At 57.9% G+C, this 56,420-nt stretch carries 55 protein-coding genes and 1 pseudogene (2 of these 56 running past the window's edge); 30 read left to right on the forward strand and 26 right to left on the reverse strand.

Going from position 1 to position 56,420, the window contains the following annotated elements; genetic code table 11:
- Positions 1-612: the 5' portion of a TonB-dependent receptor gene (locus ACW4YW_RS12760; protein ID WP_457137901.1), read on the reverse strand. Its footprint begins 1,452 nt before the window's first position; the window shows 612 of its 2,064 coding nt (coding positions 1-612); the start codon lies at positions 610-612; the stop codon falls past the left edge of the window.
- Positions 613-951: 339 nt separating this feature from the next.
- Here ACW4YW_RS12760 and ACW4YW_RS12765 point away from each other — a divergent pair, with 339 nt between their 5' ends.
- From ACW4YW_RS12765 to ACW4YW_RS12775, 3 genes are all read left to right on the forward strand, one after another.
- Entirely contained in the window at positions 952-1,524 is a 573-nt protein-coding gene (locus ACW4YW_RS12765; protein ID WP_457137902.1) for a hypothetical protein, read from the forward strand.
- Between the two features lie 95 nt (positions 1,525-1,619).
- The gene (clpB, locus tag ACW4YW_RS12770) at positions 1,620-4,202 is read left to right on the forward strand and encodes an ATP-dependent chaperone ClpB (protein ID WP_457137903.1); all 2,583 of its coding nucleotides are present in this window, start codon (positions 1,620-1,622) and stop codon (positions 4,200-4,202) included.
- Positions 4,203-4,377: 175 nt separating this feature from the next.
- Positions 4,378-4,872: a hypothetical protein gene (locus ACW4YW_RS12775; RefSeq protein WP_309566309.1), complete on the forward strand. Its 495-nt coding sequence runs from the start codon at positions 4,378-4,380 to the stop codon at positions 4,870-4,872.
- A gap of 60 nt (positions 4,873-4,932) precedes the next feature.
- On the opposite strand, the gene ACW4YW_RS12780 is transcribed toward ACW4YW_RS12775, so the two are convergent.
- Positions 4,933-6,516, reverse strand: a complete 1,584-nt coding sequence (locus tag ACW4YW_RS12780) for an AI-2E family transporter (RefSeq protein ID WP_457137904.1) — start codon at positions 6,514-6,516, stop codon at positions 4,933-4,935.
- Positions 6,517-6,664: 148 nt separating this feature from the next.
- Entirely contained in the window at positions 6,665-7,474 is an 810-nt protein-coding gene (locus tag ACW4YW_RS12785; RefSeq protein ID WP_457137905.1) for a PEP-CTERM sorting domain-containing protein, read from the reverse strand.
- Between the two features lie 202 nt (positions 7,475-7,676).
- Here ACW4YW_RS12785 and ACW4YW_RS12790 point away from each other — a divergent pair, with 202 nt between their 5' ends.
- The gene (locus ACW4YW_RS12790; protein WP_457137906.1) at positions 7,677-8,096 is read left to right on the forward strand and encodes a secondary thiamine-phosphate synthase enzyme YjbQ; all 420 of its coding nucleotides are present in this window, start codon (positions 7,677-7,679) and stop codon (positions 8,094-8,096) included.
- Positions 8,097-8,181: 85 nt separating this feature from the next.
- Here ACW4YW_RS12790 and ACW4YW_RS12795 read toward each other — a convergent pair whose 3' ends face one another.
- Both ACW4YW_RS12795 and gpmI read right to left on the reverse strand, forming a co-directional pair.
- Positions 8,182-9,462, reverse strand: coding sequence for a murein hydrolase activator EnvC family protein (locus ACW4YW_RS12795; RefSeq protein ID WP_457137907.1), 1,281 nt, complete (start codon positions 9,460-9,462; stop codon positions 8,182-8,184).
- A gap of 3 nt (positions 9,463-9,465) precedes the next feature.
- Positions 9,466-11,019, reverse strand: a complete 1,554-nt coding sequence (gene gpmI, locus ACW4YW_RS12800) for a 2,3-bisphosphoglycerate-independent phosphoglycerate mutase (RefSeq protein WP_457137908.1) — start codon at positions 11,017-11,019, stop codon at positions 9,466-9,468.
- 227 nt (positions 11,020-11,246) lie between these two features.
- Here gpmI and ACW4YW_RS12805 point away from each other — a divergent pair, with 227 nt between their 5' ends.
- From ACW4YW_RS12805 to ACW4YW_RS12825, 5 genes are all read left to right on the forward strand, one after another.
- Complete coding sequence (locus ACW4YW_RS12805) at positions 11,247-11,654, forward strand: rhodanese-like domain-containing protein (protein ID WP_457137909.1); 408 nt, start codon at positions 11,247-11,249, stop codon at positions 11,652-11,654.
- Positions 11,655-11,657: 3 nt separating this feature from the next.
- The gene (gene grxC / locus ACW4YW_RS12810) at positions 11,658-11,915 is read left to right on the forward strand and encodes a glutaredoxin 3 (protein WP_407993020.1); all 258 of its coding nucleotides are present in this window, start codon (positions 11,658-11,660) and stop codon (positions 11,913-11,915) included.
- A 135-nt stretch (positions 11,916-12,050) separates the two neighbouring features.
- A complete protein-coding gene (gene secB, locus ACW4YW_RS12815; RefSeq protein ID WP_309566318.1) occupies positions 12,051-12,524 on the forward strand; it encodes a protein-export chaperone SecB in 474 nt (157 codons plus the stop codon).
- Between the two features lie 19 nt (positions 12,525-12,543).
- Entirely contained in the window at positions 12,544-12,954 is a 411-nt protein-coding gene (locus tag ACW4YW_RS12820; RefSeq protein ID WP_457137910.1) for an SH3 domain-containing protein, read from the forward strand.
- 34 nt (positions 12,955-12,988) lie between these two features.
- Positions 12,989-13,978, forward strand: coding sequence for an NAD(P)H-dependent glycerol-3-phosphate dehydrogenase (locus tag ACW4YW_RS12825; RefSeq protein WP_457137911.1), 990 nt, complete (start codon positions 12,989-12,991; stop codon positions 13,976-13,978).
- A 132-nt stretch (positions 13,979-14,110) separates the two neighbouring features.
- On the opposite strand, the gene trmL is transcribed toward ACW4YW_RS12825, so the two are convergent.
- The 3 genes from trmL to ACW4YW_RS12840 form a co-directional block, all read right to left on the reverse strand.
- On the reverse strand, positions 14,111-14,575 hold the full coding sequence (trmL, locus tag ACW4YW_RS12830; protein ID WP_457137912.1) for a tRNA (uridine(34)/cytosine(34)/5-carboxymethylaminomethyluridine(34)-2'-O)-methyltransferase TrmL: 465 nt from the start codon (positions 14,573-14,575) through the stop codon (positions 14,111-14,113).
- Positions 14,576-14,578: 3 nt separating this feature from the next.
- Entirely contained in the window at positions 14,579-15,262 is a 684-nt protein-coding gene (locus tag ACW4YW_RS12835) for a ComF family protein (protein WP_457137913.1), read from the reverse strand.
- 102 nt (positions 15,263-15,364) lie between these two features.
- Positions 15,365-15,772, reverse strand: coding sequence for a hypothetical protein (locus ACW4YW_RS12840; protein ID WP_457137914.1), 408 nt, complete (start codon positions 15,770-15,772; stop codon positions 15,365-15,367).
- 274 nt (positions 15,773-16,046) lie between these two features.
- On the opposite strand from ACW4YW_RS12840, the gene ACW4YW_RS12845 reads away from it, so the two are divergent.
- Positions 16,047-16,343 carry a hypothetical protein gene (locus ACW4YW_RS12845; RefSeq protein ID WP_457137915.1) on the forward strand — a complete coding sequence of 99 codons (297 nt, stop codon included), beginning with the start codon at positions 16,047-16,049 and terminating at the stop codon, positions 16,341-16,343.
- Between the two features lie 142 nt (positions 16,344-16,485).
- Here ACW4YW_RS12845 and ACW4YW_RS12850 read toward each other — a convergent pair.
- The 3 genes and pseudogenes from ACW4YW_RS12850 to ACW4YW_RS12860 all read right to left on the reverse strand — a co-directional run bounded on the left by ACW4YW_RS12850 (position 16,486) and on the right by ACW4YW_RS12860 (position 19,257).
- Positions 16,486-17,559 (reverse strand): annotated as a pseudogene (locus tag ACW4YW_RS12850) (phenylacetaldoxime dehydratase family protein).
- Positions 17,543-19,048: a sodium:solute symporter family protein gene (locus ACW4YW_RS12855; protein WP_457137916.1), complete on the reverse strand. Its 1,506-nt coding sequence runs from the start codon at positions 19,046-19,048 to the stop codon at positions 17,543-17,545. Before ACW4YW_RS12855 ends, ACW4YW_RS12850 begins: the two are co-directional and overlap by 17 nt.
- Entirely contained in the window at positions 19,045-19,257 is a 213-nt protein-coding gene (locus tag ACW4YW_RS12860; protein WP_457137917.1) for a hypothetical protein, read from the reverse strand. Before ACW4YW_RS12860 ends, ACW4YW_RS12855 begins: the two co-directional genes overlap by 4 nt.
- Before the next feature lie 96 nt (positions 19,258-19,353).
- Here ACW4YW_RS12860 and ACW4YW_RS12865 point away from each other — a divergent pair, with 96 nt between their 5' ends.
- Complete coding sequence (locus tag ACW4YW_RS12865) at positions 19,354-20,388, forward strand: response regulator transcription factor (RefSeq protein ID WP_457137918.1); 1,035 nt, start codon at positions 19,354-19,356, stop codon at positions 20,386-20,388.
- Positions 20,389-20,417: 29 nt separating this feature from the next.
- Here ACW4YW_RS12865 and ACW4YW_RS12870 read toward each other — a convergent pair whose 3' ends face one another.
- Together ACW4YW_RS12870 and ACW4YW_RS12875 are read right to left on the reverse strand one after the other, a co-directional pair.
- Positions 20,418-21,260 carry an aldo/keto reductase gene (locus ACW4YW_RS12870; protein WP_457137919.1) on the reverse strand — a complete coding sequence of 281 codons (843 nt, stop codon included), beginning with the start codon at positions 21,258-21,260 and terminating at the stop codon, positions 20,418-20,420.
- 208 nt (positions 21,261-21,468) lie between these two features.
- Positions 21,469-21,864 (reverse strand): hypothetical protein, encoded by a 396-nt coding sequence (locus ACW4YW_RS12875; RefSeq protein ID WP_457137920.1) that lies wholly within the window; start codon positions 21,862-21,864, stop codon positions 21,469-21,471.
- Between the two features lie 538 nt (positions 21,865-22,402).
- Here ACW4YW_RS12875 and ACW4YW_RS12880 point away from each other — a divergent pair.
- The 8 genes from ACW4YW_RS12880 to bioD all read left to right on the forward strand — a co-directional run bounded on the left by ACW4YW_RS12880 (position 22,403) and on the right by bioD (position 28,781).
- Positions 22,403-22,693, forward strand: a complete 291-nt coding sequence (locus ACW4YW_RS12880) for a hypothetical protein (protein ID WP_457137921.1) — start codon at positions 22,403-22,405, stop codon at positions 22,691-22,693.
- A gap of 144 nt (positions 22,694-22,837) precedes the next feature.
- A complete protein-coding gene (locus tag ACW4YW_RS12885; protein ID WP_457137922.1) occupies positions 22,838-23,740 on the forward strand; it encodes an SAVED domain-containing protein in 903 nt (300 codons plus the stop codon).
- Between the two features lie 78 nt (positions 23,741-23,818).
- Entirely contained in the window at positions 23,819-24,208 is a 390-nt protein-coding gene (locus ACW4YW_RS12890) for a hypothetical protein (RefSeq protein WP_407993005.1), read from the forward strand.
- Between the two features lie 10 nt (positions 24,209-24,218).
- Positions 24,219-25,226, forward strand: coding sequence for a biotin synthase BioB (gene bioB / locus ACW4YW_RS12895; RefSeq protein WP_457137923.1), 1,008 nt, complete (start codon positions 24,219-24,221; stop codon positions 25,224-25,226).
- A 6-nt stretch (positions 25,227-25,232) separates the two neighbouring features.
- On the forward strand, positions 25,233-26,432 hold the full coding sequence (bioF, locus tag ACW4YW_RS12900; RefSeq protein ID WP_457137924.1) for an 8-amino-7-oxononanoate synthase: 1,200 nt from the start codon (positions 25,233-25,235) through the stop codon (positions 26,430-26,432).
- On the forward strand, positions 26,429-27,229 hold the full coding sequence (gene bioH, locus ACW4YW_RS12905; protein WP_457137925.1) for a pimeloyl-ACP methyl ester esterase BioH: 801 nt from the start codon (positions 26,429-26,431) through the stop codon (positions 27,227-27,229). Before bioF ends, bioH begins: the two co-directional genes overlap by 4 nt.
- Positions 27,226-28,101 (forward strand): malonyl-ACP O-methyltransferase BioC, encoded by an 876-nt coding sequence (bioC, locus tag ACW4YW_RS12910; RefSeq protein ID WP_457137926.1) that lies wholly within the window; start codon positions 27,226-27,228, stop codon positions 28,099-28,101. Before bioH ends, bioC begins: the two co-directional genes overlap by 4 nt.
- Positions 28,098-28,781, forward strand: a complete 684-nt coding sequence (gene bioD / locus ACW4YW_RS12915; protein ID WP_457137927.1) for a dethiobiotin synthase — start codon at positions 28,098-28,100, stop codon at positions 28,779-28,781. The genes bioC and bioD overlap by 4 nt, the downstream gene beginning before the upstream one ends.
- Before the next feature lie 14 nt (positions 28,782-28,795).
- Here bioD and nadD read toward each other — a convergent pair whose 3' ends face one another.
- The 5 genes from nadD to leuS are packed head-to-tail and all read right to left on the reverse strand — an operon-like array spanning position 28,796 to position 34,786.
- Positions 28,796-29,509, reverse strand: a complete 714-nt coding sequence (gene nadD, locus ACW4YW_RS12920; protein ID WP_457137928.1) for a nicotinate-nucleotide adenylyltransferase — start codon at positions 29,507-29,509, stop codon at positions 28,796-28,798.
- A complete protein-coding gene (locus ACW4YW_RS12925) occupies positions 29,509-30,768 on the reverse strand; it encodes a glutamate-5-semialdehyde dehydrogenase (protein ID WP_457137929.1) in 1,260 nt (419 codons plus the stop codon). The genes nadD and ACW4YW_RS12925 overlap by 1 nt, the downstream gene beginning before the upstream one ends.
- An 8-nt stretch (positions 30,769-30,776) precedes the next feature.
- Positions 30,777-31,793 (reverse strand): DNA polymerase III subunit delta, encoded by a 1,017-nt coding sequence (holA, locus tag ACW4YW_RS12930; protein ID WP_457137930.1) that lies wholly within the window; start codon positions 31,791-31,793, stop codon positions 30,777-30,779.
- On the reverse strand, positions 31,790-32,329 hold the full coding sequence (locus ACW4YW_RS12935; protein ID WP_457137931.1) for an LPS-assembly lipoprotein LptE: 540 nt from the start codon (positions 32,327-32,329) through the stop codon (positions 31,790-31,792). The genes holA and ACW4YW_RS12935 overlap by 4 nt, the downstream gene beginning before the upstream one ends.
- Positions 32,330-32,332: 3 nt before the next feature.
- Positions 32,333-34,786: a leucine--tRNA ligase gene (leuS, locus tag ACW4YW_RS12940; RefSeq protein WP_457137932.1), complete on the reverse strand. Its 2,454-nt coding sequence runs from the start codon at positions 34,784-34,786 to the stop codon at positions 32,333-32,335.
- 434 nt (positions 34,787-35,220) lie between these two features.
- Here leuS and ACW4YW_RS12945 point away from each other — a divergent pair, with 434 nt between their 5' ends.
- Together ACW4YW_RS12945 and ACW4YW_RS12950 are read left to right on the forward strand one after the other, a co-directional pair.
- Positions 35,221-35,691 carry a chemotaxis protein CheW gene (locus ACW4YW_RS12945; protein ID WP_457137933.1) on the forward strand — a complete coding sequence of 157 codons (471 nt, stop codon included), beginning with the start codon at positions 35,221-35,223 and terminating at the stop codon, positions 35,689-35,691.
- A gap of 26 nt (positions 35,692-35,717) precedes the next feature.
- Positions 35,718-37,424, forward strand: a complete 1,707-nt coding sequence (locus ACW4YW_RS12950) for a methyl-accepting chemotaxis protein (protein WP_457137934.1) — start codon at positions 35,718-35,720, stop codon at positions 37,422-37,424.
- Positions 37,425-37,541: 117 nt separating this feature from the next.
- On the opposite strand, the gene adk is transcribed toward ACW4YW_RS12950, so the two are convergent.
- Genes adk through ACW4YW_RS12975 form a run of 5 tightly spaced genes read right to left on the reverse strand, consistent with a single transcriptional unit; the run spans position 37,542 to position 43,744 of the window.
- The gene (gene adk, locus ACW4YW_RS12955; RefSeq protein ID WP_457137935.1) at positions 37,542-38,198 is read right to left on the reverse strand and encodes an adenylate kinase; all 657 of its coding nucleotides are present in this window, start codon (positions 38,196-38,198) and stop codon (positions 37,542-37,544) included.
- A gap of 41 nt (positions 38,199-38,239) precedes the next feature.
- Entirely contained in the window at positions 38,240-39,007 is a 768-nt protein-coding gene (gene rsmA, locus ACW4YW_RS12960; RefSeq protein WP_457137936.1) for a 16S rRNA (adenine(1518)-N(6)/adenine(1519)-N(6))-dimethyltransferase RsmA, read from the reverse strand.
- On the reverse strand, positions 39,004-40,002 hold the full coding sequence (gene pdxA / locus ACW4YW_RS12965; protein WP_457137937.1) for a 4-hydroxythreonine-4-phosphate dehydrogenase PdxA: 999 nt from the start codon (positions 40,000-40,002) through the stop codon (positions 39,004-39,006). Before pdxA ends, rsmA begins: the two co-directional genes overlap by 4 nt.
- Before the next feature lie 9 nt (positions 40,003-40,011).
- Positions 40,012-41,325 carry a peptidylprolyl isomerase gene (locus tag ACW4YW_RS12970; protein WP_457137938.1) on the reverse strand — a complete coding sequence of 438 codons (1,314 nt, stop codon included), beginning with the start codon at positions 41,323-41,325 and terminating at the stop codon, positions 40,012-40,014.
- Positions 41,326-41,332: 7 nt separating this feature from the next.
- Entirely contained in the window at positions 41,333-43,744 is a 2,412-nt protein-coding gene (locus tag ACW4YW_RS12975) for an LPS-assembly protein LptD (RefSeq protein WP_457137939.1), read from the reverse strand.
- Positions 43,745-44,233: 489 nt separating this feature from the next.
- On the opposite strand from ACW4YW_RS12975, the gene ACW4YW_RS12980 reads away from it, so the two are divergent.
- The 6 genes from ACW4YW_RS12980 to ACW4YW_RS13005 are packed head-to-tail and all read left to right on the forward strand — an operon-like array spanning position 44,234 to position 50,434.
- Positions 44,234-45,229, forward strand: a complete 996-nt coding sequence (locus tag ACW4YW_RS12980) for an aminoglycoside phosphotransferase family protein (RefSeq protein WP_457137940.1) — start codon at positions 44,234-44,236, stop codon at positions 45,227-45,229.
- A gap of 25 nt (positions 45,230-45,254) precedes the next feature.
- Positions 45,255-45,914 carry an N-acetylmuramate alpha-1-phosphate uridylyltransferase MurU gene (gene murU, locus ACW4YW_RS12985; protein ID WP_457137999.1) on the forward strand — a complete coding sequence of 220 codons (660 nt, stop codon included), beginning with the start codon at positions 45,255-45,257 and terminating at the stop codon, positions 45,912-45,914.
- A 54-nt stretch (positions 45,915-45,968) separates the two neighbouring features.
- Positions 45,969-47,288 carry an aminopeptidase P N-terminal domain-containing protein gene (locus ACW4YW_RS12990; protein WP_457137941.1) on the forward strand — a complete coding sequence of 440 codons (1,320 nt, stop codon included), beginning with the start codon at positions 45,969-45,971 and terminating at the stop codon, positions 47,286-47,288.
- A 2-nt stretch (positions 47,289-47,290) separates the two neighbouring features.
- A complete protein-coding gene (locus tag ACW4YW_RS12995) occupies positions 47,291-48,463 on the forward strand; it encodes an FAD-dependent monooxygenase (RefSeq protein ID WP_457138000.1) in 1,173 nt (390 codons plus the stop codon).
- Positions 48,464-48,499: 36 nt separating this feature from the next.
- Positions 48,500-49,675 carry an FAD-dependent monooxygenase gene (locus ACW4YW_RS13000; RefSeq protein WP_457137942.1) on the forward strand — a complete coding sequence of 392 codons (1,176 nt, stop codon included), beginning with the start codon at positions 48,500-48,502 and terminating at the stop codon, positions 49,673-49,675.
- Positions 49,676-49,705: 30 nt separating this feature from the next.
- Positions 49,706-50,434 carry a DsbC family protein gene (locus ACW4YW_RS13005; protein ID WP_457137943.1) on the forward strand — a complete coding sequence of 243 codons (729 nt, stop codon included), beginning with the start codon at positions 49,706-49,708 and terminating at the stop codon, positions 50,432-50,434.
- An 82-nt stretch (positions 50,435-50,516) separates the two neighbouring features.
- On the opposite strand, the gene ACW4YW_RS13010 is transcribed toward ACW4YW_RS13005, so the two are convergent.
- Positions 50,517-51,725 (reverse strand): type II secretion system F family protein, encoded by a 1,209-nt coding sequence (locus ACW4YW_RS13010; protein WP_457137944.1) that lies wholly within the window; start codon positions 51,723-51,725, stop codon positions 50,517-50,519.
- Positions 51,726-51,741: 16 nt separating this feature from the next.
- Positions 51,742-53,454, reverse strand: a complete 1,713-nt coding sequence (gene pilB, locus ACW4YW_RS13015) for a type IV-A pilus assembly ATPase PilB (RefSeq protein WP_457137945.1) — start codon at positions 53,452-53,454, stop codon at positions 51,742-51,744.
- 300 nt (positions 53,455-53,754) lie between these two features.
- Here pilB and ACW4YW_RS13020 point away from each other — a divergent pair, with 300 nt between their 5' ends.
- Positions 53,755-53,958, forward strand: a complete 204-nt coding sequence (locus tag ACW4YW_RS13020; RefSeq protein ID WP_011480361.1) for a cold-shock protein — start codon at positions 53,755-53,757, stop codon at positions 53,956-53,958.
- A 96-nt stretch (positions 53,959-54,054) separates the two neighbouring features.
- On the opposite strand, the gene icd is transcribed toward ACW4YW_RS13020, so the two are convergent.
- Positions 54,055-55,293 carry an NADP-dependent isocitrate dehydrogenase gene (gene icd, locus ACW4YW_RS13025; RefSeq protein ID WP_457137946.1) on the reverse strand — a complete coding sequence of 413 codons (1,239 nt, stop codon included), beginning with the start codon at positions 55,291-55,293 and terminating at the stop codon, positions 54,055-54,057.
- A gap of 58 nt (positions 55,294-55,351) precedes the next feature.
- Between icd and ACW4YW_RS13030 the strand changes: the two genes are divergently transcribed.
- Positions 55,352-55,882, forward strand: a complete 531-nt coding sequence (locus ACW4YW_RS13030) for an rRNA large subunit pseudouridine synthase E (RefSeq protein ID WP_457137947.1) — start codon at positions 55,352-55,354, stop codon at positions 55,880-55,882.
- 72 nt (positions 55,883-55,954) lie between these two features.
- A protein-coding gene (gene aroC / locus ACW4YW_RS13035) for a chorismate synthase (RefSeq protein WP_457137948.1) crosses the window boundary here: on the forward strand, positions 55,955-56,420 show its 5' end (the start). The gene runs 620 nt beyond the window's last position; only the first 466 of its 1,086 coding nucleotides appear in the window; its start codon is at positions 55,955-55,957; its stop codon lies beyond the right edge, outside the window.

Genomic DNA, 56,420 nt, shown 5'->3' on the forward strand with positions numbered 1-56,420 from the left:
GTAATTCTGGCTGAAGCCGTCTTTCTCGATGCCGACGGCGGTTTGCAGTTCACGCGTATTGAAGCTGCCGTAGCTGGCCCGTGCCGTTGCGTAGTTGCCGCCGATCCTGGTGACGACATTGGCATTGCCCGCAATATTGTGCAGGCCGTACCGCGGGTCGTTGGTGCCGCGTACGACTTCGATCGCCTCGATATCGAGCGGCATCAGCATATCGAGATAGGGCATGTTGCCGTCGTTGCTGTTGCTGGGGATGCCGTCGATGAGCAACTTGACGGCATTGACTTCGCCCTCGCCGTTGAAGCCGCGGAACGAGAATTTCCCTGTCGTGGTGCCCATGCGGTATTCGGTCAGTTGTACGCCGGGAGCGCGGGAAAACAATTGCCAGCTGTTCTGTACCGATTGGGTTTCGATCGCCTCCTTGCCGATGACGTCGACAGAGGAGAGGATGCTGCGGGCAGGCAGGGCGGAAGTGCGGTTGCCCGTCACGACGATGCCGCCGATGGTGATCGTGGAGTCGTTGCTGCTGGCCTGCGTCGTGACATGGTCCGCCAATGCCTGGTGGTGGCATGCCGCCATCACGGACAGCGCGACAAGACGGTAACGATACTGCATGAAATGCTCCTGGATGGGGTGTCGTCGGAATGGGGGTTATTCGACCGTCATTGCTCTATTAAGGTAATGATCCGGGGTCTGCCGTTTTGCGTGACAAAGGCATATACTTGCTGCCCGGGACAGGAAGGACGGCCGGCCATGCCTTGCGGATCGAACATGGGGCCAGGGCCGCGGCAAGCCTGTTGAATAATGCTGCGATGCAGGCCTCATGGGCAATCGGCGCGTGCTTTTGCCTAAAAGGGATCATGCACGGATAATAACAACAAATGTTGTCCCTGAAGTGCGACAGATTGTCGCACTCGTATCATTTGCATCATGCTCTCCATGAGTCAATGAAATATGAAACAAAAGATTATTGGAATTATCGGGGTTTTGATTGCTTGCTCGGCTGCCGCGGCAGAGATCGGGCTGGATGTCGTCAACCATGAGGAGGACGCCAAGCTGCGCCAGCTGGCGGACCGTATCCCGAGCAATTGCCGCGTGGCGGGCACGCGCGATGCGAACGGGCAGCCCGTGTTTTTCTGGCAGCACACCTTCACCGACGGCACGCGCGACCTGGTGATGGCCACGTCGCTCGAGGGGCGGTTGCAAGGCATCAGGCGCGTCACCTATGACGGCAGCCGCAGCCTGGGTTGTCATTTTCCCTTGCTCGCCATTGTGCGCGGCGGTAATTGGGGCTGGCATTTGGTGTGGATGCGCATGAACAAGGGCGTTTACTACGCGCGCATGGATGGCGCGGCGTGGGTGTCGTCACCTCCCAAGCGGATGTCCACCGACGATGTCAGCCATATCGAATTGATCTCGCTCAACAACCAAGTGAACCTGAACTGGCTGGAGATCCGCAGCGACGGCACTTCGGCGCTGCACCAGCTGGTTTCCGAGGACGATGGCCGCACTTGGGACCGGCGTTAGCGCAATGTAGGATTTTGTTAATGCCTGGCGCTTGAATTCATCCTGGATGGTCACCATGTAGTAGTCAACCAAACATACATTGAAGGAAGGCAAGCATGCGTTTCGACAAACTGACTACAAAATTCCAGCAAGCCCTGGCTGACGCGCAAAGCATCGCGGTCGGCAACGACAATCCCCACATCGAAGCTTCGCACCTGCTGCTGGCCCTGCTCAACCAGGACGACGGCGGCACGGCATCGCTGCTCGCGCGCGCCGGGGCGAACCTGGCGCCGCTCAGGGCCGGATTGCAGACCGCGATCGACAAGCTGCCGAAAGTACAGGGCAATAGCGGCGACGTCTCGATTTCGCGCGAGCTCAACAACCTCCTCAACGTCACCGACAGAAACGCCCAGAAACGCAACGATGCGTATATCGCGAGCGAGATGTTCCTGCTCGCGCTGGCTGACGACAAGGGCGAGACCGGCCGGTTGCTGAAGACCCACGGCTTGACCAAGCAGGCGCTGGAGCAGGCGGTCAACGCCGTGCGCGGCAGCGATACCGTCAATAGCCAGGAGGCGGAAGGCAACCGCGAGGCCCTGAAGAAGTTCACGGTCGACCTGACCGAGCGCGCGCGTTCCGGCAAGCTCGACCCCGTGATCGGGCGCGACGATGAAATTCGGCGTGCGATCCAGGTATTGCAGCGCCGCACCAAGAACAACCCGGTATTGATCGGCGAGCCCGGCGTGGGCAAGACCGCGATCGTGGAAGGCCTGGCACAGCGCATCGTCAATGGCGAGGTGCCGGAAACGCTCAAGAACAAGCGCGTGCTGGTGCTGGACATGGCGGGCCTGCTGGCGGGCGCCAAGTACCGGGGCGAGTTCGAGGAGCGCTTGCAGGCCGTATTGAAGGAACTGGCGCAGGATGAAGGCCAGACCATCGTCTTCATCGATGAAATCCACACCATGGTGGGCGCCGGCAAGGCGGAAGGCGCCATGGATGCCGGCAATATGCTCAAGCCGGCGCTCGCGCGCGGCGAATTGCACTGCGTAGGCGCGACCACGCTGGACGAATATCGCAAATACATCGAGAAGGATGCTGCGCTGGAGCGCCGCTTCCAGAAGGTGCTGGTGGACGAGCCTTCGGTCGAGGCAACCATCGCCATTTTGCGAGGCTTGCAGGAAAAGTATGAAGTGCACCACGGCGTGGAGATCACCGACCCCGCGATCGTCGCCGCCGCCGAGTTGAGCCACCGCTACATTACCGACCGCTTCCTGCCTGACAAGGCCATCGACCTGATCGACGAGGCGGCGTCGCGTATCAAGATTGAAATCGACTCCAAGCCGGAAGCGCTGGACAAGCTTGAGCGCCGCTTGATCCAGCTCAAGATCGAGCGCGAAGCGGTACACCGCGAGAAGGACGAAGCCTCGCAAAAGCGCCTGTCGCTGATCGAGGATGAAATTCGCCGCCTGGAGAAGGAGTATGCCGACCTGGAAGAAATCTGGAAGGCGGAAAAAGCCCAGGTGCAGGGCAGCAAGCACCTGAAGGAAGAGATCGAGAAGGTCAAGCTGCAAATCGAAGAAGCCACGCGCAAGGGCGAATGGCAGAAAGTGTCCGAGCTGCAATACGGCAAGCTGCCGCAGCTGGAAACCCAGCTCAAGCAGGCAGCCAGCGCCGAGGAAGGCGAGCCTAAGCAGCACCGCCTACTGCGCACGCAGGTCGGAGCGGAAGAAATCGCCGAGGTGGTGTCGCGCGCGACGGGCATCCCTGTCTCCAAGATGCTGCAAGGCGAGCGCGACAAGCTCCTGCATATGGAAGACAAATTGCATGAGCGCGTGGTGGGGCAGGACGAGGCGGTGCGCCTGGTCAGCGATGCGATCCGCCGTTCGCGCTCAGGCTTGTCCGACCCCAACAAGCCGTATGGCTCCTTCCTGTTCCTGGGCCCTACCGGCGTAGGCAAGACCGAGCTTACCAAGGCGTTGGCAGGCTTCCTATTCGATTCGGAAGACCACCTGATCCGCATCGACATGAGCGAGTTCATGGAAAAGCATTCCGTAGCGCGCCTGATCGGCGCGCCTCCGGGCTACGTCGGCTACGAAGAGGGCGGCTACCTGACCGAGGCCGTGCGCCGCAAGCCTTACTCGGTGATCTTGCTGGACGAGGTCGAAAAAGCGCATCCGGACGTGTTCAACGTGCTGCTGCAGGTGCTGGACGACGGTCGTCTGACCGATGGCCAGGGCCGTACGGTGGACTTCAAGAATACGGTGATCATCATGACGTCCAACCTGGGATCGCAGATGATCCAGAACATGAGCGGCGACGACTACCAAGTCGTCAAGCTTGCCGTGATGGCCGAAGTGAAATCCAATTTCAGGCCCGAGTTCGTCAACCGCATCGACGAGGTCGTGGTGTTCCACGCGCTGGGCGAGTCGCACGTGAAGTCGATTGCCGGCATCCAGCTGCAGAGCCTGGCCAAGCGCCTGGGAGCGATGGACATGCAGCTCGACGTCAGCGATGCCGCGATGGCCGAGATTGCCAACGCCGGTTTCGATCCTGTGTATGGCGCACGTCCGCTCAAGCGTGCGATCCAGTCCGAGATCGAGAACCCGCTGGCCAAGGAGATCCTCAATGGCACATTTGCCGCCAAGGATACCGTGCATGTGGACTTCAAGGGGGGGCGCATGGTGTTCAGCAAGGCTTGACCATAACGGGGCAGGAATATTCCTGCCCCGTTTCTTATGATCAGAGTGAAAAATTTTGCACTAGAATATGAATGGTTGGGAATTTGGCGGCCGGTTCATGGTCATACAGGCAGTTTGGCCTGTCATGGCCTTTGAAGCGGGTTTGGAGTGATCTGGCAGGCGCCAGGAGGATGAGATGAGATTGATCGTTGCTGTCGTGATGGGCAGTTTGGTACTGGCAGGGTGCGCGACTACCCAGCAGCAGAAGGAGCCGCAGATCCAGCGTATTTCGGCTGAAGAGCTGGAGAAGCTCCTGCCGCAGCCTGCGCCGTTCATTACCTATGACGAGCTGGTGCGTTTGTCCAAGGCCGGTACCAGCCCTGACGAAATCATTGCCAAAATCAAGGAAAGCAATTCGCGCTACGACTTGACCCCTTCCAAGGCGTTGGAGCTGAGCAAGCAGGGCGTTGACCCCAAGGTGCTCGATTATATCTACAGCAGCCGCGAGCAGGCATTGCGGGATGGTTTTGCTGAAGAGCTGAACAAGCGCGAGAAGGAAAAGGTGATAGAGCAGGAAAAGCTGCGCCGTGAATACCAGTGGCGCAACCGCGGGTTCTACGACCCCTTCTGGGGACCTGGTTACGGCCCATACTGGCGCGGCTACTATGGCCCGCGCTGGGGCTGGTGGTAGGCAATAGCGCAAGCTTGGGGCTGGTTTTCCAGCCCTTTTTTATTGCCAGTAGAAATATATTCAGCGATCCATATCGCGCGTGGCAGCGCGCCAGCGCAATTTCTCCGAATAGCGGTGCCGGGCCTGCAGGCGGGTATCCTTGAGGATGATTTCCAGGGTCTCTCCCAGGATGCGGACGACGCCAAGGATAGGAATCACCAGCATCAAGCCCGCCACGCCTGCAATCGCCTCGCCGATCAGGAACATCATGATGGTGAGCAGCGGATGGATGCGCAGGCTGCGTCCGACGATAGCGGGCAGGAAGAAGAAATCGTCCAGCATGCGGATCATGATGAACAAGGCTGCCAGGCTGTAGATCACGCCGATGTTGCCCGGCATGTCGGTGGAAGCGACCAGCGCCACGATGGCAAATCCCAGCAAGGGTCCCAGGTAGGGTATCCAGCACAGGACGGCCACGATCATGCCTAGCATCAAGGGAGATGATATGCCGAGCGCCCACAAGCCCAATGTCGTCAGGATGGTATCGATCACCGTCATCTTCATAAGGCCGACAAAATAGAGCCTGGCGGTCTGGTCTACCGCATGGATGAGGTAAAGGGTTTTCTCGAAAAAGGCGTTAGGTACGGCGGCGCCGAGCATTTTCCTGAAATTGGCGCCATCCTTGAGCATGAAGAAGGTAATGATCGGCGTGAGCAGCAAGGAGGGTAGCCAAGTGGCGAGCCCGCTCAGTATCTTGCCCAGATATTTGTCGGAAAAGTGCTCGGAGACGTCGGTAATCTGCTTCGAGATATTGTCGCCGAAATGGGCGGTCTGCAGGAAGCTGAACTTCTCCTGCACGCCTTGCAGTGCCTGTTCCGCCAAGGCCGCTCCCCCGGCCGAGTAATGCGCGAAGCCGGTCTGCCACGATGCCGCGTTGGCAACCACCATGGGATAGACCAACAACAGCCCGACCACGGTCACCACCAGGAACGCGCCGCTCAATGCCACCGCGGCAAGCCCGCGTCCCGTGCCTGCGGCTACCATCTTTTTCTCCAGCGGGGCGAGCAGGTAATAGAGGATCAGCGCCAGCAGGAAAGGCACCACTAGCCAAAGGATTTTCTTGAAGATCAGCAACAGCAAACAGGTGGTGGCAATGATCCCTGCCCAGGCCAACGGACCGGGCCCATGCCGCTCGTCTGCCAATAAGGGCTGGTCGATGGTTTCGCGTTCAATTTCGGGAAATTGAACGCGCCTCAGGCTGCAATGCTCGGAAATGGTATCCGCGATCTGCGGATGCGTATGCAGCAGATGCAGGAAGTCGTCACGGAACAGTACCGCAAGCACGCAGTCTTCCAAGGCGCGGATCTGGGTTTTGCGGCGCACGTTCTCCAGCAAGGCCCGCTCCCCGAAAAACTGCCCCGCCTCCAGGGTGCCGATGATCTGCCCGTCCAGCGATACGCGCAGCTTCCCCGAGAGGATGAAGTAAATGGCCTGACCTTCCTCATGCGGGTCGAAGATGATTTCATCCCGCACATAGGTGCGCTGGTGCAGCAGGTTGTTCAGAGTGTCCAGCTCGTGGTTGCTGAGCCCTGCCAGCAAAGGCACCTCGCGCAATACAATCTGGTGGTGGGATACGGCGGGGTGGCGGAAACGGCTGAGTAACATGGGAAGGCTCTGGGCTTGTATTGCCGACTATTCTATCCCGAGGCGGCCGGATCACAAGAGGGCAAGCGGCGAAGCAAGCAGGAGTTGCGCCGCCGCAAACAAGCAGTCAGGCCCGCGCCGGGACGGTAGCGAGCCTGACTGCAGGGGATCAGTTGCGTGGGCGGCGACGACGTGCAGCCAGGCTCAATACGCCTAATCCTGCCAGCAGCATCGCATAGGAGCTTGCTTCCGGCACGGCGGCAATATTGGCTACCACCTGAATGGATTGCAGGTTGAGCGACGCAGTGCCTATGACGCCTTGGTCTTCATATACATCCTCCCAATAGCCATCCTCTACCAATTGATCAGGCTCACAGAATCCATATTCGTCACATGGCCCTGGTACGTAATAGCTGGTGTCAATCCACACCTGACCCATATAAACAGACGTCCAAGTATAATCCGCCCAAGCTTCGAAAGAGCCAGCGATCGTGGGTGGAACGTCACCGGGAATGATGCCGGTTGCGCTGAAGCTGGAGCCATACCCGTCATAACCGTAAAATGATGCTCCGGAACCGTTAACGCTCACACCGGCGGCACCCAGGCTACCGTTTGACGCGTCATAAGTGCCGGAATAGGTGATGGAGTAACTTTCGATGACCTGGCCGGGATGTACGGTAAAGGACAACGGAAGGGAAAAGGTGCCGGAAAAGCTTTCGTAACTAAAATAACGCCCGCCGTCCGCACTGACATACAGAGAGCCATTAAAGTTGATTGAAACCCCATTGGTAACGCCGGATATTGAAGCAATACTGTTATCCAATGTTTGCCAGCCGTAATACGCATCATCGACTTCGAACAGGAACGTATCCGGATCGTAGGTGATATCGACGGCACTGGAATTGATGGTAGTGGGGGCAGCCAAAGCGGGAATAGCGGTTGCGAGCATGACGACGGCACTCAAGTAACGCATTTTCATTTTGATTCTCCCAGGGGTGATGGAGGCTATGATTATGGGCGCGGTAAAAGTATATTGATATACCATTGTGAATGGTCCGAATGGACTATTGGGACTGCCGTTGTCTTTATAAAAAATTGGGGCTTGGCGGTTCTTTATTTTTCAGTGCCGCACTCGGCCGTTATACTTCGGGCATCAGGCTAAGCCTCTCAGGAGTCATTGCATGCAGCAGCAACATCACCAGATCGTTCAACATACCAATGGGCGCCGCTTGTATGACATTACGCCTGCCGTGACGCGGTGGGTAGGCGGGGCCGGCATCCGCCAGGGTTTGCTGACGCTGTACATCCAGCATACTTCGGCCAGCATCCTCATCAATGAGAATTACGATTCCGACGTGTTGGTGGATATGGAAAGCTTCTTCGAGCGCCTGGTGCCTGATGGCGACCCGCTGTTCATCCATACCGCCGAAGGGCCGGATGACATGCCGGCGCATGTGCGATCCGCATTGACGCAGACCAGCATCTCCATCCCGGTCGTGGACGGCAAGGCCGCGCTGGGCACCTGGCAGGGGATATTCCTCTACGAGCACCGGCGCATGTCGCATACGCGCAAGGTGTTGCTGCATTTGATCGGCGAATAAGCAGCGGCAGGAAGCCTCGCTGATTTTGGGATGGTTTCGTTATACTGTTTTATAAGCTTTGTTTGAGCCGCGCCTGCCGGCGCTTTTACTTCACCACGCTCCAGCTAAGCGGGTCGAAGGGCTTGCTCTGGAGGCGTAGCTCAAAGTAAACGCCGTGTTGTTCATTGCCGCCGCTGTTGCCGACCGAGGCGATGGTATCCCCGCCCTTGACGTTGTCCCCGACCTGCTTCAACACTGCCTGGTTGTTGCCGTACAAGCTCATGTAGCCGCTGCCGTGGTCGACGATGATGAGGTTGCCAAAGCCGCGCAACCAGTCGGCGAACACGACTTGGCCGCTGGCGACGGATTTGACCTCGCTGCCTTCGTTGGCCCGGATGAACAGGCCTTTCCAGGAAATGCCGGTGTCGGCGCGGCTGCTGCCGAAGCGGTTGGTGATCTCGCCGCGTACCGGCAGGTTGAGCTTGCCCTTGAGCGAGGCGAAGTTGGTGCCGTCAAACGCATTGCTGGGCAACGTGTCATTGCGGCCGACGATCTTGCCGCCCGGGGACTTGTTGGCGGCGCCTGCGGCTTGCTTTGATTTATCGCGCGCGGACTCGCGTTGGGCTTTCTCGCGGGCAGCCTTTTCACGCGCGGCTTGTTCGCGCGCAGCCTTGGCGAGCTTTTCCATCAATTGCGTCAGGCGCTGCTCGTCGCGCTTGAGCTTGTCGATCTCGTTGCGTTGCGCGCTAATCTTGCTGGAGAGCTGCTTGACCAGCTTGTCGCGCTGGCTCTTTTGCTGCTGCAGTTCCGTGCGCTCTTTTTCCTGTTGTTCCTGGAGCGCGTCCAGTTGCGCCAGGGTCTTGCTGGTTTCCGCGTTGAGGGCTTCCACCTTGGCAATGTTGGCGGAGGCTGCGTCCATCAGTTCCTTGCGCGCCTGGGATACGTAGCCGAAGTAATGCAACTGGCGTGCCGCGGCGTTGGGGTCCTGCTGCTGCAATAGCACCTGGGCCTGGTTGGGTTTGCCGTGCAGGTATTGCTGGTAGAACTGCTGGTTCAGCAGCGCCTGCTGTTGCTTGAGCTCAGCCTCATGCGCAGCTTTCTGTTTTTGCAGGGATTGCAAGGCCTGGCTGCTTTCCTGCTGTTGCTGCTTGAGCTCAATCAGTTTGCGGTTGGCGTCGCTGATGGCCTTTTCGCTCTTCTTGAGCGCGTCGGCCGCCTCGGCGTGCGCCTCCTTGGAGCTGTCCAGCTCTTTCTTCAGCGATTCCAGGCGCTGGTGGATTTCATCCAGCGCCGCCTTGGGCTTTTCCGGGTCGTTCTTGGCGGCCCATGCGGCTGGCGCGGCAGAAAGGCTGCTCGCAAGCAGCATGCTGAGCCAGCGCACGTGCATACGCTATTCCGCCTGGAAAACGACCAGGGATTTACCGGTCATTTCAGGCGGCTGCTTGAGTCCCATCATGGCTAGCAGCGTCGGCGCCAGGTCGCATAGCGAGCCGGTGCCCGGGGCGGCCAGGGTGGCAGGCTTGCCGATGAAGAACAGCGGCACCTGATTAGTGGTGTGCTGGGTATGGGGCTGGTTGTTCTCGTAGTCGCGCATCTGCTCGACATTGCCGTGGTCAGCCGTGATGATCATTTGCCCGCCTATGCTTTCCATTGCCTTGACGATGCGGGCAATGCAGGTGTCTATGGTTTCCACGGCCTTGATCGAGGCGTTGAGGTCGCCGGAGTGGCCCACCATGTCGCAATTGGCATAGTTGCAGATGATGGCGTCGTATTTTTTGCTCAGGATGGCGGCTTCTAGCTTGTCCGTGACTTCGTAGGCGCTCATCTCGGGCTGCAAGTCGTAGGTCGCCACCTTGGGGGAAGGGACCAGGATGCGGTCTTCGCCGTTGAACACTTGTTCCTCGCCGCCATTGAAGAAGAAAGTGACGTGCGGGTATTTCTCGGTCTCGGCAATGCGTAATTGTGTCAAGCCGTGCTGGGCGACATATTCGCCGAAGGTATTGCGGATTTCCACCGGGGCGAAAATCGGCGTAGCCCGGGTTTCCGCCTTGTCGTAGAGGGTCAGCGTGTAGAAGCCTGCCAGCTTGGGCTGGCGGCGGCGGTTGAAGCCTTCGAAGTCGGGGTCGAGCAAGGCGTGCGTGAGTTGGCGGGCACGGTCGGAACGGAAGTTGACGAAGATCACCACGTCGCCGTCCTCCAGGGTCACGGGCTGCTCGCCGGCTGCCGCAATCGCGGTGGCCTTGACGAACTCGTCCTTCTCGCCGCGCGCATAGGCGGCTTCCAGGCCTTGCAGGGCGGTAGCCGCGGCAAACTCGCCCTGTCCGTCGGTAATGAGGTTGTAGGCCGCTTCCACGCGAGGCCAGCGCTTATCCCTGTCCATGGCATAGAAACGGCCGCAAATCGAGGCGATCTTGCCGCCGCCAATGCTGGCGCAGGCTTGTTCAAGTTTTTCCAGGTATGGCTTGGCGCTGATCGGCGGGGTGTCGCGCCCGTCGAGGAAGGCATGCACATACACCTTTTCCACGCCGGCTTTCACAGCCATTTCAATCGTGGCGTGGATATGGTCCTGGTGGCTGTGCACGCCGCCGTCGGATACCAGGCCGAGGATATGCACGGCTTTGTGCCCGGCCTTGGCCTTGTTGACTGCCTCGACCAGGACGGGGTTGCTGAAGAACTCCCTCGATTCGATGGAGCGGTTGATGCGCTCGAAATCCTGGAACACGACGCGTCCGGCGCCGATGTTCAGGTGGCCGACTTCGGAATTGCCCATCTGACCGCTGGGCAAGCCGACGAACGTCTCGGAGGCGTTGATCAGGGTATGCGGGTACTGCGACCAGAAGCGGTCGATATTGGGCGTATTGGCCAGGGCGATGGCATTGTCGTGGCTATCTTCACGGTAGCCGAAGCCATCAAGGATAACGAGTAAGGCAGGCGTTACAGTCATTGCGGTCAGGATTCCGGTGAGTCAAGAAATAGCCCTGTATTTTAGAGAGTTTTTGCCAATCACGCTTGTTTAATCGCCGATTTGATCCGCCAGGAATGGTTTTTGTTCAGTTTTTTGCAATCCGGCCTTGAATTTTTCCCGGCCGGCATCATCTAGTCTGAAATGGCCGCCTGTCGGCGGTGGTAATTTGAGTACAATAATGCTTTTCGGCATATCTTGAGGTGACTGTGGATTTTTTTGCAAAGAACGCATTGTGGATCGGGCTGGCAATAGGCTCCGGCATCATGTTGCTGCTGCCGACGATCAAGCGCGGGGCCGGGGCTGCCGTCAGCGCCAGCGATGCGGTGATCTTGATCAACCGTTCCCATGCCGTGGTGCTGGATGTGCGTGACGACGCCGAATTCGCGGCCGGCCATATCGCCGATGCCAAGCATATCCCATTGGCGCAGCTGCCCGAGCGCCTCAAGGAGTTGAGCAAGTTCAAGGACAAGCCGGTGCTGGTGTATTGCGAAAGCGGCGTGCGCGCCGGCAAGGCGGCGGTTATCCTGGCAAAAAACGAATTCAAGCAGGTTAAGCAATTGCAGGGCGGCGTCAAGGCCTGGCAGGACGCCAAGCTGCCGCTGGTGAAAGGATAGGCCGTGGCGAATATCCTCATGTATACCACCGGCACTTGCCCTTACTGCATCAATGCCGAGCGCTTGCTGCTGAGCAAGGGCGTGCAGCAGATCAACAAGGTGCGCGTCGACCTCGAGCCCGAGCTCAGGCTGAAAATGATGGAGCAGACCGGCAGGCGCACTGTTCCGCAAATCTATATCGACGATGTGCATGTGGGCGGGTTCGATGACCTGCGTGCGCTCGATATGGCCGGCAAGCTGGACCCGTTGCTGGCGAAATAGTGTCACGGTTTTGTAGTACAAAACCTGGGCTGAAGCGGATAGAATGGCAGGCTTGAGTTTTAGACGCTTTTTGGTTTTTAATTTTATTAATATGTAGGGACGCGCTTGGCGCAACCCGAAGTCAAGGGAAGAGACATGGCAGAAGAACAGGCAGCAGCACAAGAGCAACAACCGGCATTCGGTATCGAGAAGGTCTACGTCAAGGACCTCTCGCTGGAAATCCCGCATGCCCCGCAAATTTTCATTCAGCGCGAAGCGCCTCAGGTTTCCATCGAGTTGAGCAATGCCACCGCCCAACTGGAAGACGGCATTTACGAAGTAGTGGTCACCGTGACCGTGACTTCCAAGCTCGGCGACAAGACAGTGTTCCTGGTGGAAGTGGCCCAGGCCGGTATTTTCCAGATTCGCAACGTGCCTCAGGACAATATCGACATCATCCTCGGCGTGACTTGCCCGAACATCATTTTCCCATACGCACGCGAAACCATCTCCGATATCGTGACGCGCGCAGGTTTCCCACCTGTATTGCTCAACCCTGTCAACTTTGAAGCGCTGTATGCACAGCAAAAACAAGAGCAGGCCAAGGCGAATGGCGCAACCACACACTAAGCTGTCTTTAGCTGTCGCAATGCTGCTGATGCCTATCCTGGCATCAGCAGTCGAATTCCGTTCCGTGTCCGTGCCCAAGGCGGTGGTGTACGACGCCCCTTCCGCACAGGGCAAGAGAACATATATTCTTGGCCAAGGCTATCCCGTCGAGGTGATCGTGAACCTGGGAGACTGGCTGAAAGTACGTGACGCGCAGGGCGGCCTCAACTGGATCGAGGCCAAGCAGCTTGCAAACAAACGTACCGTGCTGGTCAAGGGCGGCCAGGCCGACATACGCCAGGCTGCGGATGCAGCCTCAGCACTGCTGGGCAAGGCCGACAAGGATGTCGTGCTCGACATGCTGGAGTCGCCGGTCAATGGCTGGGTCAAGGTCAAGCATAGGGACGGCATCACGGGCTATATATTGGCTTCCTCCCTGTGGGGCTTTTGATGCGGCTGGTTAAATAGTCCACTATTAATCCACTATGAAAATTTCAGTTTTAGGCGCTGGCGCTTGGGGTACTGCACTGGCCCTGCAAATCAGCCGCCAGCACCAGGTCTCACTCTGGACGCGCAACCAGGCGCATATCATGGATATGCAGGTGACGCGTGCCAACCTGCAATACCTCGGCGACTTCGCGTTCGGCGACCAGCTCACGGTGGAAGGCGATCTCGGCCGTGCGTTGGATGGTGCCGACCTCATCGTCTCGGTGGTGCCGACCAACGGTTTCCGTAATACGTTGAAGGATATCAAGCAGCTGGGTGCTACCGCCCCCGTGGTCTGGGCTTCCAAAGGCTTGGAGGCCGCCACTGCCAAGTTGCCGCATGAGGTCGCGCAGGATGAGCTGGGCGACAGCCGCCACTGGGGCGTCTTGTCCGGGCCGAGTTTCGCGGCGGAGCTGGTGCGCGGATTACCCACTGCCGTGACCCTGGCCGCCAATGATGCGGATTTTGCCGCCACGGCCGGCGCGATGCTGCATGGCGGCAACTTCCGCGTCTATACCAGCACCGATGTCATCGGGGTGTCGGTCGGCGGCGCGCTCAAGAACGTATTGGCAATTGCCGCAGGCATCAGCGACGGCATGCAGTGCGGCAACAATGCCCGCGCCGCATTGATTACGCGCGGCATGGCCGAAATGACGCGCTTCGGCGTGGCCTTGGGCGGCGCCAAGGAAACCTTCATGGGCTTGACCGGCGCAGGCGACTTGATTCTGACCTGTACCGGGCAATATTCGCGTAACCGTGAGGTGGGCCTGCGCCTTGCCAACGGCCAGACCCTGCAGGAAATCCTCAAGACCCTGGGCCACGTGGCTGAAGGCGTGCATACCGCGCGCGAGGTGGTCAAGCGCGCCAGCCTGCTGGGAGTTGAGATGCCGATTACGCAGGAGGTTGACCAGGTATTGTCGCATGGCCGTTCACCGCGGCAAGCGATGGAGAACCTGCTCAGCCGGGAGCAGAAGTCCGAATCGCTATAGCGTTGGCGTCAAAAACGCAATCTTTAAAAGCACCAGCGATGGTGCTTTTTTGTTATATGGGTATGAGGCGGGAATTGATTTTATCTCGAGCCGCATGCCTGGGCTTATTGACCTAGCATCAGATATCCCGCGCTAGACTGCGCCAGCGAAATCATGCTGGCGCCAGGCTTCGTACAGCAGGATGGCGGCCGAGTTAGACAGGTTGAGGCTGCGGCTTTCCGGCATCATCGGCAACCTGACCCTGTGCTGCGGGCTGAACTCGGCGCGGATTTCTTCCGGCAGGCCGCGTGTTTCCGGGCCAAACACAAACACGTCGCCAGGCAGGAAGCGAATATCGCTATGACGGGTGCTGCCCTTGGTGGTAAGCGCGAACATCCTGCGTCCAGCAAGCGCCTGTTTGCAGGCTTCCCAGTCTTCGTGCACGACCAGGCTGGCATATTCATGGTAATCCAGCCCCGCGCGTTTGAGCTGTTTGTCCTCCAGCTGGAACCCTAGAGGCTTGACCAAGTGCAGGCGGGTGTTGCTGTTGGCGCATAGGCGTATGATGTTGCCGGTGTTGGGCGGAATTTCGGGCTGGTATAACACGATTTCAAACATGGTTCATTCTGCAATGGTACGGGCGATCACCCAGCATTCTACATGGCTGGCGCCCGCACCCTTCACTGTTTTTGCAAGCGCGTCGAGGCTAGCGCCGGTTGTCATGACGTCATCCAGCAATATCACGCGCATATCTTTCAATACCGCCCGGCATTCGAAGGCGCCGTGCATGTTCTTGATGCGCTGCTTGTAAGGCAGGCTCGCCTGCGGCGGCGTCGGCTTGATACGCGCGCATGCCTGCAAGGCGAGGGGAATATGCAATTGTTCACTGACCACCTTGGCAATCTCCGCAGACTGGTTGAAGCTGCGTTCCTGTAGGCGCCGGCGATGCAATGGCATCGGGATAATGCAGTCGGCGGCCGATTGCCTGCCTACATGTTCGGCAAGCAGCAACCCCATCGTGCGGGCAAGGGACAGCAATTGCCCGTATTTGTATTGCTGCAGCACCGCCGATAGCGGAAACCGGTATTGAAACAGGCTGTGGGCGGCATCGAACGCAGGCGGGGTTTTCAGGCATTGCCCGCACAGCATGTTGTCCCGGCTTGGCAGCGCACATTGAGGGCAGGCGTTTTCCATGTGCCATGGCATATCGTCCAGGCAACCGACGCATATGCCCAGCGGGCCTGCCTGCCAGCTTGAGCAAAGCAGGCATGACTGAGGGAACAGCATTTCCACGAGTCCTGCCATAGGGATGATTTGCCCTTGAGGGCGCAGATGGACGGAAAAGGGATTGTAATGCCTGATGCCCGATTTTGCTCGAAGCGCAAAGCAGGCTGAGTAGGGATGGTATTAGGGCGTGTCTATGCTGATGTCCCGCCAGGCTTCTTTGCGTGCCTTGATTAAGGAGGACAAGCCTGCAGGCACGACAACGAGAAACGCGATCGCCCAGAGTATCAATACCAGGTGCAGGGCATTGCCGACCATGGGAATCAAGACACCGGCAAATATCATCGAGGCAAGCAGGCAGCCGGAGACTCCGTAAAAGCGGTACCCGGCATACTGGGTATATCGCCGCACCAACGGGCTGGGATGCTGGATATTGGCTGAGTAGACGAAGATTGAAATGCCTATCCAGATAAATAGCACCGGAAACGCCGGCATCGCGGTAATCGCCACGATGGAGCCTATATTGAATATCTGGGCGCACCTTTTCTGCGATTGTGCGCTGATGGTGGAGATAGTCGCTGCTTTATTCATAATCTTTGCCTAGTGACGACAGTAATAAGATTATGGAAGATTTCTTAAGTGAAAAATAATGAAATTTATTGGCTATTAATATAGAAAATTTGAATATTAACGATGGCTGGCAGATTGGATGATAAATTTCCTCCTCGTTTTCCAAGTCGAAGCGATCTCCTACAGTAATCACAGTTTGGACTGACAACCAGATCAAGCCAGGACCTACATTGATGCATGAAAAAATCCCTTAGCATGAGGCTTCGTATCAATGACCAATTGGAAGGAGAACGTAATGAAGGGTTTTTATAGCGTGCTCATGTCAGCCTTTCTGGTAATACTGATGCCCCATGCCTATGCGGCGGATACTACTGGCGATGTCCCGCCTGCGCACAAGCAGAAACATGCGGTGCCTGATAGCACTTCAAACGGGAATTACCTTGAATCCCAGGAGCAAGGCACGACAGAAGGAAGCCGTAGCGAGAGCCTGAAAGACGGTGCTGTCCCGACCAACGCAAAAGAAAAGAGCCAGCGCTTCAAGAAAGAACCTGAGCAAGGTGGCACCGACGTTAACCAAAAGCAAAGGCAATAAGGTGTTTTTGCTGTAGGTCATATTGATTCCAGCCTTGCTGGCGCGAGTTAAAAATGGCTTATGCCAACTGTATTGGCATAAGCCATTTTGCTTGTTGATAAGTGTTGCTGAGGCGGCGAATACTCCTCAATCGGGTGTTGTTTCATGGCGACCGGTGCCCCAGGTTCAACATACCGGTGTAAGCATGGCAATTGATGTATTCGAAACTTTGCTCTCTTGCCGTCATGACGGCGACTTCATGGTAAGTCGTGAGTTTTGCGGCACTGCCTAACTTTCCCATATACGCTTGCGCTGCTCCGAAAATGCGCAGGTGGGTTTCATGGATAGCAGCCCATTTTTCCAGGGCATCGAGACCAGTTCAGTAACTCAGGCCATAACTTTGCTTCCTTATAGCGCCGTTTGAATCAACGATATTGACGAAGCGGTTGCTCAGGCATCCGATGTCCAGTCCATTTTGGTTTAAAAAACGCATGCCTTGCGACAATTGCGGCAGGATGACCTCTTTGTACAAGTCAATCTCCTGCTGGTCGGCATTTTCCCAGTCCTGGCCTGAGCGGATAATGCACAGGTTCTCATGGGGAATGATGACTCGCCGCTTTTCATTGCCAGGCTTGTTGGTAATGAGCGGTCTGCCCACTGGCGACAAGGTGCCGGCCTGGGAGGCGGGAATCCTGTCCCGCATGGCGCCCCAATAAGCATGCTCGATGATTTCCCCGCTCATTCTGTCGCCCAGGTTGCCTAATGCCTGGGGTTCCCAGGTGGCATAATGGGTTTCAAGATGACTGCTCCGGGGTGTGAAGACCTCTTTGAAATACCCGATTCCATCAGTTTCCCTTTCCCGGGATTCCCACCAATCTGCCACATTGCCGCACTCGGTCCATCGGTCATAACGCGCAGGGTTGCGCCAGTACAAAGCAAACAAAAGATTGGTAAAGCCCGCCCTGTCGATAAACGTGGACTGGTCCCAATACTGCGGACCATCCGGCAATCCCAGCAGCGAAACCATGGCATGATTTGCAGTCTGGAAAGCCGGCATATTCTCTTGCCCTAAAGTCTGTATGCCGAGATAGCAGATAACGACCTGTGAGACCGTAGCGGGAAACCTTGCGACATAGGTCGGGTACGGCAGCGCTTTGGTCCTGCCGCGGAACGGGCAATTGCCCGGTTGCCTCAAATGCTGAGGGATGGCCGATTCCAATTCAGCTTGCTTGGACATGATCAAACCTTTGCTCGGTATTGGCAGGTTTTTTGGCTATCTGGAATAGCGCATCAATTCTTAGCTGCTCGTCCGCCGAGTTGGGCCTCAGGTAAGCCAGCGCGACATAAACCGCCAGGTTGACCGCCAAGCCGATCAGACCCGAACTCAAGCCGTAGGTATGGCCCAGCAGTTCGGGAAAGGCCGCCTCAAGTAGGACAGCGGTCAGGAATCCCAGCACCATGCCCGCAATCGCGCCCGCGGCATTGCCTTTTTTCCAGAAGATGCCCAGGAACTGCGGGACGGCAAGCTGGATGATGCCTTGGTAGGCCAACACCGCCAGCGAGAACAGGGCCGGCAATGTCAGGCAGGACAGCCACGCCGACAAGGCCGTGAGCAGCACCATGCCGAACTTGGCAATGAAAATCAGCTGGGGGTGCGTCAGGGGACGGTAGTTGCCGAACAGGTCGTTGGCTATCTGTGCGCCCGTGGCCTGGATGTTGCCGTCAATGTGCCCCATGGAGGCTGCCAGCAATATCATGCCGGCGATGCCCAGCAACCATACGCCACCGGCTTCCTGGCTGGCCAGGAACCAGACATCGTTGGGCTGGTCCGCCACGGCGGGCAGGCCGGAGGCCAGCATACCGAAAATCAGCAGCGCAGCGCCGAACAACAAGGAAAGCGGCATGGCGAGCGCCGCGGATTTTTTCAGGCTATGCACGCTATCGGCAGTAAACAGCCTGACAAAGATATACGGCCAGCACCAGCCGCCTACGGTGCCGGTCAATATCAGGCTGAATACGTACAAAGGCCCCTCCTTGCTGCCAAGGCCGGGGAGGGTGAACATGGACGTGGGGAGCGACGCCAGTTGTATTCCCTTGGTGTTGACCAGCCATACGATCAGGCCGATCAAGACTGCGTTTCCGATGATATAGGCCACGATACCCTGCGCCATATCCGAGATCACCACGCCGCGCATGCCCATGCGGACTGTCCATACTTGCCGAAGCGCAATGACCGCCACGCCCAGGATTACCGCGCTGGTGAAGCCGAGCTTGCCGATAGACATGTACTGGAACAACCCGCCCAGCGCCTGCATGCCCAGGACCAGCCAGGGTATCCCGGAAATGATGCCGATCACGGCGGCAATGGTGCGTATATGGCGCGAGTTGTAGCGCAGGGCAAAAAGGTCCGGCTGGGTCTTCAGGTCAAAATGCTTGCCCCACGTCCATACCGCCTGCGCCATGACATACATCAGTACCACAGTCAGCAGGCTGTACACCAAAACATAGAATGAGATTACGCCGCTTGCTGCAGCAAGCCCACCAAACGCGGTGAACATCGCCCCTGGATACCAGGTGTTGAGGAAGGACATCGCCTGGAACCTGGCGTCAAAAGAACGTCCGCCCACGGCATAATCGGTAAAGGATCTGTCCTTGCGTTTGGTCAGCTGCAGGATGGTCACGACCATGACGAAGAAGCCGATGAGCAAGCCAAAGGTAATGGTCATCGGGCTGCGCTCCCATCGGAATCCAGATAATAAGCCGCCACCACGCTGGCCGTGATGCATATCGATACCAGCAGGAAATAGACCAGCGTTGCCGGAAGACCCAGCATGGCCGGCTGGCCGTTCACCCACCAATACAATGGCGGAAACAGCGCCAATACCGCATCCGCGATGAACCATAGTTTGATCAGCAACATCCTGTTTAATATCATCGTATTGCCCCTCCGGGATTATTATTTTGTTAGGATGAGCGCATTATTATGAGTATGGGCGGCAGGCATGCCCATCATGCAAATGCAGGGGGAAGAATGGCTGCGTTAGATTTTGCGTTTGACGAGGTATTGCTGGGCGATCTCTATCAATCCGCGCTGCTGGAGCCGCCTGATTCGTTTCAGCAGTCCGCGCTTCGCCAGCTGGACAAATTGATTGGCTTCGACCAGGCCTGGTGGGGCATCATGTCCCCGGCCAAGGTTGGCTTCCAGTTGCGCAGCTCGTTCAGGCACGAGTTGCCACTGGCGTTTGAAGAGCATTGGAGGTCGGTGAACGGGGATGACACACTGGCCTTGAACGTACAGCTGAAGCCAAGAACGACCATTCACTACCAACACGCGGATTTGTATTCCACCCCGGGCCTCAAGTCGTTGAATGGCGAGCAGCATATCCGCCAGGCCTTGTGTACCTCCATCTTCTTTCCTGACAATCAGTCTTTTCTCTTCATCTCGCTTTTTCGCTCGGGCAAATATGCAAAGGCTTTTAGCCAACGGGATGTCGCAATCAAGCAGAAAATCACCCTGCACTTGTATGCCAGCTGGAAATCCAACCTGCAAGCGGAAATTGAGAGAATGCGCATCCCCAACCAGCTGTTGCATGCCTCGACTGCCTTTTTGGACAGCGAGGGGAGCATCCTCTGCTCCGATGCCGCCTTCAACGGCTTTGTGAACGAGTTATGGCCGCATTGGAAAGAAAAGGGCAGGGTTCCGCTAGGCATGCTGGACGAGGGCTGGATATGCCCTTCCGGCTTGCTCCAGGTGAAAAGGCTATGCGCCGGCGGGCTGGAAAGGATAGATATCAGCCGCCAGCCACTTTTCAACAAGCTCACGAAACGTGAAAAACAGATCGCGCTTGAATATGCGGACGGCAAGTCTTACAAGGAAATTGCCGCTGGTCTGGCGTTGTCTCCCACTACCGTGAGGCATTACCTGCAGGTGATTTATACCAAGTTGGATATCAACGACAAATCCGAGCTGGTGCGATTCTCGGATGCCTACTCGAGGTCAGCCGAGATGATGAGGTGGAAGGAGGCAGCCAGACAGGCGGCGCTGCCTCTTGTATCAGGCATGTAGCTTGGCGCCGTGATGCGGCCTTGCCAGTATTATGTCGATTGAATACTGGACAGTTTTTCAAAGTCGCTGGGGTCAAGCGTAATGTCTGCAGCTTTCGTGTTTTCCTCCAGGTGCTTGACCTTGCTGGTCCCGGGGATAGGCAGCATCACTGGGCTTCTTTGCAGCAGCCAAGCCAGGGCAATCTGGAACGGCGTCGCGCCGTATTTCCTGGCGATTTCCCCAAGCGCGGTCTTTTCAACCGGCAGGTTGCCCGTCGCCAGGGGGAACCAGGGGATGAAGCCGATATTGTGCTGCGTGCAGTAATCGAGGACATCCTCATGTTGACGGAAGGCCATGTTGTATTGGTTTTGCACCGTCACCACTTCGAAATGCTGCTGGGCGGCCTTGATGTCGTCTACCGTCGCCTCGCTCAGGCCGATGTGCTCGATCAGGCCTTCTTTCTGGAATTCGGCTATGGCTTCGAATTGCTCCTTCCGCGGGACTTTGGGATCTATCCTGTGCAGTTGCCATAACCCGATCTGCTCAATCCCCAGTCGTCGCAAGCTCATCAGTACGCATTGCCGGAGATATTCCGGCCTGCCGACAGGCGCCCATATATCCGGCCCATGGCGTGTCAGGCCGCCCTTGGTGGCGATGAGCAGGTCCTTGTACGGATGCAAGGTCTTGCGGATCAGCACTTCACTCACATCAGGTCCATAGCTGTCGGCGGTATCGATGAAATTGATACCCAATTCCGGAACCCGCTTTAAAGTGGCGATGCTCTCTGCCAGGTCGGCGGGTTCTCCCCACACGCCGGTACCGGTAATGCGCATTGCCCCGAACCCTAAGCGATGCAGCTTGTATTCACCGAGCTTGAAATGTTGATTTTGCATGATAGGCCTCTCAAGTTATTAGGGATCGCAGTCTCTATCGCCAAGCAACTCCTCCCTCTTGGAGCATAAGGTGTGAACTAATGTTCAAACAAGGAAATGTAAAGCCTGAAGTAACGGCCTATATTTCTTGCCAGCCACCTAGTGTGCCAAGAGGGATGATGACCTGACCGTTTTAGGTCGAGCATTGAGTATACCAATTTGTATGGTGTTATAGCGTATTGATCACATGCATCAGGATAGTGAACGAAATCCACATGAAGCCGATCGTCGATACCACGAAGCTCAATGCGGTGAATACCTTCCACTTTTTCTTGGACCAGAAATCCGTGTCGAAAGCTGCAATCGTGAAGATGGTGGGATTGGTGAATCCGCCTATTGCCAGGCAGACACAGGCTGCTGTCGGAAGCGGGATTCCCAGGCCATAAAAGCTTAATCCAAATAGCGCCATCAGGGCATAGTCGATGTGCGCCCGAATCATGGTCTTATAGTCGATCAGGAACTCATCAACGCCCTTGATCGGGAACCATTTGGCAAAAGTCATCAGCCAGGCGGATAAGATCAAGGCCGTGACACAAGCGACAGCGCCTATCAATAAAGCTTCCATTTACTTTCTCCTCAAGTGGTTTTATTGGAATAAATATACAGATCTGTATATATCGAAATCATATACCAACATTGACAATTTGCAAGGGAATGTTTCCTTAATAGAGGGTTGGTGAGAAATGCTGAGAGGGGTGACTTCCATGAGCTGGTTATACTATGCGGTGTGGACCAGCACGGCTTCTGTAATGAAAGCTACAAGGATTAGGACGTCAATACGATCCGATCGGATGCTATTCCTCGTCCTAGATCATTGTTGATTGAACGCATTAGGCACAATTGGGGTCGGAAATTGGCGGCGGAATGCGCCATAGCTGTAGGGAAGGCTTGATAGGTCGATGCGCTGAATGCAGATGCAAATACACTCTATCTGGATATTCATCGGTTTCTTATTTTGTTAGAATGTGTAAGTAAATAAATGCATTCATGATCGCTGAATGGTTTTTCGCCGACTCAACAATCTATCTTTGTGGCTAGTATTATTCTTGGCTTGCTTGCAGGGTTTCCTGCCGCTTTTGCATGCGCATCCTGCTGGACAGCCAATGACGACGACAGAAAGCGGCATTCATTTGCATGAAGTCACTGGCAAGAGTATGGAGCGTATGGAGGTTCCAACTTTTCAAGCCGATGAAAATCTCAACGCCGTCGAAGTCGGCATGGCGCGCAAGCCCAAGTCCTTTCTCGATAGTGTGCCGATGCTGGCAGCCATTGTCTTCATCGCAATCTTTTATAACTTCACTTTCCGGTTGCCTGACTGGAGGGAGCATAGCTTCCACAAGGTTTCTCCTCCGCATTACTTTTCCTCTCTGCTCCGCGCCCCTCCCCAGCAATAGCCTGTCTGCGCCTTTTTAGCGCCATCTTCATCGTGTTTTGAGGTTTCAAGCACGGTGTTTTCTGAATATTTCTCGATATTGCCGTTTGATCAATTGTTTCGTACGCGTGCGCGGCGATGATTCGGGACAGGCACTTGGAATACCATGGATTATCAATATTTAAGCCACGCAACACATCAGCTGCTGGAGTGGGCGCTCCTCTCGAATCGCTGGAGCAGTTGGGTCTTTCGCATCAGCCTGATGGCGTTGATTGGCATCATGCTTAGCAATGCACTCAATCTATTGGGGTTGGCGATCGGGATTGCGGCGTTGCTGGGTCTGATTGTCGGCTTCGGATCAGAGATACGGAAGATAGACCTGGACTATCGACAAAACCTGCTGAACCACGTGCTGGTGCTGGGCGTGGGTAGGGAGCAAGGGTTAATGAAGTCCCTGCCTGAACATGTCACTGGTCAGCGCTGCAGTTATGAAATCCAGGACTATTCATTGGAGCTGTTACAGGCCATGAAGCAACGAGTTCAGGAAGCAAGCCACTGTTATGGCCCTGAAACGTTAAAGGTCGTCTATGGTGGCAATGCGCCACCTCATGTTGCGTTTTTATCCGGCCAAATCCTGGCGGAAGAAAGGATAGACCTCGTCATGGATTGGGACGAGGTCAGTCAATCGTGGCAGCCAGTCGATGGGGGCGACGACCAAGTGCGATTCACGGTCGATGGGTTGGAGCAACTTTCTGGAGCGAGTGAAATAGTGCTGGCGGTTTCCTGCTCTCGCTACATTCCGGATGCCGAAATCAAATCCTTATTGCATTGCCCAGTCGTGAGGTTGACATTGGGAGACCTCGCTTCCTCCCTGTTTTCTTGGAACAAGCAAAACTGCCTAGCCAACCAATTCAATGCGCTTATGAAGAAATTGGATGCGATGGGGGTAGAGGTTGTGCACATGGTTTATGCAGGCCCTCATAGCCTCATTTTCAATTTTGGGAAAAACCAGACTAAGTTGAAAACTCCACGGGTGAGCGTACAAGAGGTGGAAAATACAGTTGATTAATATTTAATCAACTGTAAATGTATTGTTGTCTGGAATGTTGACAAGCTATAATCCGCTTTTCAATTCCATTTTGATATCATGGCTACCAAAATCATCACTGCCAAGCAGCAGATGCGGGCAGCACAAAGCTTCCCTTTCTTCTCCAGCCTTGCTGTGGTGATACCGGTATTGATCCCCTTCTGGATTGCTGCCTCCATTTTTACCTATGCCTCGATGGCAAACCATCCCTGTACCCGCGTTTGTGACTACCTGGTGCCTGCGGGCTATCGTTTCTATGGCTTGCTCGGCGCCTGGGTGGTGCTGCTCAACTTTAGTTCCAATATGGCAGGTTGGGTAGGAGGAGGGTTGAATCTTGCCCTGATCATATGGGCGGTCAGCATCCTGGTGATAGTCCCCCTGGGAGTGCGTGACATCTTGCGCGCACGCAAGGAGCCATGGCAGGAATATACCGTCGAGACAACAGAATAAAAGGAAACACATGCGAGATTCAGTGATTGATATACGCGGCCTGGACCGCGTGGAGCGCGCCAAGACCCAGGCCCGTGTGGAAGCGCCCAAGCGCTGGAGCGTCGATGAGATCGTCGCGCTGTTCGAGTTGCCGTTTTCAGACCTGATGCACCGCGCCCAGTCGGTGCACCGTGAGAATTTCGATCCCAATGGCGTACAGGTGAGCACGCTGCTCTCGATCAAGACCGGCGGCTGTTCCGAAGACTGCGGCTATTGTCCGCAAGCCGCGCGTTACCACACCGATGTGGAAAAACAGGATTTGATGCAGCTGGAGGAAGTGCTCTCTGCTGCGCGGGCCGCCAAGGAAAATGGCGCCAGCCGCTTCTGCATGGGCGCGGCATGGCGCAGCCCGAAGCAGCGCGACCTCGAGCCGGTGCTGGCCATGATCCGCGAAGTGAAGGCGATGGGCCTTGAAACCTGTGCTACCCTGGGGATGCTCAAGGACGGCCAGGCCGAGCAATTGAAGGATGCCGGCCTCGACTATTACAACCACAACCTGGACACCGCGCCCGAATATTACGGCGATGTGATCACGACGCGTACCTACCAGGACCGCCTGGATACCCTGGACCGCGTACGCGAGCAGGACATCAACGTCTGCTGCGGCGGCATCATCGGCATGGGCGAATCCCGTGCCCAGCGTGCCGGCCTGCTGGCGCAGCTTGCCAATATGGAACGCCCGCCCGAAAGCGTGCCGATCAACCTGCTGACCCAGGTGGAAGGCACGCCGATGTATGGCATGGACGAGCTGGACCCGTTCGAGTTCGTGCGCACGATCGCGGCAGCCCGCATCACCATGCCGCAGAGCTTCGTGCGCTTGTCCGCAGGTCGCCAAAGCATGCACGAAGGCATCCAGGCCTTGTGCTTCCTGGCCGGCGCCAACTCGATTTTCTATGGCGAGAAGCTGCTGACCACGGACAACCCCGAAGCCGAAACCGACCGCAAGCTGTTCGACAAACTCGGCATCCGTCCGCTTTAAATCACGATGCCTTCCATGCTGGAACCTCACCCGGCAGAAGCAGCCACCCCATTGCTGGACGCATTGCAAGCCGAGCTCGCCGAACGTGCGGGCTTGGGTTTGCTGCGCCAGCGCCGTGTGCTTCACGGCATGCAGGGCGTGCATGTCAAGGTCGACGGTAAGCGCTTGCTCTCGTTCTGCAGCAACGACTACCTTGGTTTGGCTGCCCATCCTGCCCTGATCTCTGCGATGCGGGATTGCGCCGCCATAGCCGGCGCCGGCACCGGCGCATCCCATCTTGTCACCGGGCACCAGCAGGCGCACGAAGCGCTTGAGCATGCCTTGCAGGCTTTCATGGGCTTGCCCGGCGTTCTGCTGTTCACTACCGGCTACATGGCGAACCTGGGCATTATCACTGCGCTGTGCGGCCGCGAGGACGCCATCTTTGCCGATAAGCTCAACCATGCCTCGCTCAATGATGCGGCATTGCTGTCGCGTGCCGAACTCAAGCGCTATGCACACAACGATTTGGCAGGCCTCGAGCGCTTGCTGGCGCAAAGCCAGGCCAGGCGCAAGCTGGTAGTGGCCGATGCCGTGTTCAGCATGGACGGCGACCTGGCGCCTGTCCCGGAATTGCTCTCGCTATGCGATCGCTACGATGCCTACCTGATGCTGGATGACGCCCATGGCTTCGGCGTGCTGGGCGCTCATGGCCGTGGCGTGCTGGAGCACTTCGCGCTGGATTCGCCCCGCATCATCTACATGGCGACCCTGGGCAAGGCTGCGGGGGCGGCGGGCGCATTCGTGGCAGGCCCGAAAATCCTTACCGATTACCTGATGCAAACGGCCCGTCCCTATATCTACACCACGGCGAGCCCGGCGCCAGTGGCGGCTGCCGCCATGGCCGGCGTGCAATTGATCGAGCAGGACCATGCGCGACGTGCCCATCTGCATGCCTTGATCGCGGATTTCAGGGCGTCATGCCGATTGCAGCGCTGGCAGCTGATGGCATCCGAAACTGCGATACAGCCCGTGGTCATCGGTAGCAACGAAGAGGCGCTGCAGGTAAGCAAGCGCTTGCTTGAGTCCGGTATCCTGGTGCCGGCCATCCGCCCTCCGACCGTGCCCAAGGGCACGGCAAGATTGCGGATATCGATATCCGCCGCGCATACGCATGAGGATGTCCGGCGTTTGCTGGCAGCAATGCATACATTGGAGGCTGCATGAGCAGTATTCATGTCGACGTCACCGGCAAAGGGCGGCCCCTGGTGCTGGTTCACGGCTGGGGCATGCATGGCGGCGTCTGGCAGCCTTTGGTGAAAAAGCTTTCCCAGTCCTTTGAGCTGCATATCGTGGACTTGCCGGGCATGGGATTGAGCCAGGGCGTGATCGCGAGCAATCTCGATGAAATGGTGGCGTCGCTGCCGCCCATTCTGCCTGCCCATGCCGATATCGTCGGCTGGTCATTGAGCGGCCTGGTCGCCATGCGGCTGGCTTTGAGCCAGCCTGAGCGGGTGCGGCGCCTGGTGCTGGTAGGGAGCACGCCGCGCTTCATCAATACCGAGCGGGGGCATTCACAGCCCTGGGAGTACGGCATTACCGCCCCTGTGTTCCAGAAATTCGCGCAACAAGTGGGCGAGGATTATGCCACCACCTTGATCAAGTTCCTGACTTTGCAATGCATGGGGGCCAGCGATGCGCGCGCCACCATCAAGGAGCTGCGCCGGGTGCTGGCCGAGCGCCCTGTGCCATCGCCGCTGGCGCTCGAAGCCGCGCTTGACGTGCTGTTGCAGAACGACCTGCGTCCCGAGCTGGCCGCCTTGCAGCAACCTGTGTTGCTGGTCCATGGCGATCGCGACAGCCTCGCTCCAGTGCAGGCTGCCCATTGGCTGGCCCGGCATCTGCCGTATGCCAGCCTGCGCGTGATCGCGGGCGCAGGCCATGCGCCTTTCCTCTCGCATACGGCGCAGTTCATCGACAGCGTGCGTGATTTTCTCCAACCTGACCCGGGTGCTGCGCAATGAGCGATGAATACTTGATCGACAAGGCCAGGGTACGCGCGTCGTTCGACCGTGCGGCAGGCAGTTACGACGCGGCCGCGATATTACAGCGCGAAGTGCGCGAGCGCATGTTGCAGCGTCTTGAGCTGGTGAAGATCACGCCCGGCGTCATCCTTGATGCAGGCTGCGGCACCGGCCACGCCAGCATGGCATTGGGCAAGCGTTATCGCGACAGCCAAATAATCTCGCTGGATATCGCCATGGGCATGTTGCAGCAGACATTGGCGCATTACCCATGGATCAAGCGCGTATTGCCGATGTTGGGGCAAAAGCGTCCTGCCGCATTATGTGCGGATATCGAACAGCTTCCGCTGAAGGACGCCAGCGTGGACTTGGTCTGGTCCAATGTGGCGATCCAGTGGTGCAACGACCTCGACAGCGCTTTTGCTGGCATGGCGCGCGTATTGCGACCGGAAGGCCTGCTCATGTTCAGCACCTTCGGGCCGGATACCTTGAAGGAGCTGCGCGCAGCGTCAGGCGGCGACCATGTACATGTCAGCCGCTTCATCGACATGCACGATATCGGCGACGCCCTGGTGCGCGCCGGGTTTTCCGATCCCGTGCTCGACGTGGAGCGTTTCGTTCTCACCTATGACGACGTGGTATCCGTCATGCGCGACCTCAAGGCCATCGGCGCGCACAATGCCGCGGCAGGTCGCGCACGCGGCCTGCTGGGGCGCGGATTCCTCAACCGCTTGACTGCGGCATACGAGCAATTCCGCCACGAAGGTAAATTGGCCGCCACCTATGAGGTGGTCTACGGCCATGCCTGGAAACCCCAGCCCAAACAGGCGGGGCTTGCCACGGTGACTCTGCATCCTAGGAAGCCGCGTTGAGCAGCGAGCGTCAACAGGCCTGGTTCGTCACCGGCACCGATACCGGCGTCGGCAAGACCATGGTTAGCAGCATGCTGGTGCGCCAGTTTGCAGCGCGTGGCCTGCGCAGCGTAGGCATGAAGCCTGTCGCTTCCGGTTGCGAACGCCAGAATGGGCAATTGATCTCCGAAGACGTCACGCAACTATTGGCTGCCAGCAATGTGGATTTGCCATTGTCCGACATCAACCCCTATGCCTTCGAGCCTGCGATTGCGCCGCATATCGCAGCCAGGCAGGCAGGCGTGCGGATTAACTTAGAGTATATTGTAGCGGCTTTCGGGCGCTTGCAGGCGCAGGCGGATGTCGTGATCGTCGAAGGGGCGGGCGGTTTCTATGTGCCGTTGGATGACCAGCACGATATTGCCGATCTGGCTGCCAAACTTGGCATGCCGGTGGTTCTGGTTGTCGGCTTGCGGCTGGGATGCATCAATCATGCATTGTTGACGGCCGAGGCGATCAGGCGACGCGGCCTGACGCTGGCTGGCTGGATAGCGAACCAAGTGGATCCTGGCATGGCGATGCTGGAAGAGAACCTGGAGACTTTGAAGCAGCGTATGCCTTCAACCTATATTGGTTTTATTCCATGGCAGGAGCAAGCAGGTATTGCCGAAGACACGGATATTGTGAGCTTATTGCTATAGTGAAGGGTTTGGTTTCAATACATTGGCGCGACACTGTACAAATCATGCTGGCAAATAAATTCCAATACCCTATCAGGCAATAAGTAACGCGGTGTTCGGCCATGTGCAAGAGATTCCCGAATCTTGGTCGCTGAAATGTCCAGCGCGGTGATTGCCTGCATCAATATCCCATGCTCCGCTTGAATAGGCAATTGTTGAGCGCCAGAGAGCACATGGGTCTCAAGGAATGCGTCCAATACCGGGTTGCCTGAAGGCAAGACTGCGCCAGGTCGCGTTGCCACGATGACGTGCGCAAACTGCAGCAACTCCTGCCAACGGTGCCAGCTGGTGACGCCCGTAAACGCATCCATGCCCATCAGCAGGCAGAGTCTTGCCTTGTCTTGCAATTCTTCGTGCAAGGATTGCAGGGTATCGATCGTGTAGGAATAGCCCTCCCGTTCCAGCTCCCGCGTATCCAGCTTGAACAAGGGGTTATTGGCAATCGCGAGGGCGACCATTTCTGCGCGTTGCTTGGCCGAGGTCATGGGCTGGCCGCGGTGGGGAGGCGTGGCGGAGGGGATGAAGCGGACTTCCGCCAAATCCAGGGCTTCGGCCAGTTCCTGCGCCATGCGCAGATGGCCGAAGTGGATAGGGTCGAAGGTGCCGCCCATGATGCCGATGAGCGGTACATGCTGGGCTGGGGATTTAGTGCCCAGCGTCATGTTGGTGAAGTGCAGGTGGGAGGGCATCAGGCCCTGACTTCTCCATCACCCAGCACGATGTACTTGAGGCTGGTCAGGCCTTCGAGGCCGACCGGTCCGCGGGCGTGCAGCTTGTCGGTGGAAATGCCGATCTCGGCGCCCAGGCCGTATTCAAAGCCGTCGGCAAAGCGGGTGGACGCGTTGACGATGACGCTGCTGGAATCCACCTCGCGCAGGAACCGGCGCGCATGCGTGTAGTTCTCGGTGACGATGGCCTCGGTATGCTGTGAGGAATACTGGTTGATATGGGCAATGGCCTCGTCCACATCCGCAACCACTTTCACCGAGATGATCGCAGCGAGGTATTCGGTATAGTAGTCCTCGTCCGTGGCAGGCTTGGCCTGCGGCACCAGCGCGCGGGTTTCGTTGCAGCCGCGGATTTCCACGCCCTTGCTGATCAGCATCGCAGCCAGCGGAGGCAAGGCTTCCCGCGCAATGCTGCGTGCCACCAATAGCGATTCCGCGGTATTGCAGGTGCCGAGGCGCTGGGTCTTTGAGTTTTCCAGGATGCGCAATGCCTTGTCGAGGTCGGCGCTTTCGTCGACGTAGACATGGCAATTGCCGTCAAGATGCTTGATGACGGGGATGCGCGCCTCGTTGGAAATGCGCTCGATCAGGCCCTTGCCGCCGCGCGGCACGATGACGTCGACATAATCCTTCATGGTAATCAGTTCGCCAACGGCGGCGCGGTCGGTCGTCGCCACCACTTGCACGGCGCTGGCAGGCAGCCCCGCGGCAGCCAGGCCTTCGTGCACGATGGCGGCCAGGGCACGGTTGCACTGGATGGCTTCGGAGCCGCCGCGCAGGATGGCGGCATTGCCTGACTTGATGCAGAGGCCGGCGGCATCGACGGTGACATTGGGGCGGGCTTCGTAGATGATGCCGATCACGCCCAAGGGCACGCGCATCTTGCCGATCTGGATACCGGATGGGCGGTACTTGAAATCGGACATTTCGCCGATGGGGTCGGGCAGGCTGGCGATTTGCTCCAAACCTTCCGCCATGGTGGCGATGCCTTTTGCGCTGAGCACGAGGCGGTCCAGCATGGCAGGTTCCAAGCCGTTCCGGCGCGCGGCTTCCAGGTCGGCTGCGTTGGCGGCCAGCAGTGTGTCGCGCTCACGGCGGATGGCAGTGGCGATGGTGCGCAGGGCCTTGTTCTTGGTTTCGGTGTCGGCACGCGCCATCGCGCGTGAAGCGGCACGCGCTTCGCTGCCGAGCTGTTGCATGTAGTGTTTGATGTCTTCCATTCCTGCCTCTATTTCCTGCTGCCTATACGCGCTAGGCCGAAGCACAGGCGCGAGATTTCCAGCCATGGATCCTGGTTCAACAGGCCTTTGGCGGCTTTGTCGATTTCAGCCAGTTTCTGCAGCGCCGCCTCGAGCTGACGCATGCTCATCCGGGAAAGCGCCCGTTTTACCAGATTTTGCCGGTCGCCGTAAATCCTGGCTTGCTGCATTGCGCTGCTGAGATTGCCTCCACGGCTTTCAGCATATTTTACCTTGACCAGCCCGCGCAACACCCAGGCCAGGGCGCTCATGATGGCAACCGGTTGTGCGCCTTCCTCGCGTAGGCCGTGCAGTATACGCACCGCATGCTCGCTATCGCCGCCCAGCACGGCATCGCCCAGTTGGAAGGCATCATAGCGCGAAACGTTCAATACCGCTTCCCGCACGCTGCCGCCATCCAGCGTGCCCTCCGGGTAAAGCAGGCCGAGTTTCTGAATTTCCTGGTGCGCGGCGAGCAGGTTGCCTTCCACCTGGTGGGCGAGGAACTCCAGTGTTTCCTGGTCGGTATTCTGGCCTTGGCTGGCAAGGCGGGCTGCGATCCATTGCGGCAGCGCCGATGGCGCGACTTCGTGCAGTGCGAGCGAGACGCCGTGGTTTTCCAATGCGGCAAACCAGGCGCTGTTCTTGGCGTCGCGCTCCAGCTTGGGCAGGATGACGATGGTCACGGTATCTGGAATGGCTTGTTCCGCCAGCGCGGTCAAGGCCTTGCCGCCGTCCACGCCGGGCTTGCCCGATGGAATGGCGATTTCTAGGATGCGGCGGCTGGCGAACAGGGAGATGGATTGGCCGAAGGCCGCCACTTGCTGCCAGTTGAAGTTGCGTTCCACGGTAAGCCGGGTGCGTTCGTCATGGCCCGCAGCGCGCGCTGCGGCACGGATGGCATCCAGGCTCTCACGCTGGGCGAGCGGTTCATCGCCCATGAGGACATAAAGCGGCGCCAGGCCCTGGGCCAGGTGCCGCTCCAGTTCCTGCGGCTTGAGCCTCATTCCACGGTTTCGTCCAGTGAACGTAAGTCAGGCGCGCGCGGCTTGCCTTTGACCGGCTTGACTACCATGAGGCGGCGCAGCAATTCGCGCACGGCATCATCTTTCATATCGTTGTAGAGCCGCTCCTGCTCAAGCTGTTTCGCGAGTAGCTGCGAGTCGTCATAAGTGATCTCGCGCCTACCCTTGATGGTCTGTACGTCGCCCCAGGTTTCACTGGTTGGGTCGCGCAGGCGGAAATTGACGGTGTAGAACAGCTCGTATTCACGCACCAGGCCGCGGCCGCTCAAGGACAGGATTCGCTGTTCCTGTGCTTCGCTCATGATCTCGAGCAACAGGTCGGCCTGGTCTGCCGAGCTGACGATCTTGACGCTGTTCACGGCCAGCGAGCGCTTGAATGCCTTGGAGATGGAGATGGTCGGACCCTGGATGAACAAGGTATGAAACTTGAGGTCCGCCACGCCGCGCATTTTAAAGCCGCAGGCCGTCAGGGCCAGTAGCATGACAAGCAGAATCCAGCGGGCGGCGCGCATATACATGGTTTATCCTACGACGATGTTGACGAGTTTGTTGGGCACGACGATGATCTTGCGCACGCTGCCCTCGGCCAGGTATTTCTGGATGCTTTCCTGCTGCACGGCTAGGGCCTCAATCGCGGCTTTGTCCAGCGTGCGTGCCACGGTCATGCTGCCGCGCAGCTTGCCGTTGACTTGCAGCATCAGCTCGATCTCATCCTGCACCATGGCAGCCTTGTTGGCAACCGGCCAGCGGGTGTCGAGCAATTGCGTGCCCGGGCGCAGCTCCTGCCAGAGCCCATGGCTGATATGCGGCACGATGGGCGAGAGCAGCAGCACGACGTTTTCCAGCGCTTCCTGGCGGATGGCGCGCGTCGTGGTGTCACTGCCTTCGAGTTTCGCATAGGCGTTCATGAGTTCCATCACCGCGGCAATCGCGGTATTGAACGCATGGCGGCGGCCGTAGTCGTCGCTGACCTTGTCGATGGTCTGGTGCAGCTGGCGGCGGAAGGCCTTGAGCTCGGTCGAAAGCTCCCCTGTAGTAAATGCCGTTACGATGCCGGATTCGACGTGGTTGGCCACGGCGGTCCATACGCGCTTGAGGAAGCGGTGCGCGCCTTCCACGCCCGCGTCGGACCATTCCAGGCTTTGCTCGGGCGGTGCCGCGAACATCATGAACAGGCGGGCGGTGTCCGCGCCATAGTTGTCGATGAGTTCCTGCGGATCGACCGTGTTGCCCTTGGACTTGGACATCTTGCTGCCGTCCTTCAACACCATGCCCTGAGTAAGCAGCTTGGTGAAAGGCTCGTCATGCTGGATCAAGCCGACATCGCGCATGAGCTTATTGAAGAAGCGCGCGTACAGCAAATGCAGGATGGCGTGCTCGATACCGCCGATATATTGGTCCACGGGCAGCCAGTAGTTGGCGCGCTCGTCCACCATGCTGCTGTTGGCATCAAAGCTGGCGTAGCGGGCGAAATACCAGGATGACTCGACGAATGTGTCCATGGTGTCGGTCTCGCGCGTGGCCTTTTCGCCGCAGCTCGGGCAGGTGGTTTCGTAAAAGCCCGGGTCTTTCTTGATCGGCGAGCCGACGCCGTCCATGACCACGTCTTCCGGCAAGACGACGGGCAATTGCTCGGCAGGCACCGGCACTTCGCCGCAGCTCGGGCAATGCACGATGGGAATGGGGCAGCCCCAGTAGCGCTGGCGCGAGATGCCCCAGTCGCGCAGGCGGTATTGCGTACGCTTCTTGCCCAGGTCCTTGGCAGCCAGGGCCGTGGCTATCGCGTCGCTGGCCTGGTTGAAATCCAGCCCGTTGAAGTCTCCCGAGTCGAACAGGATGCCGTGCTCGGTATAGGCTGCCTGCAAAGGCAATTCCAGTTCCGCGTGTGCGGGCTTGATGACAGCCTTGATCGGCAGCTTGTACTTGCTGGCAAACTCGAAATCGCGTTCGTCGTGCGCAGGCACGGCCATGACGGCGCCTTCGCCGTAGCTGATCAATACGTAGTTGGCGATCCAGACCGGCAGTTTCTCACCCGTGATGGGGTGCTGCACGAACAGGCCGGAATCCATGCCTTTTTTCTCGGCGGTGGCCAGGTCGGCTTCTGCGACGCTGCCGCGCTTGCATTCGTCGATGAAGTCTTGCAGGGCCGGGTTGTCCTTGGCCGCTGCCGTTGCCAGCGCATGCTCGGCGGCAACCGCCACATAGGTGGCGCCCATGAGCGTATCGGGCCGGGTGGTGTAGACCTTGAGCGTATCGTTGCTGTTGGCTAAGGGAAATTCCACTTCGCAGCCGTAGCTCTTGCCGATCCAGTTGCGCTGCATAGTCTTGACCTGCTCCGGCCAGCCTTCGAGCTGGTCGAGGTCGGCCAGCAGCTCTTCCGCATAAGCGGTGATCTTCATGAAGTATTGCGGAATGTCACGCTTCTCGACCAATGCGCCGGAGCGCCAGCCGCGCCCGTCGATCACCTGCTCGTTGGCAAGCACGGTCTGGTCGACCGGGTCCCAGTTGACGGTGGCAGTCTTTTTGTAGATCAGGCCCTTTTTGTAGAGCTCAGTGAACAGCCACTGTTCCCAGCGGTAGTAGTCCGGCTTGCAAGTGGCGATTTCGCGTTGCCAGTCCACGGCGAGTCCCAGGCTCTTGAGCTGGCCCTTCATGTGTTCGATGTTGCTGTAGGTCCATCCTGCGGGCGCGACGTTGTTCTTGATCGCGGCATTCTCGGCTGGCAGGCCGAAGGCGTCCCAGCCCATAGGCTGCATGACGTTGTAGCCGCGCATGCGGTGGAATCGGCTCAGCACATCGCCAATCGTGTAGTTGCGCACGTGCCCCATATGCAGTTTGCCGGATGGATAGGGGAACATGGACAGGCAGTAGTACTTTGGCTTGTCCGATTGCTCGGTGGCGGTGAATGTGGCGTGGGATTCCCAATAATGTTGTGCTTGTTGCTCGATGTCGCGGAATGGATACTGCTGCTGCATGATGGCTGGGCGTCTGGGTTAAGAATTCGGAAAGCAAAATTATACCTGAAGCTGCGGCCTTTTCCCGAAGTTAGCCATTTCAATCATGCTCTTTGCAGCATGGATGGCTTGCCAGGTTGATATTCATGGCAAGCGCTATTTCTCATTATCCCCGACGGATAAATATCCATTGGGAAATTTGACTATTTATGCTTACTTGGGAATTCGTGCAAGGTGGCTTGAAAAAGATGTAAACCCCATAATTTTAAAGAATTAATTCTGCCAATACGCCAGCGTTTTGCTTTTATTTTTTCAATTGCCGATACGGAATTTTTTGCAATGATAGCGACATCGCTTGGCAATTCAGCGGAGGCCGCAGCTTAAAGAATGATGACTTCCGAGCCGTAGGAAGTTAGGCGTATCAATCATTGTAAAAGGGGAAATCCATGGAAACCATGTTGAACCAAGAGCACATGTTGGAGGTGCTCGTATTTGCCTTGGGTGGTGAACACTATGGGGTCAATATCCTCGGCGTGCAGGAAATCCGCGGTTACGAAAGCGTGACGCAGCTAGCCAATGCGCCTGCTTACCTCAAGGGCGTCGTCAATTTGCGCGGCATTGTCGTGCCCATCATCGACATGCGTATCTGCTTCGGCCAGCCGGAGCCTGAATACGGCCAGAACACTGTAGTGATCGTATTGAATATCAACGCGCATGTCATTGGCATGGTGGTGGACGCGGTTTCAGACGTGGTGGCCCTGGATAGGAGCCAGATCAAGGACCCACCTGCCATGGGTATGGCGCTAGACAAAACTTTCCTGTCTGGCGTGGCGACGCTGGATGACATCACCGTCATGCTGTTGAGCATTGAGAAGTTCTTGGCCTCCCTGAAATTGGGGGCAGTGGTTCAGCAAATTGCTGCATAAGTAAAAATAACGGAGGAGTGAATAACATGAAGTTTTCAGATTTCAAGATTGGAACGCGTTTGGGCGCAGGGTTTGCCGCGGTCTTGCTGTTGATGGTGGTCATGGTGGCTTTTGGCCTGGCTCAGCTTGCAAGCGTGGGAGGCACCGCCAAGCGGGTCGTGGAGGCCGAGCTGAAAAAGGAAAGAATGACGGCCGAGTGGGTGTCGAATGCCACCCAGAACGGGTTACGCACATTGGCGGCGATCAAAACTCCCGATGCCGCAATGTATGAAATGTACATCAAGCAAATTGCTGAAACAGTAGAGGAGAACAATGGGCTGAGACAGCAGCTTGAAGCATTGCTGGTCAACCCTGAGGGCAAGGCCAAGTTTGCTGACGCCAAGGAAAAAGCTGGCGCCTACGGCACGGTGCGGGACCGTTTGCTGCAGTTGAGAAAGGAGGGGGCTGAAGCATCGCTGATTGATAAAGAGGTGCAAGAAGTGTTCTTGCCGCTACGCAAGGCGTATTTTGACAGCATGAACGAGTTGCTCAAGTTCGAGCGGCAAGTGATCGATGAAGCCGGTGCAGATATCCAGCAGGTGAAAAACTCCAGCAGCGTATTGCTGTTGGTGATCGGCGTAGTAGCCGTGGTACTGGGGGCGTTTTTCGCCTGGAGGCTTTCGCTGGGCATTACCCAGCCGCTTGCCAAGGCGGTTCAACTGGCTGAAACGGTGGCGGCCGGAGACTTGACCAGTTCGCTCGTCGTCGATTCAAAGGATGAAATAGGGCAGCTGTTGAATGCGCTCAAATCCATGAACGATAACCTGGCCAGGATTGTCGGCGAAGTGCGGGGCGGCACGGAGACGATTGCAACCGCTTCCTCGCAAATCGCATCGGGCAACCTGGATTTGTCATCGCGTACCGAAGAGCAGGCCAGCTCTTTGGAAGAGACCGCCTCCGCCATGGAGGAGTTAACCTCCACCGTGAAGCAAAATGCAGACAATGCACAGCAGGCCAACCAGCTGGCGGCTTCCGCCTCGGGGATTGCCTTGCAGGGTGGCGAGGTCGTGGACCAGGTCATTGCGACCATGCAGTCCATCAGCGATTCTTCCAAACGTATCGCGGATATTATCGGCGTGATCGACGGCATTGCTTTCCAGACCAATATCCTGGCGTTGAACGCAGCGGTAGAGGCGGCGCGTGCTGGCGAGCAGGGACGAGGGTTCGCCGTGGTGGCGAGCGAGGTGCGCAACCTGGCGCAACGCTCGGCCAATGCCGCCAAGGAGATCAAGGGGCTGATCACGGACTCGGTGGAAAGCGTCGATGCCGGCAGCCGGCTGGTGGAGCAGGCGGGGGCGACGATGCGGGACGTGGTGCAGAGCGTGCAGCGCGTGACTGACATCGTCAGTGAGATCAGTGCGGCCAGCCATGAGCAGAGCACGGGGATTGAACAGGTTAACCAGGCGATCGGCCAGATGGACGAGGTGACCCAGCAGAATGCGGCCCTGGTGGAGGAGGCGGCAGCGGCTTCGCAATCGTTGCAGGACCAGGCGGCGAGCCTCGCCCAGGCAGTGAGCGTCTTCAAGGTGAGTGGCGTGCAAGTCAAGGCGGCCGAACGCAGTGTTAGCAAGCCCAAGCCTGCGGCTGTCAAACCCAGGGCAGCAACGGCACCCAAGCCAGCACCCGCAGTCAAAACAGCGAGTCCAATGGTGCCTGCGGCGGCAGGTGCTGCAGATGAATGGGCGGAATTCTAGCCGACGCTGTCCATGAAAAAAGCCGAACACGATGTTCGGCTTTTTTATCACTGCCATCAAACTATCAAGCACAAGGTATCAAGAATGATCGCTTGGTCGCATTAGTGATTTATTCGTTTACTTGCCCAGTGCCTGCAGGACTTGCTCGCGAATGTTGCTGACCTCGCCTAAGCCGGAAATGCGCACGTATTTCGGGGCATTGGCGGTGCCGTCTGCGGCCCAGCCGGAATAGTAATCCACCAGCGGCTTGGTCTGGCTGTGGTAAACCTCCAGGCGCTTGGCGACGGTTTCTTCCTTGTCGTCGTCGCGTTGTACCAGGTCTTCGCCCGTGACGTCGTCCTTGCCGGACACCTTGGGCGGATTGAATACCACATGGTAGGTCCGGCCCGACGGCAGGTGGGTACGGCGCCCGCTCATGCGCTTGATGATTTCTTCATCGGGCACGTCAATTTCAACGACGTAGTCGATGTCAACCCCGGCCTGCTTCATGGCCTCGGCCTGGGGAATGGTGCGGGGGAAACCGTCAAACAGGAAACCTTGCTGGCAGTCGGCATCCTTGATGCGCTCCTTGACGAGGCCGATGATGACGTCATCAGGAACCAGGCCGCCGGAATCCATATAACGCTTGGCTTCCAGGCCAAGCTGGGTGCCTGCCTTCACTGCGGCGCGCAGCATGTCGCCGGTGGAGATTTGCGGGATGTCGAATGCTTCCTTGATGAAGGTGGCCTGGGTGCCCTTGCCCGCACCAGGTGCGCCTAATAGTATGACTCTCATGTGGTCTCCTCTTTTCAATCCGGCATTATATCAGCCGTCTTTCATGCCGCCAGATAGTTGGCGATGGCAACGAATTCGGCTGGTGAAATATTCTCTGCCCGCAATTGCGGATCAATGCCGAGCGCTGCAAAACCGGCATCGTCGAGCATGCCCTTGAGCGTGTTGCGCAGCGTTTTGCGGCGCTGGGAAAATGCCGCTGTCACGACCTTGGCAAACAGGGCTTCGTCCTTCGCCGGATAAGGCAGGGCAGCATAGGGCACCGCGCGTACGAAGGCCGACTCCACCTTGGGCGCCGGGTCGAAAGCCTCGGGCGGCACGGTGAGCAGGTATTCCATCTGCAGCCGGTACTGCAGCATCACGGAAAGCCGGCCATATGCCGCGCTGGAAGGGGCTGCCACCATGCGTTCCACCACCTCCTTCTGCAACATGAAATGCATGTCGATGATATGCGGCACATTGTCCAGCAGGTGGAACAGGATCGGGGTGGAAATGTTGTAGGGCAGGTTGCCCACCACGCGCAGGCGGTCGCTGATGCTGCCGAAGTCGAACTTGAGCGCGTCGCTGGCATGGATGGTGAGCTTGCCCTGCGGGTAATGGCCTTGCATCCACTCGATGATGTCGCGGTCGATCTCCACCACGTGCAGGTGCGGCAGGCGTTGCAGCAATGGCTGCGTCATGGCGCCCAGGCCCGGGCCGATTTCCACCATGCAATCCCCTGCCTGCGGTGAAATGGCTTCGATCAGGCTGTTGATAATGGCGCGGTCGGTGAGGAAGTTCTGGCCGAAACGTTTTTTTGCGATGTGCTTCATAGTGGTTGTGTACGGTTGCCAGCCAACGTGATGGCGAGCTGGATGGCGCTGAGCAGGCTGCCGATCTCGATATTGCCCTTGCCTGCGAGATCGAGCGCCGTGCCATGGTCAACCGAGGTGCGGATCATCGGCAGCCCCAGCGTGACATTGACGCCTGCGCCGAAGCTGGCATGCTTGAGCACGGGCAGGCCCTGGTCGTGATACATCGCTAGCACGCAGTCGCCCTGCGCCAGATTGTGTTGGGTGAATAAAGTATCGGCAGGCAAGGGGCCCTTCAATTGCATGCCTTCCTGCCGCAGCTTGTCCAGCACCGGGCCGATGGTGGTGATTTCCTCTGTCCCCAGGTGGCCGCCTTCTCCCGCATGGGGATTCAGGCCTGTGACCAGGATGCGCGGGTTTGCGATGCCGAATTTGCGAACCAGGTCGCGATGCAGAATGCGGATTGTGGTTTCCAGGCTTTCTTGCGTAATGGCCCGGCTGACCTCGGCCAGCGGCAAATGCGTGGTGGCGAGTGCAACGCGCAGGTTGCCGCCGACCAGCATCATGACGACTTGCGGCGTATGGGTGCGCTCGGCGAGGAATTCCGTATGGCCGGTAAAGGCGATGCCGGCGTCGTTGATGACGCCTTTGTGCACAGGGGCGGTGACCATGGCGTCGAATTCGCCTTGCATGCAGCCGTCGATCGCGCGTTCCAGCGTATGCAGTACGTAGGCGCCGTTGCGCGGGTCGAGTTTTCCGGCTGTGACAGGCGCTGTGCAGGCTTGATGCAGCACGGTGAGCTGGGATTGTCCCTGGTGCGGCGCCCAGTGCGCTGCATCATAGGCATGCAATTGCAAGGGCAGGTTCAGCGCGCTGGCACGCGCTGCCAGCACGTCGCGGTCGGCAATGACGGCAAGGCGGCATGGCAGTGCCTGGCCTGCCAGCATGGCGCACAAGTCAATGCCGATGCCGGCGGGCTCGCCAGCGGTGACGGCAATGCGGGGCAGCGTATCCAAGATGCCGGCCTAGTATTTGTCTTCCAGGCGGTATTCCACATAGGCGCGGTCGCGCAATTCGCCTAGCCAGTCCTGGAACGCGTCATCAGCCTTGCGCGCGCGGATTTCCTGACGTGCCTTGAGCCGTGCCGACTCCTGTGTCATGTCCTGCTTGCGGCGCTCTAGTATCTGCAGGATATGCCAGCCGAACGGGGTGCGTACCGGGGCGCTGATCTGGTTGATTTCTAGGGCGTTCATGGCCTGCTCGAACGGAGGCACGGTGTCGCCAGGGTTGGTCCAGCCAAGGTCGCCGCCATTGTTGGCGGAGGCGTCTTCCGAATACTGGCGCGCCAGCTCGGCAAAATCAGCGCCATGATCCAGGCGCTCCTTGATGGAGTTGATTTTCTGCTCCGCCTCCAGCTCTGACACCACCTCGCTGAGCTTGATGAGGATATGACGCACATGGGTCTGGTCCACCACGAGCGGCGAGCTGCCGCCGCGGCGGTTGAGCAGCTTGAGGATATGGTAACCGTTGGGGCTGCGCAGTATGGGCGACAACTGACCGGGTTGCAGGGCTTGCAAGGTGTCTGCGAACAATGCAGGCAGCTGAGATGAGGTTTTCCAGCCCAGCATGCCGCCTTCCAGGGCGTTGGGCGCGTCGGAATATCCTGCGGATACCTGGGCAAAATCAGCGCCGCCTTGCAATTCCTTCAAGGCGGTTTCGGCCTTGGCCTTGAGCTTTTGCAACTCTTCCGGTGTGCCTTCCTCCGGTGCGCGGACCAGAATATGGGCTACCTCGAATTCATCCTGGATATCGGTACGTGCGGACTGGGTGGTCAGGAAGTTGTCGATTTCCGATTCCGTGACGTTGACGCGGTTGTCGACCTCGCGCTCTCGCAGGCGGGCGAGGATGATTTCGTTGCGGATGTCTTCCCGGAATTTGCGGTAGGGAATGCCTTCGGCCTCCAACGCCTTGCGGAATTCGCCGGTGCTGAGCTTGTTCTGTTCCGCAATGCGCTCTATGGTCTTGTCGAGCTGCGCGTCATCGACGCGCAAGCCGGTCTGGGCGGCGTATTGCAACTGCAGCCTGTCGTTGATGAGGCGCTCTAGGATCTGTTTCTGCAGCACGTCCCGAGGAGGAAGCTGGGTGCCTTGCTTTTCCAGTTGCGCGGTGACGGTCTGGATGCGGTCGGCCAGTTCCTTCTCCGTGATCACACCTTGGTCGACGATCGCGACGATGCGGTCCATCTTGGCGATCTCGGCCGCCATGACGGGAATGCTGAAGAGAAAAAATAGAGCAATCAGGCCATGCTTGGCGATAGTCTTGAAAACGTGATTGTGCATAAGATAATTACTGGTAGGAGTCCGGGATCAGGCTGGAGCTAGTATAGCCGGGAATGGCGCGGTTAAGAAGTTTGAGCGGGTTCTGGCCGATGGACGCCAGGCCACCCAGCTCGAGCTGGAAATAAAGTGCATAGTTGGCATCCGCCGTCGCGGTGGACACACGCTGCATGACGGTCCTGGCCTGCCAGCAGCCGGCATCGTACTCCAGGCCGGCAATGCCCTCAATCGGCTGGTTCTCGCGCAAGGAATAGTTCCAGCGCCCGAGGCCGTACCAGCCCTTGCCCAGCGGCCATTGACCGGAAAGGTTGATCTGCTCGAGACGGTCTTCGGTATAACGGTAGCCGATATTGAGCGTCTTGCCGGGTTCCGGGTTGTAGCGCGCGCTGATGTTGTTGCGCACGTAAACACTGCGGTCCGTGTTGTACTGGCCGAAGATGTCGATATTCCAGTTGTTGAGCAGGCGCGCGGTAATCTCGCCAATGATGTCCGAAGTGTCGCCGGAGCGTGGGTTGACGCCTGGCAGGTATACTTTTTCGTCGGCGAAGTAATAGCGTTGGCCTACCGTTACGGCCAAGCGTTGTTCGCCGGTCTTCTTGCTGATCATGCGGCTCGTGAATGCCAGGGTCAGCTGGTTGGCATTATTGATACGGTCCTGGCCCGTGAACTGGTTCTCCAGGAATAAGGAGCCCATGTTCAAGTCCGAGATGCTGGAATCATAAACAGGTATCAGTGACTGGTCGCGATACGGCACATAGACATAGTACAGGCGGGGTTCCAGGGTCTGTGTGTAGCGATTCTTGACGATACGCACGTCGCGGTCGAAGTAAAGGCCGCTGTCTATGCTGAAAATCGGCAGGGTGCGGCTTTGCGATTGATACGCACTGTCCATAGTGAGATTGCCGTCGCTGTCGTAGAGCTTGAAATCGCCATTGTCCACCTGGTACTGGGTGTAATGCAGTCCCAGCTTGGGGGTGATATATCCGTAGGGGCGCGCCATGGGCAGGCTGATGCTGGGATAGGCCACCAGGCGTTTACCTGTCACTAGCGTGTCCAATGCACCGCCGCTCAATGTGGCCCGTGTGCTGATGGCATCATTGTCACGGTCAAAATTCGCCCATTGCGTGAACAGCTTGACATCAAACGGCCCCCATTCATTGTCCCCCGTCAGCGTGAGTTGCGGCAGGCGCTGCAGGGGGTAGTTGAGCCCGTCCAGTGTCTGGTACTTCTGCACCAGCGCGTTGAAGGTCCAGTTTTCATCGGCATAATTCACGTAAGCCTGTTGCGGCAGGTTTACCCGGCTGGTGGTGACAATGCGGGTGGACATTTCCGAGAAGTATTTGTCATCCGACACTTTTTCCAGGTTGTAAGCCGCTGTCCAGCCGTTGTGGAAATCCTGCAAGTGGGCGAACTTGGCGTAGTAACGGTTCTCGCCGGTACTGGTGTCGCTTGGCAAATACTCGAGATTGGCCGTGCCTTGGTAGTTCTCGTTCAGGTAGCGGAACTCGCCCTGGTACTGCATGCCGCGCTTACTCAGGAAGCGGGTGCCTATCGTGGCGTCCATGTCAGGCGCGATATTCCAGTAGAACGGCACCAGAAACTCGAAGCCGCTGCGGCTGGTGGTACCCCAGGTAGGCGCCAGGAAGCCGGATTTCCGCTGGTTCAGGAACGAGAAGTTGATCCAGGGCGTCCACAGGATGGGTACCCCCTGGAATTCCACGCGCGCATTGCGCGCCGTGCCGGTTTTTGTATAGTCGTCCAGCTCCAGTTCCTTGGCGCGGATATACCAGTCGTCCACGCCAGCTTCACAGGAGGTATAGCGCGCATCCTTCAGGCGCTTGCGGTCGGGACCCTCGAACACCACTCCGGACGCATCGCCGCGCGAGGCGCCCTGTTTGCGGCTCAACCCGGGGGCGTAGCCGCTATCCTCGATATTCTGCTGGGTCAGCGGCGTGGTGTTGTTGGAATTGTAGGTAATGTTGTCGTTATCCTGGCGCCTATTGCCGGAAGTGCCGAATTGCGGCATGTTGGCGAACTGCGAATCGAGCTCGAAGGCCGGGCTTTTCATTTCGCCGGTGCTTTCTGCCGGATTCATGCGCAACTCAGGCCCCTTGATGCGCCCTCCCTTGGTTTCCAGGCGGACATTGCCGATCACATGCAGCTCTTCATTCTGCACGTCATATTCTATGGTGTCGCCATGCACTTCCTGTTGCCCGGTGGCTAATGAGGCATTGCCAATCGATTTGAGCTTGCGGTCCAGGTAGACCTCCACCTTGTCGCCTTCAATGATGATGGCGTCCGGATCGGGCAGGGTATCGGAGGGTGTGCTGCTGGCTTCTGTATCCGGGCTGTCTTCGGCATAAGCGTGACCAAGTCCCAGGCAAACAAGCGCGACAAGAAAAGTGATGGGGCGAATTTTCACAATGATTCAGTGGTGGCTAGGCTTTAAGAACCTGATCAAAGACTTTTTATGAGTACGCATGGCTTCAAGATGCGTCCGATCAAGGCGCAGTCCGCAGGTAATGCTCATTGCCTTGCCAAGGACTGCAACGCGGAGCGGGCGCATCTTGGAGCCATGCCCTTCGGGTTGGCCTGTCAAGGCAGCCGCTGCTGCGTTGCAAATCCTCGCCGTGCAATGAGCACGTCTGTGGTTTGCGCCTTGCTTCGACTGCCTTGACAGGCCAACGTATCTCATAAAAAGTCTTTGAACAGGTTCTAAGTAAGCGCGTGTTTGTTTTATGGATGATAAAATCGCATAATTTGCTGTTTTAGGCAATCCATAAATCGCTTGCGACATTGCTTTGTGGTTGAATTAAAAGGAAGTTTAAATTTTCCGGCATATTGTAAATATGCCCGGCGTCATTTTGCGCGATCTTTATAATGATCGCATTACTTTTGGGATGAATCGTTCGTGTCGCGCCTTGATCAATTGAATGAATGGCTCAATCAGGCACTGCAGGCGAAACCGTATCACCTGACTACAGCCTCTGCCGACGCCAGTTTCCGGCGTTATTTCCGTGTCCATCTTGCCGACGGCGACACCCTGGTTGCCATGGATGCGCCGCCGCCGCAGGAGGATTGCCGGCCGTTCGTGAAAATAGCGGGCTTGTTTGAGCAGGCAGGGCTCAATGTGCCCAAGGTGCTGGCGCAGGATGTGGAGAACGGCTTCCTGCTGCTGACCGACCTGGGCACCCAGACATTCCTCGATGTGCTGAATGAGGACAATGCAGATGTATTGTTTCGCGATGCGATTGACGCCTTGGTGACCTGGCAACTGGCTAGCAACCCTGGCGTACTGCCGGAATACGACGAGGCCTTGCTGCGGCGCGAGCTGAGCCTGTTTCCGGACTGGTATGTGGCACGGCACCTGAATATCGAATTGAGCGAATCGCAGCGCAGCACGCTGGAAAATGCCTTTAGCACCATCGTGCGCTACAACCTGGCTCAGCCATCGGTTTACGTGCATCGCGACTATATGCCACGCAACTTGATGATCAGCAGCCCTTCGCCGGGCATTCTCGATTTCCAGGACGCGGTATACGGCCCGATCAGTTACGACGTGGCTTCGCTTTTCAAGGACGCCTTCATCAGCTGGGAGGAAGAGCGCGTACTGGATGGCGCAATCCGCTATTGGGAAAAGGCGCGCAAGGCCGGTTTGCCGGTGCGCCCGGACTTCGGCGATTTTTACCGCGATTTCGAGTGGATGGGCTTGCAGCGCCACCTCAAGGTGCTGGGCATATTCGCCCGGATCAATTATCGCGACGGCAAGCCCAAGTATCTTGCCGACACGCCGCGCTTCATGAACTATGTGCGTCAAGTCTGTGTCCGTTACGGTGAGCTCAAACCTTTATTGCGCCTGCTCGACGAGCTGGAAAAACGCGAACCGCAATTCGGCTATACCTTCTGATGGAGACCGCACCGTCTTGAAAGCCATGATACTTGCCGCAGGCCGAGGCGAACGCATGCGTCCGCTGACCGATACCACGCCCAAACCCCTGCTGCAGGTCGGAGGCAAGCCGCTCATCGTCTGGCACCTGGAGCGCCTGGCCGCGGCGGGTTTCAAGGAGGTCGTGATCAACCATGCGCACCTCGGCCGGCAAATCGAAAGCGCCCTCGGCGATGGAGCGCGTTGGGGCTTGTCCATCTCCTATTCTCCCGAGCAGGTCGCGCTGGAAACGGCAGGCGGCATTGCCAACGCGTTGCCTTTGCTTGGAGACGAACCGTTTCTCGTGGTCAACGGCGACGTGTTCTGCGATATTGATTTCGTGCTTTTGCGCGACGGCTTGCGTCCCGGCCACCTAGCTTATCTTGCGTTGGTGGACAACCCGCCGCAGCATGCGCATGGCGACTTCGCGCTGGATGAAGGCAAACTGCTGTTGGACGGCCGCAACCGCCTGACTTTCTCCGGCGTGGCCGTTTATGACCCTGCCTTGTTCAAGGGCGTAGTGCGGGGCGATGTCGCCAAATTGGCGCCCTTGCTGAAGGAGGCCATCATGCGCGACCAGGCTGCCGCTTTCCATCACCGGGGCGTCTGGCATGACATCGGCACGCCGGAGCGGCTGCAAAGCCTGGACGAGCAGCTGCGCCACTAAGTATGAAAATACCGCCATCATTAACCACGACCCTCATGGAGCGTAGTAACCACCGTGCCAGTTGAAACAGTGAAAATCGAAGAATTCAAGGCGCGCAGGCATGCGCTGATGCAGAAGATGGTCAATGGCGTGACGGTTATCCCTACCGCGGCCGAGGCGGTGCGTAACCGCGACAGCCATTATGCCTACCGCTTCGACAGCTATTTCTATTACCTGACCGGGTTTGAAGAACCTGAGGCTGTCGTCTTGCTCGTCGCTGGCGAAACTCCCAAAAGCATCCTGTTCTGCCGCGACAAGGATATCGAGCGTGAAATCTGGGACGGTTTCCGTCACGGTCCGGCAGGCGCGCGCGAGGCCTTCGGGTTCGACGAGGCGTACAGCATCAGCGAACTCGACCATCGCGTGGGCGAATATCTTGCCAACCAGCCGCAGCTGTTTTTTGCGCTTGGCGCCGACCCGGCATGGGACCAACGGCTCGGCGGCTGGCTCAAGCAGCTTGCCAGCCAGGCGCGCAGCGGCATTGCCGCTCCTGCTGCGATTGTCGACGTGCGCCGCCTGCTGGACGACATGCGCCTGATCAAGTCCCCTTATGAACTGGAACTGATGCGCAAGGCCGCAACAATCACGGTCGATGCGCATAAGCGCGCGATGCGGTCCGCCAAGCCGGGCATGATGGAGTACGAAGTCGAGGCGGAGATACTCCATGAATTCTACCGGCATGGCAGCCGCGCGCCTGCCTACACTTCCATCGTGGCCGGCGGCGGCAATGCCTGCGTGCTGCATTACGTCACTAACCAGAACAGGCTCAACGACGGCGACATGCTGTTGATCGATGCCGGATGCGAATTGGAGGGGTATGCCGCCGACATTACGCGTACCTTTCCCGTGAGCGGCAAGTTCAGCGCCGTGCAGAAGGACGTCTACGAACTGGTGCTGGCCGCCCAGGAGGCGGCGATTGCACAGGTCGGGCCCGGCCGGCACTGGAATGCGCCGCACGAGGCCGCATTGAATGTGCTGGCACAGGGCCTGATCGATTTCGGCCTGTGCGAGGGATCACTGGACTGCGTGCTGGAGTCGGGCGATTACCGGCGCTTCTACATGCACCGCACCGGCCACTGGCTCGGATTGGACGTGCATGATGCAGGAGAATACAAGCAGGCGGACGGCGCCTGGCTTCCGTTGCAGCCGGGCATGGTGCTGACGGTGGAGCCGGGCTGCTACATCCGGCCGGCGGAGAACGTGCCGGAGCATTTCTGGAATATCGGCATCCGCATCGAGGACAATGCCGTTGTCACAGCAGACGGGCATGAGATCACCACGGCAGCTGCGCCGAAAACGGTGCAGGAAATCGAGGACTGGATGGCGGCATCATGAGCATGGCGGTGGAGCACGACCTGTTGATCGTGGGGGGCGGACCGGTCGGGGCGACCCTGGCCCTGGCCCTGCAGTACAAGGGCATCGACGCCACCGTGCTCGAGGCCCGTGCCCGCGGGGCCGCACACCATGACCAGCGCGCGCTGGCGTTGTCTTACGGCAGCATCCTGATCCTCGAGCGCCTTGGCTTGTGGTCCGGCCTCAAGCCCAAGGCGACAGCCATCAACACCATCCACGTTTCACAACGCGGCAGCCTGGGGCGCAGCCTGCTCAAGGCGGAGGACCACGGCCAGCCTGCCCTGGGCTATGTGCTGTCTTACGGCGACCTTTCCGCGGCTTTGGATGACGCAATCCGGCAGTTCCCCGGGGTTCAGGTGCGCTATGAGGCTGAAGCCCTTGCCATCAGGCCTGATCCCGAAGCGGCATATGTCGAATACCAGTACCAGGCGCAAACATATTCCAGTAAAAGCAGGATGGCGGTGCTGGCGGATGGCGGGCGCAGCCTGGCGGACATCCCTGGCCTGGAGCGCGAGACCAAGCATTACGGGCACGATGCCCTAGTGAGCAAGGTCTCGTGCGAGCTGCCTCACGACAACATCGCCTACGAGCGCTTCACGCCAGCCGGGCCGGTGGCATTGCTGCCGAACGGCACCCGGGATTTCTCCCTGGTCTGGACTGGCAAGGCAGAGGAAGTACAAGCGCTCCTGGCATTGGATGACGCTGCTTTCCTGGAGGCCTTGCATACCCATTTCGGTGACCGGGTCGGGCGCTTCCTCACGGTGGGCAAACGTCTCAGCTTCCCGCTCAGGCTGTCCTACCTCAAGCCGGTTACTGCGTCGCACCTTGCGGTGATAGGCAATGCGGCCCAGACCATGCACCCGGTAGCCGGGCAGGGGTTCAATGTCGGCATGCGGGACGCCTGGGAGCTGGCGCAGTTGCTGGCGCAAACGCCGCTTGACGAATGGGGCATGGGCGGGATGATGCAGGCCTACCAGGCTAGCCGCAAGGCGGATACCCGCGGCGGTTTGCTGTTCACCGACTTTCTCGTCAACGTGTTCTCCAACGATATCGTCGGCTTGCGCAAGATCCGCTCGCTGGGGTTGGGCCTGCTGGACATGGTGCCGTTGGCCAAGCAGCACCTGGTCAGCAAGATGAGTTTCGGGCCCAAGGGTTAACATGGCAAACAGCTTTAACATGGAAAAAATGCTGGCATGGCAAATTTGAAACATGAGTTTGACATCATGGTGCTGGGTGCCGGCCTGGTCGGCGTCGCGGCGGCGGTAGCGCTCAAGCTGCAAGGGCATCGTGTGGCCCTGCTTGAGCGTGGCAAGGCCGGGGCTGAGCCGGCAAGGACTGAGTTGACCGAATGGGACAGCCGGATTTATGCCGTGAGTCCGGGCAATGTCGCCTGGCTGGAGCAATTGGGCGTTTGGCAAATGCTGGATGCCGGCCGCTTTTGTGCTGTGGATGGCATGCAGATATGGGGCGACGACGGTGCAGCGCTGGAGCTGGACGCCTATGCCGCCGGCCTGGCTAACCTGAGCGTGATTGTCGAGGGCAACCGCCTGCAGCAGGCCTTGCTTGCCAGGCTTGGCAGCCTGGAAGTGCCGTTGATCGACGAGGCCGACATCGGGCAGGTTGCCTGGAATACGGATCATGTCGCGCTGCATGCAGCCAACGACGAAACCTATACCGCCGCGTTGCTGGTCGGGGCTGACGGGTCTTCTTCCTGGCTGCGCGGGCAGGCGGATATCACGGTGAAGCGGCATGATTATGCCCAGATGGGCGTAGTGGCCAATTTTGCATGCGAGCGTCCGCACCAGTCGCAAGCATGCCAATGGTTCCGCGGCAACGATGTGCTCGCCTGGCTGCCGTTGCCGCAACAGCATATTTCCATCGTGTGGTCGGTGGATAATGCCAGGGCGCAGGCCTTGATGGCGCTAGATGCTGATACACTGGCGCAAGAGGTGGCCGCCGCCGGGCATCATCGCCTGGGGCAATTGTCGTTGGTTACCCAGGCGCAGGCTTTCCCGCTGGCAATGCAGGAAACAAGCAGCCTGGTCAAGCCCGGCCTGGCCTTGGTGGGGGATGCGGCGCACCAGGTCCATCCGTTGGCGGGGCAAGGGGTGAACCTGGGTTTTCGCGACGTGCAGGCGCTGGCCAATGCGGTTTCAGGCAGGCGCCAGCCGGGTGACATATTCGCGCTGCGCCGTTACGAGCGGGCACGCAAGGCCGATATGATGTCCATGCGCTTGTTGACGCATGGGCTGAGCAGTTTGTATGCACATCCCGCGCCCTGGCTCAGGATGTTGCGCAATGGGGGTATGCAATGCTTGAACCGCATGCCGGTGTTGAAAAAGCAATTGATGCAGCATGCGGTTATTTGATATCTGAATCACAGGGAAAGAATTTAGCTTATGTCTAAGAAGTGGATTGCAATATTGGCGGCCTCGTTCTTCGCGGCGCATGCCTGGGCGGATGAAGCCAGCCTGAAGAAAACGATAGAGGCGACCTATCCCAAGGTCAAGATCGATAGCGTGGTGAAGACGCCTTATGCCGGTTTGTACGAGGTCTTTCTCGATGGCCAGATTATCTATACCGATGACAAGTTCAGCTTCCTGATCGCCGAGGGGCGGTTGGTCGAGCCCAAGACCAAGCGCGATATCACCGGCGAGCGCATGGATGAGTTGACCAAGGTCGATTTTGCCTCCTTACCGCTGGACCAGGCCGTCAAGGTGGTCAAGGGTAACGGCAGCCGCAAGCTGGTGGTGTTTTCCGATCCTGATTGCCCTTACTGCAAGCGCCTCGAGCAAAAAGAGCTCAGCAACATCAACGACGTGACGATCTATACCTTCCTGTTCCCGCTGGAGCAACTGCATCCCGATGCCGCCAACAAGTCACGCGCCATCTGGTGTGCGCCAGACCGTGCCAAGGCCTGGAACGACTGGATATTGAACGGGCAGTTGCCCAAGGCGCAAGGGACTTGCGATACCCCGATTGAAAAATTGGCGGAGCTGGGCCGCAAGATCAACGTAACCAGCACGCCCACCCTGATTTTTGCAGACGGCAAGCGCATGTTGGGCGCATATCCGGCCAAGGATATCGAGAAGGCCATGACCGCAGCGGCCTCGGGCGCTAAAAAGTAAAAGGCTTCTTGTTTGTCCAATAAAAAAGGGAGCTTTTGCTCCCTTTTGGTTTTGTAGCGTTGCTTAGAGCGTGAACGGTCTCTTAAACCACCTGGCCCATCTTGAATATCGGCAGGTACATGGCGATTACCAAGCCGCCGATCAGGGTGCCGAGCACGACCATGATGATAGGCTCCATCAGGCTGGAGAGTGCTTCCACGGCGTCATCCACTTCCCCCTCGTAAAAATCCGCCACCTTGCCGAGCATGGAGTCCAGTGCGCCGGATTCCTCGCCGATCGCCACCATTTGCAGCACCATATTGGGGAAGACTTCCGTGTTCTGCATGGCGACGGTCAGGCTCGCCCCGGTGCTGATCTCGCTCTGGATCTTCTTGGTCGCGTCATAGTAGACGCGGTTGCCCGATGCGCCTGCTACCGAGTCCAGCGCCTCGACCAGCGGGACTCCGGCGGCGAACATGGTGGACAAGGTGCGCGAGAAGCGCGCAATCGTGGCCTTGCGGATCACCTCGCCGAAAATGGGCAGCTTGAGCAGCAGCCTGTCCATGCTCGACTGCATCTTCTCCGAACGTTTCCAGGTGTAGAAGAAGAACCAAAGCGCGCCGCCAATCGACCCGAAGATGGCCCACCAGTAATCGACAAAAAAGTCGGAGATCGCCATCACCATCACGGTGGGGGCGGGCAGGTCGGCGCCGAAACTGCTGAACAACTCCTTGAACGCCGGAATCACGAAAATCATGATGACGGCGGTGATCACGAATGCCACCACGATGATGGAGACGGGATAGAACAGCGCGGACTTGATCTTGCCCTTGATCGCGAGGATCTTTTCCTTGTAGGTGGCAAGCCGGTCCAGCAACGAATCCAGGATGCCGGCCTGTTCGCCTGCCCCCACGAGGTTGCAGAACAGGTTGTCGAAATACAATGGGTATTTGCGGAACGCCTGGCTCAGGCTGCTGCCGGTTTCCACGTCGGCCTTGATGTCGCCGAGCAGCTTGCTCACCGCGGGGTTGTTATGCCCTTTGCCGACAATATCGAACGCCTGCAGCAGGGGAACGCCGGCCTTCATCATGGTGGCGAGCTGACGGGTGAACAAGGTCACGTCCTTGTCCGTAATCTTGCCGCCGGTCTTGAAGCGTTGCTTGGTGACCTTGACGACGTTGATGCCCTGGCGGCGCAGCGTGGCCTTGACGAACGCCTCACCGCTGGCTTTCATCTCCCCCTTGACGCGCTTGCCTTTCCTGTCCGTACCCTCCCAGGCGTACGTGACTTCCTTGGTTTCCTTGGCAGCCATGGCTTCCTATATCGTTTTATTCGTTGGTGACAGCTTCAATTTCTTCCAGCGAGGTGAGGCCCTGCTTGACCTTGAGCAGGCCGGACTGCCGCAAGTCGCGGACGCCTTCCCGCTGCGCCTGGTCTGCAATGTCGTGCGATGTGCCGTTTTTCATGATGATGCGGCTCATTTCCTCGGATACCGGCATGACTTGGTAAATCCCCACTCGTCCCTTGTAGCCTTGGTTGCAATGCTCGCATCCCTCCGCATTGGCCGCATAAGGCTGCCAACTGCCGTCCAGGTCTTCTTCCTTGAAACCGATGTCCAGCAAGGTTTCGCGCGGGATGTCGGCAGGCACCCTGCAATGCGGACACAGTTTGCGCGCCAGGCGTTGTGCTGTTATTAACGACACGGCAGAGGCAATATTGAAGGGGGCGACGCCCATATTGACCAGGCGGGTCAATGTCGAAGGGGCATCGTTGGTATGCAGGGTGGAAAGCACCATGTGGCCGGTGGACGCCGCCTTGATCGCCATGTCGGCGGTTTCCAGGTCGCGAATTTCCCCGATCATGATGATGTCAGGGTCCTGGCGCAGGAAGGATTTCAGGGCGGCTGCAAACGTGAGGCCCTGCTTGTCGTTGACGTTGACCTGATTGATGCCGGCCAGCGGGATTTCCGCAGGGTCTTCCGCCGTGGAAATATTCACGCCGGGTTCGTTGAGAATGTTCAGGCAGGTATACAGCGAAACCGTTTTCCCCGACCCGGTCGGCCCGGTGACCAACACCAGGCCGTACGGCCGCGTAACCGCATGGAGCAAGGCCTCCTTTTGGTCGGGCTCGTAGCCGAGCGCATCAATCCCGAGTTGGGCGCTGCTGGGGTCGAGGATACGCATCACGATCTTTTCGCCATTGATCAACGGCAGCGTGCTAACGCGGAAATCGATGGCGCGGGTCTTGGATAGCACCAGTTTCATACGGCCGTCCTGGGGGACGCGTTTTTCCGAGATGTCGAGGTTGGAGATCACCTTGATGCGCGACGCCAGCTTCTCCTTGATTGCGAGCGGCGGCTGGGCGATCTCGCGCAGGATGCCGTCGACGCGGTAGCGGATGCGGTAGAACTTCTCATAGGGCTCGAAATGCAGGTCGGAAGCGCCCATGTTGATGGCATCGAGCAGGATTTTCTGGATGTACTTGACGACAGGAGCGTCTTCAATCTCTATCGATTGTTCCGGCTCGCTGTCCTTCTCCTCTGCTTCCAGGCCGAAATCGTCTTCGCTAATCAGCGACTGCATGGTGGTGTCGCTTGCTTCCACCAGCTTGTCTATCCATTTTCCCAGCTTGTCGTCTTCGACAATTACCGGCATCAAGGTTTTGCCGGTCTGGAACTGGACTTCGTCCAGCATATGCAGGTTGGTTGGGTCGGATAAGCCGACAAACATATTGTTGCCGCGGTTATAGAGCGTGATGGCGCGGTAGCTTTGCATGAGCTGCGGACTGATGCCCTTGCCGGGCAGAAAGTCTGGGTTCAGCGTGTTGAGGTCCAGCAACGGATAGCCGAAAGCGTGGGAGCATGCCTGGGCGATTTGCAGTGCGGTAAACCTGCGGGATTGCAGCAGTTGGCTGATGAACGAATGTTGCTTGTTGTTGGCGGCGGTTTGGATGGTAATGGCTTCATCCTCGCTCAACAGTTTTTGATGAATCAACACACGAGCGAGTCCGCCCAGTTTGTTAGGTACGGTGACAGCAGCCATTGATCTTCAAGCCAATCTTATCCTTGATTAACGCGGAGTCCCCAATGATGATGCATGCTGGCATTTTTTTTGTAAAGCGTTGGGGAACTTTATGCATGGTACGCTGAATATAACGGCATGGTTATGAGAAAAATAACAATTATCGTCTAAAAAGCGCTTGACTTATTCCAATAACCCACGTAAAAACGCAACAGGCGTTTGGAATTCGAGTGCATTGTAGCCGGCAACTACCGACTTTAATTCTTGAAGTACAAACTTTTGGGGTCGCCTCCCCTTAGATATATGCAAGGAAGTATTGAAATGGCAACAGGTACCGTAAAGTGGTTTAATGATTCCAAAGGTTTTGGTTTCATTACCCCGGACGATGGTGGCGACGATTTGTTCGCACACTTCTCCGCAATTGTAGAAGCTGGCTACAAGAGTCTGAAGGAAGGTCAACGCGTATCATTTGATGTTACCGAGGGCCCTAAGGGCAAGCAGGCTTCTAATATTCAGAAGGCTTAAGCTTGGCTCGCTGATGACTGTATAGTCTTCACGATAAAAGGCCGGAGAAATCCGGCCTTTTTTATTTTGCCAGCCCATCAGGGCTGGCATACGTCATCACATATGCTTGACGATTTCCCCACCGAATTCCGCACTGCCCACTTGCGTAGCGCCATCCATTTGCGACGAGAAGTCATGAGTGACGCGTTTTGCCTGGATCGCCTTGGCAACACCGTTAATCACCAGGTCGGCGGCCTCGGCCCATCCCAGGTGGCGCAGCATCATTTCCGCCGATAAGATTAGCGAGCTGGGGTTGGCGATATCCTTGCCAGCGATCTTGGGAGCCGTGCCGTGGGTAGCCTCGAACATGGCAACGGTATCCGAGATATTGGCGCCAGGGGCAATCCCGATGCCGCCTACCTGGGCCGCGAGCGCATCTGAAATATAGTCGCCGTTCAGGTTCAGGGTGGCCACTACGTCATAGTCTGCAGGATGCAGCAGGATTTCCTGCAGGAACGCATCGGCGATGCAATCCTTGATGAGGATGCCGTTGGGCAGCTTGCACCATGGTCCGCCGTCGATCTCGACCGCACCGAACTCTTCCTTGGCAACTTCGTAGCCCCAGTTCTTGAATCCGCCTTCGGTGAACTTCATGATGTTGCCCTTGTGGGCAATCGTCACGGACTTGCGGTTATTGTCGATGGCGTACTGGATCGCCTTACGCACCAGGCGCTTGCTGCCATCGATCGAAACCGGCTTGATGCCGATGGCGGAAGTTTCAGGGAAGCGGATTTTCTTGCGCACGCCCATGTCGCTGAGGAAGTCCACCACCTTCTTCACTTCGTCGGTGCCGGCAGCCCATTCGATACCGGCATAGATGTCCTCGGTATTCTCGCGGAAAATCACCATGTCGGTCTTTTCAGGATGCTTGACCGGGCTTGGCACGCCCTGGAAATACTGGATCGGTCGCAAACAGACGTACAGGTCGAGCTCTTGGCGCAAGGTCACGTTGAGTGAGCGGATGCCGCCGCCGACCGGCGTGGTCAAGGGGCCCTTGATGGAGATGACATAATCCTTGACAGCCTTGAGCGTTTCATCGGGCAGCCAGGTATTGTCGCCATAGGTCTTGACGGCTTTCTCGCCGGCATATACTTCCATCCAGGCAATCGCGCGCTTGCCGCCGTAGGCTTTGGCGACGGCGCTGTCGACGACATGACGCATGGGCGGGGTGATATCGACGCCGATACCGTCGCCTTCGATAAATGGGATAATCGGGTGATCGGGAACATTGAGCGTGTTGTCCGCGTTAACGCTGATCTTCTCGCCAGTGGTGGGTACTTTGATTTTTGTAGACATTCAGAACTATCCTATTCAAACGCTAGAGATACGGGCGCAATCATTCCATGAGACCAAGATGCTGATTTTATTCAATAAGCCCTACGGTGTAATTTGCCAGTTCAGTCCCCATGAAAAGCACAAGACATTGAAGGATTATATTGCTGTGCCAGGGGTTTATGCCGCTGGGCGGCTTGATACCGACAGTGAAGGTCTGCTTATTCTAACCGATGATGGGCGACTTCAACACCGCATATCGCATCCCAAGCACAAAGAATTCAAAACTTACTGGGTGCAGGTAGAGGGCGATCCCACGGATGAGGCATTGGAGCCGTTGCGGCATGGGGTGGACCTGGGCGACTTCGTTACCCAGCCTGCGAAAGTCAGGCGGATAGAGGAGCCAGCCGGGTTGTGGCCAAGAAATCCGCCGATCAGGGAGCGCAAGGCTATCCCGACCGCCTGGCTGGAGATGATCATCAGCGAAGGCAAGAATCGCCAGGTGCGCCGGATGACCGCCAAGGCGGGGTTTCCCACATTGCGCCTGGTGCGCCATGCCGTGGGACAGCATACGATAGACGGTATCGCGCCCGGGGAGTGGAGGCGGCTCTAGCCGGCCCAAATCATATGGCCGGATATGTTAAACTCCGGTTCTTATCCGTATACACCATAGTAGATACTATCCATGTCCGGCAATAGCATAGGCACCCTGTTTACCCTGACTTCTTTTGGCGAATCGCACGGCCCCGCCATCGGCGGCGTGATCGATGGCTGCCCGCCGGGGCTGGAGCTGTCGGCAGAGGACATCCAGCAGGAGCTGGATCGCCGCAAGCCGGGCACTTCGCGCCATGTCACCCAGCGCAAGGAGCCGGATACCGTGGAGATATTGTCCGGGGTCTTCGAAGGCAGGACGACCGGTACGCCGATCGGCTTGCTGATCCGCAACCAGGACCAGCGCAGCCAGGATTACGGCAAGATCGCCGAGACTTTCCGTCCGGGGCATGCCGACTACACCTATTGGCAGAAGTACGGTATTCGCGACTATCGCGGCGGCGGCCGCTCGAGTGCGCGCGAGACGGCAGTGCGCGTCGCGGCGGGCGCGATCGCCAAGAAGTGGCTCAAGCAGCGTTATGGTGTCACCATCCGCGGCT

The sequence above is a fragment of the Methylobacillus pratensis genome (genome assembly GCF_054072455.1).

Coding starts and splice junctions, on each gene's coding strand:
- ACW4YW_RS12775 (WP_309566309.1), top strand. CDS start 4,378: ATGAGATTGATCGTTGCTGTCGTGATGGGCAGTTTGGTACTGGCAGGG.
- clpB (WP_457137903.1), top strand. CDS start 1,620: ATGCGTTTCGACAAACTGACTACAAAATTCCAGCAAGCCCTGGCTGAC.
- bioF (WP_457137924.1), top strand. CDS start 25,233: ATGCCTTCCATGCTGGAACCTCACCCGGCAGAAGCAGCCACCCCATTG.
- bioH (WP_457137925.1), top strand. CDS start 26,429: ATGAGCAGTATTCATGTCGACGTCACCGGCAAAGGGCGGCCCCTGGTG.
- secB (WP_309566318.1), top strand. CDS start 12,051: ATGGCAGAAGAACAGGCAGCAGCACAAGAGCAACAACCGGCATTCGGT.
- pilB (WP_457137945.1), bottom strand. CDS start 53,454: ATGGCTGCTGTCACCGTACCTAACAAACTGGGCGGACTCGCTCGTGTG.
- ACW4YW_RS12795 (WP_457137907.1), bottom strand. CDS start 9,462: ATGCACGTGCGCTGGCTCAGCATGCTGCTTGCGAGCAGCCTTTCTGCC.
- ACW4YW_RS12820 (WP_457137910.1), top strand. CDS start 12,544: ATGCTGCTGATGCCTATCCTGGCATCAGCAGTCGAATTCCGTTCCGTG.
- ACW4YW_RS12950 (WP_457137934.1), top strand. CDS start 35,718: ATGAAGTTTTCAGATTTCAAGATTGGAACGCGTTTGGGCGCAGGGTTT.
- rsmA (WP_457137936.1), bottom strand. CDS start 39,007: ATGAAGCACATCGCAAAAAAACGTTTCGGCCAGAACTTCCTCACCGAC.
- ACW4YW_RS12995 (WP_457138000.1), top strand. CDS start 47,291: ATGGCGGTGGAGCACGACCTGTTGATCGTGGGGGGCGGACCGGTCGGG.
- holA (WP_457137930.1), bottom strand. CDS start 31,793: ATGAGGCTCAAGCCGCAGGAACTGGAGCGGCACCTGGCCCAGGGCCTG.
- leuS (WP_457137932.1), bottom strand. CDS start 34,786: ATGCAGCAGCAGTATCCATTCCGCGACATCGAGCAACAAGCACAACAT.
- ACW4YW_RS12780 (WP_457137904.1), bottom strand. CDS start 6,516: ATGTTACTCAGCCGTTTCCGCCACCCCGCCGTATCCCACCACCAGATT.
- ACW4YW_RS12870 (WP_457137919.1), bottom strand. CDS start 21,260: ATGCAAAATCAACATTTCAAGCTCGGTGAATACAAGCTGCATCGCTTA.
- ACW4YW_RS13010 (WP_457137944.1), bottom strand. CDS start 51,725: ATGGCTGCCAAGGAAACCAAGGAAGTCACGTACGCCTGGGAGGGTACG.
- ACW4YW_RS13000 (WP_457137942.1), top strand. CDS start 48,500: ATGGCAAATTTGAAACATGAGTTTGACATCATGGTGCTGGGTGCCGGC.
- ACW4YW_RS12785 (WP_457137905.1), bottom strand. CDS start 7,474: ATGAAAATGCGTTACTTGAGTGCCGTCGTCATGCTCGCAACCGCTATT.
- gpmI (WP_457137908.1), bottom strand. CDS start 11,019: ATGACTGTAACGCCTGCCTTACTCGTTATCCTTGATGGCTTCGGCTAC.
- ACW4YW_RS12945 (WP_457137933.1), top strand. CDS start 35,221: ATGTTGAACCAAGAGCACATGTTGGAGGTGCTCGTATTTGCCTTGGGT.
- ACW4YW_RS13030 (WP_457137947.1), top strand. CDS start 55,352: ATGCTGATTTTATTCAATAAGCCCTACGGTGTAATTTGCCAGTTCAGT.
- ACW4YW_RS12825 (WP_457137911.1), top strand. CDS start 12,989: ATGAAAATTTCAGTTTTAGGCGCTGGCGCTTGGGGTACTGCACTGGCC.
- ACW4YW_RS12935 (WP_457137931.1), bottom strand. CDS start 32,329: ATGTATATGCGCGCCGCCCGCTGGATTCTGCTTGTCATGCTACTGGCC.
- adk (WP_457137935.1), bottom strand. CDS start 38,198: ATGAGAGTCATACTATTAGGCGCACCTGGTGCGGGCAAGGGCACCCAG.
- ACW4YW_RS12875 (WP_457137920.1), bottom strand. CDS start 21,864: ATGGAAGCTTTATTGATAGGCGCTGTCGCTTGTGTCACGGCCTTGATC.
- bioB (WP_457137923.1), top strand. CDS start 24,219: ATGCGAGATTCAGTGATTGATATACGCGGCCTGGACCGCGTGGAGCGC.
- ACW4YW_RS12970 (WP_457137938.1), bottom strand. CDS start 41,325: ATGCACAATCACGTTTTCAAGACTATCGCCAAGCATGGCCTGATTGCT.
- ACW4YW_RS12890 (WP_407993005.1), top strand. CDS start 23,819: ATGGCTACCAAAATCATCACTGCCAAGCAGCAGATGCGGGCAGCACAA.
- ACW4YW_RS13020 (WP_011480361.1), top strand. CDS start 53,755: ATGGCAACAGGTACCGTAAAGTGGTTTAATGATTCCAAAGGTTTTGGT.
- trmL (WP_457137912.1), bottom strand. CDS start 14,575: ATGTTTGAAATCGTGTTATACCAGCCCGAAATTCCGCCCAACACCGGC.
- ACW4YW_RS12855 (WP_457137916.1), bottom strand. CDS start 19,048: ATGACCATTACCTTTGGCTTGCTCATCGGCTTCTTCGTCATGGTCGTG.
- ACW4YW_RS13005 (WP_457137943.1), top strand. CDS start 49,706: ATGTCTAAGAAGTGGATTGCAATATTGGCGGCCTCGTTCTTCGCGGCG.
- ACW4YW_RS12865 (WP_457137918.1), top strand. CDS start 19,354: ATGGCTGCGTTAGATTTTGCGTTTGACGAGGTATTGCTGGGCGATCTC.
- ACW4YW_RS12790 (WP_457137906.1), top strand. CDS start 7,677: ATGCAGCAGCAACATCACCAGATCGTTCAACATACCAATGGGCGCCGC.
- ACW4YW_RS12880 (WP_457137921.1), top strand. CDS start 22,403: ATGACGACGACAGAAAGCGGCATTCATTTGCATGAAGTCACTGGCAAG.
- bioC (WP_457137926.1), top strand. CDS start 27,226: ATGAGCGATGAATACTTGATCGACAAGGCCAGGGTACGCGCGTCGTTC.
- ACW4YW_RS12925 (WP_457137929.1), bottom strand. CDS start 30,768: ATGGAAGACATCAAACACTACATGCAACAGCTCGGCAGCGAAGCGCGT.
- murU (WP_457137999.1), top strand. CDS start 45,255: ATGATACTTGCCGCAGGCCGAGGCGAACGCATGCGTCCGCTGACCGAT.
- ACW4YW_RS12840 (WP_457137914.1), bottom strand. CDS start 15,772: ATGAATAAAGCAGCGACTATCTCCACCATCAGCGCACAATCGCAGAAA.
- ACW4YW_RS12765 (WP_457137902.1), top strand. CDS start 952: ATGAAACAAAAGATTATTGGAATTATCGGGGTTTTGATTGCTTGCTCG.
- ACW4YW_RS12885 (WP_457137922.1), top strand. CDS start 22,838: ATGGATTATCAATATTTAAGCCACGCAACACATCAGCTGCTGGAGTGG.
- ACW4YW_RS12835 (WP_457137913.1), bottom strand. CDS start 15,262: ATGGCAGGACTCGTGGAAATGCTGTTCCCTCAGTCATGCCTGCTTTGC.
- ACW4YW_RS12860 (WP_457137917.1), bottom strand. CDS start 19,257: ATGATATTAAACAGGATGTTGCTGATCAAACTATGGTTCATCGCGGAT.
- ACW4YW_RS12845 (WP_457137915.1), top strand. CDS start 16,047: ATGAAGGGTTTTTATAGCGTGCTCATGTCAGCCTTTCTGGTAATACTG.
- icd (WP_457137946.1), bottom strand. CDS start 55,293: ATGTCTACAAAAATCAAAGTACCCACCACTGGCGAGAAGATCAGCGTT.
- nadD (WP_457137928.1), bottom strand. CDS start 29,509: ATGCCCTCCCACCTGCACTTCACCAACATGACGCTGGGCACTAAATCC.